48 protein-coding genes, 1 tRNA gene and 2 pseudogenes (2 of these 51 cut by a window edge) are annotated in these 57,233 nt (G+C 71.3%); 34 read left to right on the plus strand and 17 right to left on the minus strand.

Translation table 11 applies throughout. The annotated features are described in order from the left end of the window. Window positions 1-1,770, minus strand: the 5' portion of a protein-coding gene (locus tag ACIQ8J_RS04760) for an ATP-dependent RecD-like DNA helicase (RefSeq protein WP_403264815.1). The gene continues 453 nt to the left of window position 1, outside the view; 1,770 of the gene's 2,223 nt are visible here — the first part of the coding sequence; its start codon is at window positions 1,768-1,770; its stop codon lies beyond the left edge, outside the window. A 261-nt stretch (window positions 1,771-2,031) separates the two neighbouring features. Between ACIQ8J_RS04760 and ACIQ8J_RS04765 the strand changes: the two genes are divergently transcribed. The 4 genes from ACIQ8J_RS04765 (at window position 2,032) to ACIQ8J_RS04780 (ending at window position 3,928) form a co-directional block, all read left to right on the plus strand. Then, entirely contained in the window at window positions 2,032-2,568 is a 537-nt protein-coding gene (locus tag ACIQ8J_RS04765) for a DUF937 domain-containing protein (protein WP_403264818.1), read from the plus strand. A gap of 189 nt (window positions 2,569-2,757) precedes the next feature. Beyond that, entirely contained in the window at window positions 2,758-3,174 is a 417-nt protein-coding gene (locus tag ACIQ8J_RS04770) for a hypothetical protein (RefSeq protein ID WP_403264821.1), read from the plus strand. Next, entirely contained in the window at window positions 3,171-3,539 is a 369-nt protein-coding gene (locus ACIQ8J_RS04775) for a hypothetical protein (protein ID WP_403264823.1), read from the plus strand. Before ACIQ8J_RS04770 ends, ACIQ8J_RS04775 begins: the two co-directional genes overlap by 4 nt. A gap of 23 nt (window positions 3,540-3,562) precedes the next feature. After that, on the plus strand, window positions 3,563-3,928 hold the full coding sequence (locus ACIQ8J_RS04780) for a hypothetical protein (RefSeq protein ID WP_403264825.1): 366 nt from the start codon (window positions 3,563-3,565) through the stop codon (window positions 3,926-3,928). 79 nt (window positions 3,929-4,007) lie between these two features. On the opposite strand, the gene ACIQ8J_RS04785 is transcribed toward ACIQ8J_RS04780, so the two are convergent. Further along, window positions 4,008-5,048 (minus strand): LacI family DNA-binding transcriptional regulator, encoded by a 1,041-nt coding sequence (locus ACIQ8J_RS04785; RefSeq protein ID WP_403264828.1) that lies wholly within the window; start codon window positions 5,046-5,048, stop codon window positions 4,008-4,010. Window positions 5,049-5,197: 149 nt separating this feature from the next. Between ACIQ8J_RS04785 and ACIQ8J_RS04790 the strand changes: the two genes are divergently transcribed. From ACIQ8J_RS04790 to ACIQ8J_RS04805, 4 genes and pseudogenes are all read left to right on the plus strand, one after another. Then, complete coding sequence (locus ACIQ8J_RS04790) at window positions 5,198-6,352, plus strand: Gfo/Idh/MocA family protein (RefSeq protein ID WP_403264831.1); 1,155 nt, start codon at window positions 5,198-5,200, stop codon at window positions 6,350-6,352. Next, entirely contained in the window at window positions 6,349-7,503 is a 1,155-nt protein-coding gene (locus ACIQ8J_RS04795; protein ID WP_403264834.1) for a dihydrodipicolinate synthase family protein, read from the plus strand. Before ACIQ8J_RS04790 ends, ACIQ8J_RS04795 begins: the two co-directional genes overlap by 4 nt. Window positions 7,504-7,544: 41 nt before the next feature. Then, on the plus strand, window positions 7,545-8,342 hold the full coding sequence (locus ACIQ8J_RS04800) for a sugar phosphate isomerase/epimerase family protein (protein ID WP_403265254.1): 798 nt from the start codon (window positions 7,545-7,547) through the stop codon (window positions 8,340-8,342). Window positions 8,343-8,454: 112 nt separating this feature from the next. Further along, window positions 8,455-9,105, plus strand: a pseudogene (locus tag ACIQ8J_RS04805) (sugar phosphate isomerase/epimerase family protein); the annotation flags it as partial. Here the strand turns inward: ACIQ8J_RS04805 and ACIQ8J_RS04810 are convergent. Continuing rightward, entirely contained in the window at window positions 9,044-10,018 is a 975-nt protein-coding gene (locus ACIQ8J_RS04810) for an EamA family transporter (RefSeq protein WP_403264836.1), read from the minus strand. The pseudogene ACIQ8J_RS04805 and the gene ACIQ8J_RS04810 sit on opposite strands and share 62 nt — an antisense overlap. 98 nt (window positions 10,019-10,116) lie before the next feature. Between ACIQ8J_RS04810 and ACIQ8J_RS04815 the strand changes: the two genes are divergently transcribed. Next, on the plus strand, window positions 10,117-11,046 hold the full coding sequence (locus ACIQ8J_RS04815; protein ID WP_403264839.1) for a LysR family transcriptional regulator: 930 nt from the start codon (window positions 10,117-10,119) through the stop codon (window positions 11,044-11,046). On the opposite strand, the gene ACIQ8J_RS04820 is transcribed toward ACIQ8J_RS04815, so the two are convergent. Both ACIQ8J_RS04820 and ACIQ8J_RS04825 read right to left on the minus strand, forming a co-directional pair. Beyond that, complete coding sequence (locus tag ACIQ8J_RS04820) at window positions 11,021-11,317, minus strand: DUF397 domain-containing protein (RefSeq protein ID WP_403264842.1); 297 nt, start codon at window positions 11,315-11,317, stop codon at window positions 11,021-11,023. The two genes, ACIQ8J_RS04815 and ACIQ8J_RS04820, sit on opposite strands and share 26 nt — an antisense overlap. Next, the gene (locus ACIQ8J_RS04825) at window positions 11,304-12,128 is read right to left on the minus strand and encodes a Scr1 family TA system antitoxin-like transcriptional regulator (protein ID WP_403264845.1); all 825 of its coding nucleotides are present in this window, start codon (window positions 12,126-12,128) and stop codon (window positions 11,304-11,306) included. The genes ACIQ8J_RS04820 and ACIQ8J_RS04825 overlap by 14 nt, the downstream gene beginning before the upstream one ends. Before the next feature lie 111 nt (window positions 12,129-12,239). Here ACIQ8J_RS04825 and ACIQ8J_RS04830 point away from each other — a divergent pair, with 111 nt between their 5' ends. From ACIQ8J_RS04830 to ACIQ8J_RS04850, 5 genes are all read left to right on the plus strand, one after another. Beyond that, window positions 12,240-12,461 carry a hypothetical protein gene (locus tag ACIQ8J_RS04830; protein ID WP_403264848.1) on the plus strand — a complete coding sequence of 74 codons (222 nt, stop codon included), beginning with the start codon at window positions 12,240-12,242 and terminating at the stop codon, window positions 12,459-12,461. Between the two features lie 654 nt (window positions 12,462-13,115). Then, window positions 13,116-14,294: a hypothetical protein gene (locus ACIQ8J_RS04835; protein WP_403264851.1), complete on the plus strand. Its 1,179-nt coding sequence runs from the start codon at window positions 13,116-13,118 to the stop codon at window positions 14,292-14,294. A gap of 278 nt (window positions 14,295-14,572) precedes the next feature. Further along, on the plus strand, window positions 14,573-15,028 hold the full coding sequence (locus ACIQ8J_RS04840; protein ID WP_403264854.1) for a carboxymuconolactone decarboxylase family protein: 456 nt from the start codon (window positions 14,573-14,575) through the stop codon (window positions 15,026-15,028). Between the two features lie 427 nt (window positions 15,029-15,455). Next, a complete protein-coding gene (locus ACIQ8J_RS04845) occupies window positions 15,456-17,396 on the plus strand; it encodes a glycoside hydrolase family 3 protein (RefSeq protein WP_403264857.1) in 1,941 nt (646 codons plus the stop codon). A gap of 30 nt (window positions 17,397-17,426) precedes the next feature. Continuing rightward, window positions 17,427-18,089 carry a hypothetical protein gene (locus tag ACIQ8J_RS04850; RefSeq protein WP_403264858.1) on the plus strand — a complete coding sequence of 221 codons (663 nt, stop codon included), beginning with the start codon at window positions 17,427-17,429 and terminating at the stop codon, window positions 18,087-18,089. Between the two features lie 37 nt (window positions 18,090-18,126). Here ACIQ8J_RS04850 and ACIQ8J_RS04855 read toward each other — a convergent pair whose 3' ends face one another. The 6 genes from ACIQ8J_RS04855 to ACIQ8J_RS04880 all read right to left on the minus strand — a co-directional run bounded on the left by ACIQ8J_RS04855 (window position 18,127) and on the right by ACIQ8J_RS04880 (window position 28,125). Further along, complete coding sequence (locus tag ACIQ8J_RS04855) at window positions 18,127-19,533, minus strand: S28 family serine protease (protein WP_403264861.1); 1,407 nt, start codon at window positions 19,531-19,533, stop codon at window positions 18,127-18,129. A 122-nt stretch (window positions 19,534-19,655) separates the two neighbouring features. Then, entirely contained in the window at window positions 19,656-20,033 is a 378-nt protein-coding gene (locus ACIQ8J_RS04860) for a hypothetical protein (RefSeq protein ID WP_403607744.1), read from the minus strand. A 78-nt stretch (window positions 20,034-20,111) separates the two neighbouring features. Then, window positions 20,112-23,852, minus strand: a complete 3,741-nt coding sequence (locus ACIQ8J_RS04865; RefSeq protein WP_403264866.1) for an ABC transporter ATP-binding protein — start codon at window positions 23,850-23,852, stop codon at window positions 20,112-20,114. A gap of 102 nt (window positions 23,853-23,954) precedes the next feature. Further along, window positions 23,955-25,625, minus strand: a complete 1,671-nt coding sequence (locus ACIQ8J_RS04870; protein WP_403264869.1) for a thiamine pyrophosphate-binding protein — start codon at window positions 25,623-25,625, stop codon at window positions 23,955-23,957. Continuing rightward, window positions 25,625-26,593: an agmatinase gene (gene speB, locus ACIQ8J_RS04875; protein ID WP_403264872.1), complete on the minus strand. Its 969-nt coding sequence runs from the start codon at window positions 26,591-26,593 to the stop codon at window positions 25,625-25,627. The genes ACIQ8J_RS04870 and speB overlap by 1 nt, the downstream gene beginning before the upstream one ends. A 47-nt stretch (window positions 26,594-26,640) precedes the next feature. Then, window positions 26,641-28,125 carry a sodium:solute symporter gene (locus tag ACIQ8J_RS04880; RefSeq protein WP_403264875.1) on the minus strand — a complete coding sequence of 495 codons (1,485 nt, stop codon included), beginning with the start codon at window positions 28,123-28,125 and terminating at the stop codon, window positions 26,641-26,643. 188 nt (window positions 28,126-28,313) lie between these two features. Here ACIQ8J_RS04880 and ACIQ8J_RS04885 point away from each other — a divergent pair, with 188 nt between their 5' ends. The 3 genes from ACIQ8J_RS04885 to ACIQ8J_RS04895 are packed head-to-tail and all read left to right on the plus strand — an operon-like array spanning window position 28,314 to window position 32,031. Beyond that, window positions 28,314-29,927, plus strand: coding sequence for a PucR family transcriptional regulator ligand-binding domain-containing protein (locus tag ACIQ8J_RS04885; RefSeq protein WP_403264878.1), 1,614 nt, complete (start codon window positions 28,314-28,316; stop codon window positions 29,925-29,927). A gap of 49 nt (window positions 29,928-29,976) precedes the next feature. Continuing rightward, entirely contained in the window at window positions 29,977-31,134 is a 1,158-nt protein-coding gene (locus ACIQ8J_RS04890; RefSeq protein ID WP_403264881.1) for an acyl-CoA dehydrogenase family protein, read from the plus strand. Window positions 31,135-31,158: 24 nt separating this feature from the next. After that, entirely contained in the window at window positions 31,159-32,031 is an 873-nt protein-coding gene (locus tag ACIQ8J_RS04895) for an acyl-CoA thioesterase (protein WP_403264884.1), read from the plus strand. A 70-nt stretch (window positions 32,032-32,101) separates the two neighbouring features. On the opposite strand, the gene ACIQ8J_RS04900 is transcribed toward ACIQ8J_RS04895, so the two are convergent. Together ACIQ8J_RS04900 and ACIQ8J_RS04905 are read right to left on the minus strand one after the other, a co-directional pair. After that, entirely contained in the window at window positions 32,102-32,869 is a 768-nt protein-coding gene (locus tag ACIQ8J_RS04900) for a phosphatase (RefSeq protein ID WP_403264887.1), read from the minus strand. A gap of 89 nt (window positions 32,870-32,958) precedes the next feature. Next, window positions 32,959-33,555 carry a TetR/AcrR family transcriptional regulator gene (locus ACIQ8J_RS04905; RefSeq protein ID WP_403264889.1) on the minus strand — a complete coding sequence of 199 codons (597 nt, stop codon included), beginning with the start codon at window positions 33,553-33,555 and terminating at the stop codon, window positions 32,959-32,961. A gap of 110 nt (window positions 33,556-33,665) precedes the next feature. Here ACIQ8J_RS04905 and ACIQ8J_RS04910 point away from each other — a divergent pair, with 110 nt between their 5' ends. The 11 genes from ACIQ8J_RS04910 (at window position 33,666) to ACIQ8J_RS04960 (ending at window position 47,503) form a co-directional block, all read left to right on the plus strand. Beyond that, the gene (locus tag ACIQ8J_RS04910; protein WP_403264892.1) at window positions 33,666-35,312 is read left to right on the plus strand and encodes a carboxyl transferase domain-containing protein; all 1,647 of its coding nucleotides are present in this window, start codon (window positions 33,666-33,668) and stop codon (window positions 35,310-35,312) included. A gap of 44 nt (window positions 35,313-35,356) precedes the next feature. After that, entirely contained in the window at window positions 35,357-37,297 is a 1,941-nt protein-coding gene (locus ACIQ8J_RS04915; protein WP_403264895.1) for a biotin carboxylase N-terminal domain-containing protein, read from the plus strand. Then, window positions 37,294-38,235 carry a hydroxymethylglutaryl-CoA lyase gene (locus ACIQ8J_RS04920; protein WP_403264896.1) on the plus strand — a complete coding sequence of 314 codons (942 nt, stop codon included), beginning with the start codon at window positions 37,294-37,296 and terminating at the stop codon, window positions 38,233-38,235. Before ACIQ8J_RS04915 ends, ACIQ8J_RS04920 begins: the two co-directional genes overlap by 4 nt. Window positions 38,236-38,237: 2 nt before the next feature. Continuing rightward, window positions 38,238-39,398: an acyl-CoA dehydrogenase family protein gene (locus ACIQ8J_RS04925; protein WP_403264899.1), complete on the plus strand. Its 1,161-nt coding sequence runs from the start codon at window positions 38,238-38,240 to the stop codon at window positions 39,396-39,398. A 144-nt stretch (window positions 39,399-39,542) separates the two neighbouring features. After that, window positions 39,543-39,740 (plus strand): hypothetical protein, encoded by a 198-nt coding sequence (locus tag ACIQ8J_RS04930; protein WP_403264902.1) that lies wholly within the window; start codon window positions 39,543-39,545, stop codon window positions 39,738-39,740. 126 nt (window positions 39,741-39,866) lie between these two features. Continuing rightward, window positions 39,867-40,901 (plus strand): ABC transporter substrate-binding protein, encoded by a 1,035-nt coding sequence (locus ACIQ8J_RS04935; RefSeq protein ID WP_403264904.1) that lies wholly within the window; start codon window positions 39,867-39,869, stop codon window positions 40,899-40,901. A 2-nt stretch (window positions 40,902-40,903) separates the two neighbouring features. Next, window positions 40,904-41,755, plus strand: coding sequence for a siderophore-interacting protein (locus tag ACIQ8J_RS04940; RefSeq protein WP_403264907.1), 852 nt, complete (start codon window positions 40,904-40,906; stop codon window positions 41,753-41,755). A 679-nt stretch (window positions 41,756-42,434) separates the two neighbouring features. Then, entirely contained in the window at window positions 42,435-43,883 is a 1,449-nt protein-coding gene (locus tag ACIQ8J_RS04945; RefSeq protein ID WP_403264910.1) for a pyridoxal phosphate-dependent decarboxylase family protein, read from the plus strand. After that, window positions 43,867-45,162, plus strand: a complete 1,296-nt coding sequence (locus tag ACIQ8J_RS04950; RefSeq protein ID WP_403264912.1) for a lysine N(6)-hydroxylase/L-ornithine N(5)-oxygenase family protein — start codon at window positions 43,867-43,869, stop codon at window positions 45,160-45,162. The genes ACIQ8J_RS04945 and ACIQ8J_RS04950 overlap by 17 nt, the downstream gene beginning before the upstream one ends. After that, window positions 45,159-45,734, plus strand: a complete 576-nt coding sequence (locus ACIQ8J_RS04955) for a GNAT family N-acetyltransferase (protein ID WP_403264914.1) — start codon at window positions 45,159-45,161, stop codon at window positions 45,732-45,734. Before ACIQ8J_RS04950 ends, ACIQ8J_RS04955 begins: the two co-directional genes overlap by 4 nt. After that, a complete protein-coding gene (locus ACIQ8J_RS04960) occupies window positions 45,731-47,503 on the plus strand; it encodes an IucA/IucC family protein (RefSeq protein WP_403264916.1) in 1,773 nt (590 codons plus the stop codon). Before ACIQ8J_RS04955 ends, ACIQ8J_RS04960 begins: the two co-directional genes overlap by 4 nt. 43 nt (window positions 47,504-47,546) lie before the next feature. Here ACIQ8J_RS04960 and ACIQ8J_RS04965 read toward each other — a convergent pair whose 3' ends face one another. Beyond that, complete coding sequence (locus tag ACIQ8J_RS04965) at window positions 47,547-49,136, minus strand: beta-N-acetylhexosaminidase (RefSeq protein ID WP_403264918.1); 1,590 nt, start codon at window positions 49,134-49,136, stop codon at window positions 47,547-47,549. Between the two features lie 391 nt (window positions 49,137-49,527). Here ACIQ8J_RS04965 and ACIQ8J_RS04970 point away from each other — a divergent pair, with 391 nt between their 5' ends. Continuing rightward, window positions 49,528-49,809, plus strand: coding sequence for a hypothetical protein (locus ACIQ8J_RS04970; RefSeq protein WP_403265257.1), 282 nt, complete (start codon window positions 49,528-49,530; stop codon window positions 49,807-49,809). A 52-nt stretch (window positions 49,810-49,861) separates the two neighbouring features. Beyond that, window positions 49,862-51,679 (plus strand): glutamine--fructose-6-phosphate transaminase (isomerizing), encoded by a 1,818-nt coding sequence (gene glmS / locus ACIQ8J_RS04975; RefSeq protein WP_403264920.1) that lies wholly within the window; start codon window positions 49,862-49,864, stop codon window positions 51,677-51,679. 140 nt (window positions 51,680-51,819) lie between these two features. On the opposite strand, the gene ACIQ8J_RS04980 is transcribed toward glmS, so the two are convergent. Together ACIQ8J_RS04980 and ACIQ8J_RS04985 are read right to left on the minus strand one after the other, a co-directional pair. Then, window positions 51,820-52,389, minus strand: coding sequence for a GPR1/FUN34/YaaH family transporter (locus tag ACIQ8J_RS04980; RefSeq protein ID WP_403264923.1), 570 nt, complete (start codon window positions 52,387-52,389; stop codon window positions 51,820-51,822). A gap of 165 nt (window positions 52,390-52,554) precedes the next feature. After that, the gene (locus ACIQ8J_RS04985; protein WP_403264926.1) at window positions 52,555-53,076 is read right to left on the minus strand and encodes a universal stress protein; all 522 of its coding nucleotides are present in this window, start codon (window positions 53,074-53,076) and stop codon (window positions 52,555-52,557) included. 443 nt (window positions 53,077-53,519) lie between these two features. Here ACIQ8J_RS04985 and ACIQ8J_RS04990 point away from each other — a divergent pair, with 443 nt between their 5' ends. The 4 genes and pseudogenes from ACIQ8J_RS04990 (at window position 53,520) to ACIQ8J_RS05005 (ending at window position 56,292) form a co-directional block, all read left to right on the plus strand. Then, on the plus strand, window positions 53,520-53,840 hold the full coding sequence (locus ACIQ8J_RS04990) for a hypothetical protein (RefSeq protein WP_403264929.1): 321 nt from the start codon (window positions 53,520-53,522) through the stop codon (window positions 53,838-53,840). A gap of 386 nt (window positions 53,841-54,226) precedes the next feature. After that, window positions 54,227-55,473, plus strand: a pseudogene (locus tag ACIQ8J_RS04995) (helix-turn-helix domain-containing protein). 10 nt (window positions 55,474-55,483) lie between these two features. Beyond that, the gene (orn, locus tag ACIQ8J_RS05000; RefSeq protein ID WP_403264934.1) at window positions 55,484-56,086 is read left to right on the plus strand and encodes an oligoribonuclease; all 603 of its coding nucleotides are present in this window, start codon (window positions 55,484-55,486) and stop codon (window positions 56,084-56,086) included. A gap of 133 nt (window positions 56,087-56,219) precedes the next feature. After that, window positions 56,220-56,292 (plus strand) — tRNA-His (locus ACIQ8J_RS05005). 99 nt (window positions 56,293-56,391) lie between these two features. On the opposite strand, the gene ACIQ8J_RS05010 is transcribed toward ACIQ8J_RS05005, so the two are convergent. After that, window positions 56,392-57,233: the 3' portion of a LacI family DNA-binding transcriptional regulator gene (locus ACIQ8J_RS05010; protein ID WP_403264937.1), read on the minus strand. Its footprint extends 190 nt past the window's final position; the window shows 842 of its 1,032 coding nt (coding positions 191-1,032); the start codon falls outside the window, past its right edge; its stop codon occupies window positions 56,392-56,394.

Genomic DNA, 57,233 nt, shown 5'->3' on the forward strand with positions numbered 1-57,233 from the left:
CAGATCGGGCCGCGCGGGCGTAATCGCCTGCTGGAGAAGGCCGTTGAGGGTGCCGGCGCCGGCCGGGCCCCGGTGCATCGGGGCGAGCACCTGGATGTCGCGGCGCGGGTCGAGCCCGAACCTGGCCGGAATGCGGCGGGCGGCCACGTCCACGGTGAGCCGCCCCGCGTCCTCCGTCTCCTCCTCCACGAAGAGGAAGAAGTCGTCGAGGCCCGAAGTGACCGGCTGGGAACCGGAGTTGATGCGGTGGGCGTTGGTGACCACCCCGGACTGCTGGGCCTGCCGGAAGATCCGGGTCAGCCGCACGTTCGGCACCGGCCCGCCCTCGGCGAGCAGATCGCGCAGCACCTCCCCCGCGCCGACCGACGGCAACTGGTCGACGTCGCCCACCATCAGGAGGTGCGCGCCGGGCGCGACGGCCTTGACGAGCTTGTTGGCGAGCAGCAGATCGAGCATGGACGCCTCGTCCACGACGACCAGATCGGCGTCCAGCGGCCGGTCCTTGTCGTACGCCGCGTCGCCGCCCGGTTTCAGTTCGAGCAGGCGGTGCACGGTGGAGGCCTCGGCGCCGGTCAGCTCGGCCAGGCGTTTGGCGGCCCGGCCGGTCGGCGCGGCGAGCACCACCTTGGCCTTCTTGGCGCGGGCCAGCTCCACGATCGAGCGGACGGTGAAGGACTTGCCGCAGCCGGGGCCGCCGGTGAGCACGGCGACCTTGCTGGTGAGGGCGAGCTTGACGGCCTCCTGCTGCTCGGGGGCGAGCTCGGCGCCGGTCCGCCCGGCGAGCCAGCCGAGCGCCTTGTCCCAGTCGACGTCGCCGAACCCAGGCATCCGGTCCTCGCCGGTCCGCAGCAGCCGCCCGACCTGGCCGGCGAGCGACAGCTCGGCACGGTGGAACGGCACGAGGTAGACGGCGTTGACGGCCTCGCCGCCCTCGGGTCCCGGCACCCGTTCCCGTACGGCGCCCTCCTCGGCGATCAGCGCGGCCAGGCACTCGATGACCAGGCCGGTGTCGACCTGGAGCAGCTTCACCGAATCGGAGATCAGGCGCTCCTCGGGCAGGAAGCAGTGGCCCTGGTCGGTGGACTGGGACAGGGCGTACTGCAGGCCCGCCTTGACCCGCTCCGGGCTGTCGTGCGGGATGCCGACGGCCTGGGCGATGCGGTCGGCGGTGAGGAACCCGATGCCCCAGACGTCGGCGGCGAGCCGGTAGGGCTGGTTCTTCACCACCGAGATCGACGCGTCCCCGTACTTCTTGTAAATGCGCACGGCGATGGACGTGGAGACACCGACACCCTGCAGGAAGACCATCACCTCCTTGATGGCCTTCTGCTCCTCCCAGGCGGCGCCGATCAGCTTCGTACGCTTGGGACCGAGCCCCGGCACCTCGACCAGCCGCTTCGGCTCCTTCTCGATGATGTCGAGGGTGTCCACGCCGAAGTGCTCGGTGATGCGGTCGGCGATGCGCGGGCCGATGCCCTTGATCAGGCCGGAGCCGAGGTAGCGGCGGATGCCCTGGATGGTGGCGGGCAGGACGGTCGTGTAGTTCTCCACGGTGAACTGCTTGCCGTACTGGGGATGGGACCCCCAGCGGCCCTCCATCCGCAGCGACTCGCCCGGCTGCGCGCCGAGCAGCGAGCCGACGACCGTCAGGAGGTCGCCGCTGCCCCGGCCGGTATCGACGCGCGCGACGGTGTAGCCGCTCTCCTCATTGGCGTACGTGATCCGCTCAAGGACCCCCTCCAGAACCGCCGCACCCGCCAGATTGGACATGCCCCGACGCTACCGCCCCGGTCTGACAACGCGGAGGCGGACAAGGGCAGTCGGGAATGAACTCAAGCGGGACCCGGTCCGTCGACCGGGCCCCGCTGATTTCCCTCCCCGTCAGCGCTCCCCGATCCCCCCGGATCCCTCCCCTGAAGCACTGACGACACCTAGACCACCGTCACCCCGGAAGGGTTGCACGACTGCGGGCAGTTATTTTTCCGGAATCCCGAGGTGCCGACGAATCGGGTCGAACGTAGCGTTTCCCCCATGAGTGACGATGTCGACGGCGCCAGGGGCGATTCCTTCCAGCAGGACGTTCTGAACGAGCTGGGGGACGACGGACTTCAGCAGATCGCCGGACTGATCGGTACGGACGCGGCGGGCGCGCGGGACGTGGTCGGCACGACGGTGTCGGCGCTCGCGGGCGGGCTGCCTCCGGAGACGGCGGAGGAGGTCCGCGCGGCCGTGACGGAGGCCGCTCCGGAGGAGGCGCCCTTGCAGGGGGTGGCCACGCTGGGCGGCGGGCTCGGCGGAATCCTGGGCGGCGGCCTGGCGGCCGGGGTGCTCGCCAAGGTGACCCGGCCGGTCGCCAACGCGGTGGCCAAGAAAACGGGCCTCCCCCCGGCCACGGTCGCCCGCGCCCTGGAGGTACTGCTGCCGGTCGCCCTGGCGGTCCTGACCAAGCGGGCGAAAGCGGGCAGGGCGGGTGCCCCGGCATCATCAGCCGCCCCGGGCGCGTCCCCCACCGCAGACACCGGCCTGGGCGACCTCCTGGGTCAGATCCTGGGCGGCGGGAAGAAGTAAAAAGCCTCCCACGCGCCCGCCCGTTCCCGTCCGACGGGCATGAGCAGTCGGACTATTCACCCGATCGGGCGCTGTCCGGACCGACACGGCGAGCGATATTTTGGTTACTCAGCGTAGGGGCCGGGTGGGCTGGCCTCCGCTGGCTCTTCCAGGGGGGAAGACATGCGAGTTTCGTTCTTCAACCGCGCCGTGGCGGTGACAGCGGCCTGCCTCGCGGCGCTGGCCGCGACTCCGGCCACCGGGCATGCGGCTGAGACGAGGACGCCATCGGCATCGGCTCCGCGCGCGATGATGCGCCAGGAGAAGAACTACCAGGTCGAGGTGGACAACTTCTCCAACCAGGCTTTCGACGAGATCGCTCTGGCCTTCACTCGCAACAGCACGCCCGTCACCCAGATCCTCCACCAGTTCAACGTGCCTGCCTCCAGCGTGATCATCTTCGATCTCGGACCGTGCTCCGACGTCAAGCAGTACGCGGTCAGCGGCCTCGTGGGCGGCGAGCGCAAGTTCACCACCGGCGACGTCGACGCCGATCCCGTCGGCTGCGACGACATCGTCACCATCCGGAGCACGGCAGCACTCGAAACGCACAGGAAAGCCCGATGAGGCGCGCGGTCAAGGCGCTCTGCGCCGCCTCACTGGCACTCGCCGCGGCGGTCGCATCCGCCTCACCGGCATCGGCCGTCCGCCAGGCAGCCGCATCGAACTACCGGGTCGATGTCGTCAACCACTCCGGCTTCGGTCTGGACGAAGTCGACCTCGCCGTCGCGCACTTCGGCGACCCGGTCATCCGGCTGCAGACCCAGCACCACGTGGTGTCAGGAGCCACCGCGAGCTTCGACCTCGGCCCCTGCCCCAGCGTCCGGCAGTTCGCGGCGAGCGCCTACATCGGCACCCGCGAGGTCCTCCACACCCGGGACATCAGCCCCAGCCCGAGCTGCCACACCCAGATCGAGGTCACCCACACATGAGCACGGCGAGGAGGGAGCACCGAGTGAAGCACCGCCTGAGCATCCTGCTCGCACTGCCCGTAGCGGCGTTGCTCACCACCACGGTGGGCACAGCCCCGGCATACGCGGCGAACGGCCGCTTCATTTTCGAGGACTCGGACAGCCACACGGGAGAGATGATCAACCCGCCCTCGGGCAGGTGCATCAAATTGCCCTATCCGGTCGTCAGGGTCACCAACGCGACCAACCAGAAGGCCCACCTCTTCCAGGACGTCAAGTGCGCCACGAAGGAAATCGCCGCCGTGGCGGCCGATCCCGGAACGGGAAGGGGCACGACGTGGGGTAAACCGGACGGAAGCCCTTCCGTGCTGGCAGTGAAGTTCGACTGCGACCTCGTCGCCTGCTCCTGAGCCACATCCTCCCGACTCGGCCTCACCAACACCCCGCGCGGCAGGGCAAGTTGAAAGCGCCCCGGCCGGCCACGCCCCCTCACCCCCGAGGCGCCCCCGTGGACCCCCGGACCATCAACTCCCCGTGCACCGTGGCGATTCCGCCCGGCGGGGCCGCTTCCAGGCCGAGGGCGAGGCGGCCGGCCCGCGCGCCCGCCTCGTACAGCGGCAGCCGTACGGTGGTGAGCGCGGGCACCGCGTCCGCGCTGAAGGGCAGGTCCACGAAACCGGCCACCGAGACGTCCTCGGGGATGCCAAGACCCCGGTCCCGCAGCGCCGCGCAGGCGCCGAGCGCGACCGTGTCGTTGGCGGCCACCACGGCCGTCAACTCCGGGTCCCTGCGCAGGAGTTCAAGGGCCGCGTCGTAGCCGGAGCGGCGGTCGTACGAGCTGTGCACCGTGAGGTGGTCGAGGCGGAGCCCGGCGGCCTCCAGGGCGGAGCGGTGCCCCTCCAGGCGGTGCCGGGTCGTGGTGCGCTCGGGGGGCCCGGCCACGTAACCGATCCGCCGGTGGCCGAGGCCGATGAGGTGCTGCGCCAGGCGCCTGCTCCCGCCCCGGTTGTCGAAGGCGAGGGTCGCGGTGACGCTGTCGCCGGGCAGCGGCGGCCGCCCGCACAGCACGATCCGGGTGCCCGCGTCGGCGAGCCGCGCGAGCTTCGCACCGACGGCCGCCGCCTGCTCCGGGTCCTCCAGGGCGCCGCCGGTCAGGATGACGGCGGCCGCGCGCTGGCGCTGGAGCAGGGTCAGATAGGTGAGTTCGCGTTCCGGTGAGCCCCCGGTGTTGCAGATGACGGAGAGCTTCTCGCGGGCGCCCCGCCCCTCGCCGATCGCGGACTGGGCCGCGCCCGCCATGATGCCGAAGAACGGATCGGCGATGTCGTTGACGAGTATGCCGACCAGGTCGGAGGTGGCCGCGGCGAGCGAACTCGCGGGCCCGTTCAGGACGTAGTCCAGCTCGTCCACCGCCCGCAGGACGCGCTCGCGGGTGGCCGCGGCGACCGGATAGTTGCCGTTGAGGACCCGCGAGACGGTCGCCGGGGACACCCGGGCGCGGGCCGCCACATCCGCCAGGGTCGCTGTCATCTCTGCCTCCGAGCCGCTCGGGCCGTTCCCGCTTTCAGCCTCTTGTCCGAGGCGCTGTGCGCAGGCTAGCGTCCTGCCCTGTAGAAAGCGCTTGCTGTCTATTTCTCCCCATCATGCCACCCGCATCAGCGCAGCCCCGGAGGGATCACATGACGGCACTCAGGACCGTGCGGATCGCCATGAACGGCGTCACCGGACGCATGGGTCACCGCCAGCACCTCGTACGCTCCCTCCTCGCCATCCGCGAGCAGGGCGGCCTCGACCTCGGGGACGGCACCGCGCTGTGGCCGGAGCCGGTCCTGGTCGGTCGGCGCGAGCACGCCCTGCGGGCGATGGCCGAGCGGCACGGCCTGACCGAGTGGAGCACCGACCTCGACGCGGTCCTGGCCGACCCCGCCGTCGACATCTACTTCGACGCCCAGGTAACCTCCGCCCGCGAGGACGCGCTCACCAGGGCCATCGCGGCCGGAAAGCACGTCTACACCGAGAAGCCCACGGCCACCGGCCTGTCCGGCGCCCTGGAACTGGCCCGGCTCGCCCGCGCCGCCGGCATCAAGCACGGCGTCGTCCAGGACAAGCTCTTCCTGCCGGGCCTGCTGAAGCTGAAGCGCCTGATCGACGGCGGCTTCTTCGGCCGCGTCCTGTCCGTGCGGGGCGAGTTCGGCTACTGGGTCTTCGAGGGTGACTGGCAGTCCGCGCAGCGCCCGTCGTGGAACTACCGCGCCGAGGACGGCGGCGGCATCGTCGTGGACATGTTCCCGCACTGGGAGTACGTCCTGCACGAGCTGTTCGGCCGGGTCACCTCCGTGACCGCGCACACCGCCACCCACATCCCGCGGCGCTGGGACGAGCGCGGCAAGCCGTACGAGGCGACCGCGGACGACGCCGCGTACGGGATCTTCCAGCTGGAGGGCGGCGCGGTCGCGCAGATCAACTCCTCGTGGGCGGTGCGCGTCAACCGCGAGGAACTCGTCGAGTTCCAGGTGGACGGGACGGAGGGATCGGCGGTCGCGGGACTGCGCAACTGCCGTGTGCAGCACCGCGGTTCAACACCGAAGCCGGTCTGGAACCCGGACCTCCCGGCCACCGAACCCTTCCGCGAGCAGTGGCAGGAGGTGCCCGACAACGACACGTTCGACAACGGGTTCAAGGCGCAGTGGGAGCTGTTCCTGCGGCACGTGGCGCTGGACGAGCCCTACCGCTGGGACCTGCTCGCGGGGGCGCGCGGCGTCCAGCTCGCCGAGCTCGGGCTGCGCTCCGCCGCCGAGGGCCGCCGGCTCGACGTACCGGAGGTATCACTGTGACCCTGCTGCTGCCGAACCCCGACGGCACCACGACGGCGTACCGGCCGCGGATGACACCGCTTTCTGTCGCGCCGGGCGCTCCCCCGACCTCCCGTACGGTCCTCTCGGCGGCGCACGTGGTCGCCGACCCGTACGCGGACGTGTCGCCGGACTCCCCCGCCGCCGTCGACTGGGAGGCGACGCTCGCCTTCCGCCGCCACCTGTGGTCGCACGGGCTCGGGGTCGCGGAGGCGATGGACACCGCCCAGCGCGGCATGGGCCTGGACTGGGCGACCGCGGCCGAACTGATCGCCCGAAGTGCCGCCGAGGCCAAGGCGGTTGGCGGCCGGATCGCGTGCGGGGCAGGCACGGATCAGCTGATGGCGGACGCTGGACTCAGCGAGGTGACGGCCGCGTACGAGGAGCAGCTCGCGCTGGTCGAGGGTGTCGGCGCGCAGGCGGTCCTGATGGCGTCGCGCGCCCTCGCGGCGGCGGCCCGCGGCCCCGAGGACTACCTCGCGGTCTACGACACCCTGCTCCGCCAGGCCTCCGGGCCGGTGATCCTGCACTGGCTGGGCCCGATGTTCGACCCGGCGCTCGACGGCTACTGGGGCTCGGCCGACCTCGACACGGCGACGGAGACCTTCCTGGACGTCATCGCCGCGCACCCCCACAAGGTCGACGGCATCAAAGTGTCCCTGCTCGACGCCCGCCGCGAGGTGGAGCTCAGGCGCCGCCTCCCGGACGGCGTGAAGTGCTACACGGGCGACGACCTCAACTACCCCACCCTCATCGCGGGCGACGAACAGGGCTTCAGCCACGCCCTGTTGGGCATCTTCGACCCGCTGGGCCCACTGGCGGCGGAGGCGGTACGGAATCTGGACAGGTCCGACACGGACGGCTTCCGGGGCCTCCTCGACCCAACCGTCGAACTGTCGCGGCACCTCTTCCAGCCACCAACACGCTTCTACAAAACGGGAGTTGTGTTCCTGGCATGGCTGGCGGGACACCAGGCGCACTTCACCATGATCGGCGGCCTCCAGTCGGCCCGCTCGCTGCCGCACCTCGCGCGGGCGTACGAGCTGGCCGACGGCCTCGGCCTGTTCCCGGACCCGGCGCTGGCCGAGTCCCGCACGAGGTCCCTCCTGACCGTCCACGGAGTAGCACAGTGACGCCCCGCGAACTCGGCCTCGCCCGTTTCAGCATCAACCAGATGACCGTCAAGCAGCTCTCCCTGCCGGAGCTGGTGGACGCGTGCGTACGCCTCGGGGTGCGGGGGGTCGGGCTGTGGCGGGAGCCGGTGGCCAAGTACGGGCTGGAGGCGGCGGCACAGTTGGTACGGGCGGCGGGACTTGACGTCACCACCCTGTGTCGCGGCGGCTTCCTCACCGCCGTCGACCCCGCCGGGCGGGCCGCCGCGCTCGCCGACAACCGGGCGGCGGTCGACGAGGCGGCGACGCTGGGCACGGACACGCTGATCCTGGTCTCGGGCGGGCTGCCGGCCGGTTCGAGGGACCTCGCGGGCGCGCGGGAGCGGATCGCGGACGCGCTGTCCGAGCTGGGCCCGTATGCCGCCGCGCGGGGCGTGCGGCTGGCGATCGAGCCGCTGCATCCCATGTTCGCGGCGGATCGGTGTGTGGTGTCCACACTGAGCCAGGCCCTGTCGCTGGCCGAGCGGTTTCCTGCTGCACAGGTGGGGGTGGTGGTGGACACGTACCACGTGTGGTGGGACGACATGGCGCCGGCGGCCGTGGCTCGCGCGGGGGCGGGTGGCCGCATCCACTCCTTCCAGCTGGCGGACTGGGTTACGCCGTTGCCGGCGGGGGTGCTGAATGGGCGGGGTCAGTTGGGGGACGGGTCGGTTGACCTGGGGGCGTGGTGCGCGCTGGTCGAGGCGGCCGGGTATTCCGGCCCGATCGAGGTCGAGCTGTTCAACGAGGGGTTGTGGGCGGGGGACGGGGTGAAGCTGCTGGCGGACACAGCGCGCCGTTTCGCGACCCTGGGGATTTAGCCCCACCCCGCCCCTTCCCGAAACCCTCCGGGGGCGGGGTGGGGAAGAAGGCACACCGCCCCCCGAAAGGAACACCGTGAAGCTCGCTCTCTCCACCCTCGGCCTCCCCCGCATGCCCATCGCCGACGTCGCCCGTCTCGCCGCCGCCACCGGCTACCACGGCGTGGAGCTGCGAGCCCACCCCGAGGAGCCCGTCCACCCCGGGATCGGACAGCGCGAACGGGCCGCGACAGTAAGGGAGTTGGAGGCCGCAGGCATCGAGATCCTCACCGTCGCCGGGTACGCCCGGGTCGCCCAGCCCGCCCAGTCCGACGAGCTGGCCGAGCTCGTGCGGCTCGCCCACGACCTGGGCGCCCGGTTCGTGAGGGTCTTCCCGGGCGGGGACGGCACCCCGGCCGCCGACGACACGGCCGTTCAACACCTCACCGAGGCCGCCGAGTTGGCGGCGGACACCGGCGTACGCATCCTCCTGGAGACCCACGACTCGCACCGCACCGGCGCGGCCGCCGCGGCCCTCCTCGACCGGGTCGGCGCGCACGGCATCGGCGCGCTCTGGGACGTCATGCACACCTGGCTCGGCGGCGAGACGCCCCAAGAGTCCTTCGCCGCACTCGCCCCGCACCTCGGCTACGTACAGGTCAAGGACATCGCGTCGGCCGAGGACACCACCCCGCTCCCCCTCGGCGCGGGCGTCCTGCCGCTCAGTGCGTGCCTGTCCCTGCTGCCGCCGGACGGCTGGGTGTGCTGGGAGTACGAGAAGCGCTGGTATCCGCAGGCCGCCCCGCTTCCGGGGCTTCTTGTCGCAGGGCGGGAGTACTTGGAGCGGCTGGCCTCAGGGAGGTGAGGGCGACCCCGCCCACCAGGAGCGCCGCCGCGCACCACCGCAGCGGCGTCACCGACTCCCCCAGGAGCAGCGCGGCCGACGACATCCCGAACACCGGGACGAGCAGGCTGAACGGCGCGACGGACGACGCCGGGTAGCGGCGCAGCAGCTGCCCCCAGGCACCGAAGCCGAACACGGTGCTGATCCACGCGACGTAGACCAGCGCCCCCGCCCCGCTCCAGTCGAACCCGGACAGCGCCTCCGCGTCGCGCCCCGGCCCCTCGAAGAGGAGGGAGAGCGCGAGCAGCGGGAGTACGGGGACGACGGACACCCACACCATGAAGTTGAGCGCGTCGGGCGGGGCGGCCCGGCGGGTCAGGATGTTGGACACGCCCCAGCAGGCGGCCGCGCCCACGGTCAGCGAGAAGCCGAGCAGCGGCCCGCCCGCCCCCTCGTCGATCCCGGCGACGACGATCCCCGCGAGCGCCACCGCCATCCCCAACAGCCGTGCCCTGCCCAGCCGTTCGCCCAGTACGGCCATGGCGAGGACGGCCGTGAACACGGCCTGCACCTGGAGCACCAGGGAGGAGAGCCCGGCCGGCATCCCCTGGCTCATCCCGATGAACAGCAGCCCGAACTTGGCGACCCCGAGCACCAGGCCGACCGAGACGATCGGCTTCCAGCCCACCTTGGGCCGCCCCACGAAGAACACCGCGGGCAGCGCCGCGACCAGGAAGCGCAGGGCGGAGAACAGCAGCGGCGGGAAGTGGCCGAGGCCGACGTCGATGACGACGAAGTTGACCCCCCAGACGGCGGTGACGAGCACGGCGAGCGCGATGTGTACGGGACGCATGCGTCGAGGATCACCGCCCGCGACCATTCAGCACCAGCGCGGATTCATTGATGATGGGATGAAGCATCGCTTAATCCACTTGGCCCCGGGAGGCTCCCGTGCTCGATCTGGCCCGGCTGCGCGCGCTGCACGCGGTCTCCGTCCACGGCTCGGTCGCGGCGGCGGCCGCCGCGCTCGGCTACACCCCGTCCGCGGTCTCCCAGCAGATCACCAAGCTGGAGCGGGAGACCCGTACGACCCTCCTGGAGCGTCGCGGCCGGGGCATCGCGCTCACCGAGGACGCCCTCCATCTCGCGTTCGCCGCACGGGAGTTGCTGTCGATCGTGGAGCGTACGGAGACCACACTCGAAGAGCGGCGCGGGCGGCCCACCGGGCGCCTGACGGTCGGCGCGTTCGCGACGGCGGCCCGGGGTCTGCTCCCCTCCGCGCTCGCCGCCCTCGCGCGCGAACACCCCTCACTGGAAACGCAGTTGTCGGAGGTCGACCCGCACGTCTCCGTCGACCTGGTGGCCAAGGGCGTCATCGATCTGGCCGTCGCCCACGACTGGGACATCGCCCCGCTGCCCGCCCCCGAGGGCGTCGAGCACGCGGCCATCGGCGACGACCACTGCGACATCCTGGTCCCGGCGGGCCACCGTCTGGCGACCCGCCCGGTCGTCCATCGCGCCGATCTCGCCCACGAGCCGTGGATCTGCCAGCCGCCCGGCTCGGTCTGCCACGACTGGCTCGTACGCACCCTGCGCGCCGACGGCCACGAACCCGAACTGCGCCACCAGGCGGCCGAGTACCACACCCAGCTCGCCCTGGTCGCGGCCGGACTCGGCATCGCGCTGGTCCCGCGCCTGGGCCGGGGACCGCTCCCCGAAGGCGTGGTGGCGCTACGCCTGGAGCCCGTTCCGACCCGGCGCCTGTACGCCCTGTGGCGCACCGGCGCGGCCCGCCGCCCCGCGATCACCGCGGCGGTTCAGGCACTCCGGGAGGCCTGGGACGCCCCCGACCGCCTCAGCGACCGAGCGCCCCACTCTTGACCGCCCCGACGAACGAGGTCCAGGCCCCCGGGCCGAACACGACGGCGGGCCCGGTCGCGTTCTTGCTGTCCCGCACGGGTATGCAGGCCGAGCAGCTGTCACTGAACTCCAGGCACTCGCCTCCGCTTTCACCGCTGTACGTCGACTTACGCCAGGTCGCGTAGGCCTCGCTGACTTCCAGGCACTCGCCGCTACTGCCGCCGCTGTAGCTGGACTTGCGCCAGGCGGTCAGCACCGAGGCGTCCGGGATGATCTGCTCACTGCGCTTCATGCTCGTAATCCTCCGCCACGGACCTGATCAGCGCCAGGGACTTACGGTGCGACAGTGCGTCGCCCAGAGCGTGATCGTAAACCTCCTGGCACTGCCGCACCACGGACGGAAGTTCCCACACCCTGCCCGTCTTCAGGCCCTCCACGTACGCGATGGGAGGCAAGTCCGCGAACCACATGAGCGAGACGAAGCCTTCCAGGATGGCGTGGGCGCCCACCGTGAACGGAAGCACGTGCACACGGATACGTCGGCTCTCCCCCAACGCCACGATGTGCCGCAGCTGTTCGCACATCACGGCCGGGCCGCCGATCGGCCGCCGCAGCACCGCTTCGTCGAGCAGCGTCCACACCACGGGCGAGTCGAAGTTGTCGAGTATGCGGGCACGTTCGAGACGAGTGACCAGGAGCCGGTCACGCTCCTCGTTGCTCTTGGGCGGATGTCCGGAGCCAAGCACTTCGCGTGCGTACGCCTCTGTCTGAAGAATGCCCGGCACCATCTTGGGTGCGTACTCCCGAATAACAGTCGCCTGGCCCTCGAACTCCAGCGCCTCCTTGAAGTGTTCAGCCACCTTGCGGCCGTCCAGGGTCGGGAGGAACCGCTCGAAGAACCCGCCCGACGCCAGCACCTGGTCCAGCCTCTGGGCGTCGTCCAGGGACGGCCGCCTTCTCCCCGCCTCGATATGCGCGATGTACGAGCGCGAAATGATCGCCAGCCCGCTCAACTCCTCCTGCGTCAGCCCTGCTTCCTCCCGCCGACGGCGCAGCTCCGCGCCATAGCTCGCACGGGATACGGGATTGTCCTCAATCGCCATGCCCAACTCCCTGATGTGTCAGATGCGTTGACACCGGTTACCCCCTGGCGAGCGTAACCAGGATCACCTCACTCTGTGAGCGAAACAACACACACAGTGAGAGGCGGTGGCATGGGAGCGCACGACGTGGGGGCATACGTCGCCCACACGGGCACCGACGTGTACGGGCCCGGAAAAGTGATCGGCGCCGACGGCGAATGGCGGCGGGTCCGGTTCGTCCACTTCGTCGCGACGATCGCCGTGCGCGATCTGCGCACCGCCTCTCCGCAGGAGGAGGGAGAGGTACGCGCATGGCTGATGCAGAAGGCGGTCCGGCATGGGGGGCGCTGGTAGCGGGCCCGGCACTCTCGTTGCGGGTGTCGCGGGACGGCGGGCGGACGTGGGAGCCGTACGTCATGCCCCGGCCGGGGCATGACGCGGGGCCGCTCGAATCGGCCTGGCGGAACCCGCCGTGCACGTGCTCGCGCTGCGGGAGCGAGTGAACCGTTCCCGTGCCGAGCACCGGGCGCTCTCGATGACGTGAACGGCGGCGAGCAGCCTGTCGCACGGACCGCCGGGGCCAGAAAGGCTTTCGCGGGTCTACGCCCGCCCGGTCGCCGCCCAGTCCACGGCGCAGAGTCTCTCCAGCCCGGCGTACGCCTGCTGGTCGAACAGCTCCCACTGCTCCGTGGGCCACGGTCCCGGGCGAGCGCCTCGACGGGCGCTCCGTCACCCGCCGCCCGTACAGCCCAACGCCCCGCACGAACCAGAATTTCGCCGGATGGGCCCCGAAATACCTACGACTTGCAGCGACATCGGCCACAGACACGGCCCCCCGTCGACCAATAGGCGCCCACCACTTCAGTCCATTCGGGTTATCCCCCAGGACAGTACGAATGGCCCGAATATCCCTTTTGAGCTGTTATGCCTGTATGTGCGTAGCGCATCACACGCCGTGACAGCCAGAACCAATGGCGTCGCGCCGAGGCTCAGAAGGGAACCCGAGTCATGGCATCCGATCCCAACCCCACTCAGGACGAGCGCAACCCCACCCCCATAGGCCCGGGTGACGACCTTCAGTGGCTCCTGCTCAGCGCGGTGGCCACCGCCCGGCCCCTGAACGAGGTCACCTCCCTGGTGCATCTCCTCAACAGGGCGGGTGGATACCCGCGACCGGGCGACCAGGCACTGCGTCTGGCCGCCGTGACCCGCTCCGTGAAGGAGGTCCACCAGCTGATCGCCCTGCTGCACGAGCCCCCGAACTCGGCCCAGGACGCCCAGACGGCTCTGCGCGCGGCCGCGCTGGACCGGCCCATCGAAGACGTGGCCGCCCTGATCGCCAGCTTCGGCCCGGACGGCATCGCGCCCCGCCCGGCCGGCTCCCCCGAAGAGCCGGTGGCCATCGCACCACCCGCCCCGGACGCGGCTGTGGCCGTGGCCGAAGCGCCGCCCATCCCTGACGCGGTAGCCGCGGCCCTGGCCGAAGCGCTGACCGCCCCCATCGCGGTAGCCGCGGCCCAGACCGTAGAGCCGCCCGCCCCCATCCCCGTGACTGCGGCCCAGACCGAAGTACCGCCCGCCTACATCGCGGAAGCTGCGGCCCAGACCGTAGAGCCGCCCGCCCCCATCCCCGCGGCCGCGACCCAAACCGAAGTACCGCCCGCGCCCATCCCCGCGGCCGCGACCCAAACCGAAGTACCGCCCGCGCCCACCGCCGTGGCCGCGGCACAGACCGAAATACCTCCCACCCCCGACGCGGTACCCGCGGCCCAGACCGCGGCCGCGGCGCGGACCGGAGGGCTGCAGCCCGTACGGTCCGTCCTGCGCTGGCCTGCGGCGGTCGCGCTGCTGGTGATCGGCGCGATCCATCTCCCGGCCGACTTCATGGATCTGCGTTCGGAGAACCCGGGGGCAGGCGTGTCCGTGATCATCGCGGCCGTCTGCCTGGCGCTGGCGTGCCTCTTGGCCCTGCACGACCCGCTGTGGGCGTGGATGGCCGGCGCCGGCGCCGCTCTCGGCACCATGGTGATCCATTCACTGGCCGCGGAGCGCCTGCTCAGGAACAGCCTGGGCAGCGAGTTCACGGGCGCCCCCCGGCTCTTGGTGCTCTGCGCGATCATCGCCGCGGTACTGGCCACAACAGTCCTGGCCCGCAAGCTGCGACCCCACACCGTCAACCAGGCCTGACAAACTGCTCCGCCCCTCAATGACGTACCCCTGGCGCCCCCGACACGGGAGCGTCAGGGGTACGTCATTGAGGTGTGTCACCGCGCGTCGTGTCGGCGCGTCCACTGCTCGATGCCCGATGCCGTGCAAGAGCCTGGCGTGCCGCGGTCAGGTCGCGGGTCGGTCCCAACAACCCTCGTCACGAAGAATTTCAGGGCGGGCTGTCACACTCCCGCCGTGCCGCGTGTCAGTGCAGTGAACGCGAACGAAGCGCCACCCACTACACAGGAGTCACTGCCATGCAGGCACGTATCACGAACCCCGCCCAGGTCCTCCCCGGCGCCATGCCCGCCATCCTCGACCTGATCAAGGCCACCAAGGAGGGCGGGGTGCCCGAGTCCACCCTGGAGCTGGTGCACCTGCGGGCCAGCCAGATCAACGGCTGCGCCCCCTGCGTCTACGGCGGGATCGCCAGCTCGCGCAAGCACGGCGTGAGCGAGGACAAGCTGACCACCGTCGTGGCGTGGAGGGAGGCGCCGTACTTCAGCGACGACGAGCGGGCCGCGCTCGCGCTGGCCGAGGCGTCCACCCGGCTGGCCGACCGCGCCGACGCGGTGCCGGACGAGATCTGGGACGAGGCGGCCCGCCACTTCGACGAGAAGGGGCTCTCCGCGATCGTCCTCATGATCGCCGTGACGAACCTCTTCAACCGGCTGAACGCCACCACCCGCCAGATCGCCGGCGCGACCTGGTAGCCACCCGGGGGACTTTCCCCACCCCGCCCCTTCCCGCTGTGACATTCAGCGGCTCCGCCGCGGAGGGGGCTCTGCCCCCGGACCCCCGGTCCTCGCCGGACCAACTGGATGTGGCCGCGCCAATCGGGGCGTCGGCGGAACCCCGTTCCGTCCGCCCCCGTCCAACCCCCGTGCTGCCGGTGAGTCTCCGCAGAGCGGTGTCGGCTCTCGCTGCTGGCCGTGATCGCCGACTCCCCTCTCCAGCCGCCTGCGGCCGGCAGCACGCCGCCACCGGTGCCGCCCCTCCCATCGCGCCGGTGGCGGCGCCCCTCCGGGGCACGCCGGGCGGCTTTGTGCGCATACCCTTGACTGGCAATAACTTTCCGGATATCGGTTCGCCTTGGAAGTTTCTTCCACTTCCCTGGGTACACCGCCGGAAGGAGCGCACGTGCAGCACCGCACTTCAAGACGCAGCCTCCTCACCACCACCGCCGCAGCGGCCGCCATGGCCGCCCTCGGACCCCAGCTCCCCGCGTACGCCGAAGAAGACGAAGCAGGCGGGGCGGAAGAAGCCACAGCAGTCGAAGTGGCCCGCGACGCCCGGCTGCGGGCGGTCATCGCCCGCATGTCCGTCGAGGAGAAGATCGGGCAGCTCTTCGTCATGCGGGTGTACGGGCACTCCGCGACCGCCCCCGACCAGGCCGACATCGACGCCAACCTCCGCGAGCTCGGCGTGCGCGACGCCGCCGAGCTCATCGCCAGGTACCACGTCGGCGGCATCATCTACTTCACCTGGGCGCACAACACCCGCGACCCGCACCAGATCGCCGAGCTGTCCAACGGCATCCAGGCCGCCGGTCTCGCCCAGCGCACTCCGCTGCCGCTGCTCATCGCCACCGACCAGGAGCACGGCACCGTGTGCCGCGTCGGCAGGCCCGCCACGCTCTTCCCCGGCGCGATGGCCGTCGGCGCCGGCGGCTCGGTCCGCGACGCCCGCACCCTCGGCCGCATCTCGGGCGCCGAACTCGCGGCGATCGGCATCCGGCAGGACTACTCCCCCGACGCCGACGTGAACGTCAACCCCGCCAACCCCGTCATCGGCGTACGCAGCTTCGGCGCCGACCCCGGCGCCGTGGCCCGCCTGGTCGCGGCCGAGGTGCGCGGCTACCAGGAGTCCTCCGTCGCGGCCACCGCCAAGCACTTCCCCGGCCACGGCGACACCAGCGTCGACAGCCACACCGGGATCCCGGTGATCACCCACAGCCGGGAGGAGTGGGAGCGGCTCGACGCGCCACCCTTCCGGGCCGCGATCGCCGCCGGGATCGACGCGATCATGACGGCCCACATCCAGTTCCCCGCCCTCGACCCGAGCAACGACCCGGCGACGCTCTCGCGCCCCATCCTGACCGGCATCCTGCGCGAACAGCTCGGCTTCGGCGGGGTCGTCATCACCGACTCGCTCGGCATGAAGGGCGTACGCGACAAGTACGGCGACGACCGGGTGCCCGTGCTCGCCCTCAAGGCGGGCGCCGACCAGCTGCTCGACCCGCCCAGGCTGGACGTGGCCTGGCACGGGGTGCGCGCGGCGGTGGACAGCGGCGAACTGCCCGAGGCCCGGCTCGACGAATCGATCCTGCGCATCCTCCGGCTCAAGGACAGGCGGGGCCTGTTCACCCGCCCGTACGTCACCGCCCGGGGCGTGGACCAGGCCGTCGGCACCCGGGCGCACCTCGCCGCCGCCGACGCGATCGCCGAGCGGACCACCACCCTGCTCGCCGATCCGCACCGGCTGCTCCCGCTCTCCCGGCGGCGCCACCACGACCTCCTCATCGTCGGCGCCGACCCCGCGTCGCCGTCCGGCACGACGGGCCCGCCCACCACCGTGCTCGCCCGCGCCTTCACCGAACTGGGCTTCCGCACCACGGTGTTGCCCACCGGCACGCTGCCGACCCAGACGCAGATCGACGCGGCCGTGGCGGCGGCCGCCGGACAAGACGCGGTGATCGTCGGCACGTACGACGCGGGCGCGGGCGGCGCCCAGAGCAGGCTCGTCGCCGCGCTCGGGGCGAGCGGCGTCCCCGTCGTGCACCTCGCGATCCGCAACCCGTACGACATCGCGTACCTCAGCGGATACGCCGCCTCGCTCGCCACCTACTCCTGGACCGACGTCGAACTCCGGGCCGCAGTACGGGTGTTGGCGGGCCGGGCCGAGCCGCGCGGCCGCCTCCCGGTCGCCGTCCCGCGCGCCGATGATCCAACGCAGGTGCTGTATCCGATCGGCTACGGACTGTCGTACCAGACGTACGCCGCAGACCCCGCCCACTACCCCCATCGGGCGCAAAGACCCCCGGACACCTGGCGCGTTCCCGCTCCGGCGGGTCACGCTTGAGGGGTATCCGGGGGGGTTCTGGGGGGTCGTATGCGTACGTACCGTTTGCGGCGGCATGCTCTGTCGGCGTGTCTGCTGCTGCTCGTCCCGCTGGGCTTCGCCACGGCGTGTCAGAACGCGGCGGGCGGCTCGGCGGCCGAGGGCAAACTCGCGGCCGCGACGCCTGCGGCGAGCCCGCCGCCCGACGCCGCGGCGACGTTCCTCGCGACCGGTCACTGCGCCTCGCGCGAGGGGGCGGTGGGCGACACCAAGGACTTCCACGATGTGGCGTGCACCAGCGAGCGGGCGGTGGCGCGGGTGCTGGTCCGGCGCGACGGGGCGGTGTCGAAGGGCGCGGCCGTGATGTGCCCGCTCGACACGGACTTCGTGCTGTACGTCGCCGAGAGCCGGCCCTCGGCGAACGAGAACGGTGACGGCAGTGTGTCGCGCGGCTATGCGTGCATGCGCAACCTGGAGCCGCCGCATCCCGGGGATCCCGGGATGGGGGGTGGGCCGTACACGGTGGTCGGGGACTGTGTGTACGACGCGGGGGCGGAGCTGGTGAAGGAGACCCCGTGCGACGGCTCGGGCCGAGCACCCCAGTTCAGGGTGGTGTCGGCCGTGCGCCGCCGCGCGGAGTGTCCGCCCGCGACGGTGCTGTACGTCCAACTGACGGGCGGGGAAGGGGCGGTGGGGTGCGCGAGGCGGATCTGATGTCCCCCACCCCGCCCCTTCCCGGACCGGGAGTGTCCTACGGGTGCAGGACCGGCTCCCGGTCGATCGGCTGGTCGTCCAGCTTCGCGTCGAACGTGGCCCGGGGCTTGGCCGGGGCGTCCGCGAGGCCCGCCCAGCGGAGGATGGAGGAGGTGGCCGACGCCTTCTCCTTCGCCGCCAGCATCGAGACCTTCGAGCCGTGGTTGCCGCCCGCGACCGTGTAGACGTACGAGTCGCGCGCCCCCGCCCCGAGGCCGAACCGCTCCGCACCCCACGGGTCGTTCTGCCCGTAGACGTACAGCATGTGGTCGGCGCGGTGCCGCACCCAGTTGTCGATGTCCCGCATCACCCACGGCTGGAACCGCATCGGGATGTCCCGCGGCACGAAGTTGCGCGGCGGCTGGTAGCCGTACCGGCTCAGGTCACCGAGCCAGGGCTGCTTGATGGTGGGCGAGCCGAGCTGCGTACCGGCCTGGTAGTAGTACGCCGTGTACGGGGCGAGACCCTGGTCGGTGTAGAAGGAGAACCCGGAGATCGTGTCGACCGAGTCCCAGATCGCCTGGTCGGTGGCGTGCGCCGGGTCCGCCGGGATCGTGGAGCAGTCAGCGAGCAGGTGGTACTGCCAGAAGCCCCACACGTAGTCGAGCACCACGGCCTCGTACGCCTTGTCGAGCGTGCCGACGGTGCTGAAGGTGTAGCCGCCCGCGGCCGCGTACTGCCGGTACTTCTTCTCCAGCGGCGTCCGGCGCACCAGCGCCTCGCGCTGCACGCCCTCCAGCTTGTCGCGGCACTCCTTGGTGCCGACGGTCTGGAAGAACCGGTCGTAGGCCGAATCCTCGTTGTTCACCACGTCGTTGGGGGCCACGTACGCGACGACGCCGTTCATGTCGCGCGGGTAGAAGCGCTTGTAGTACGTGGCGGTCATGCCGCCCTTCGAACCGCCGGTGGTCAGCCAGTTCTTGGTGTAGACGGGCTTGAGGGCCTGGTAGATCGCGTGCTGGTCGGTGGCGGCCTGCCAGATGTCGTCCTTGGACCAGTCGGCGGGCGTCGGCCGCGACGGCGAGAAGAACCGGTACTCGACGGAGACCTGGTTGCCGTCGACGATCTGCGTCGGCTCGCTGCGGCCGGGCGTCGTGGAGACGTTGTAGCCGCTGGTGTACATGACCGTGGGCCGGTCGGTGTCCTTGTGCAGCAGGGTGATCCGCTGCTGGAAGGTGGCCCGGCTGTACGGGTTGCGGTGGTCGACCTGCTGGGTGAAGTTCAGTACGAAGTAGCGGTAGCCGCTGTACGGCTTCTCCTCGATCAGACTCATCCCGGGTATCGCCAGGATGCGGTCCTTGATGTCCGGCTCCGCGGCGGTAGCCGTGCTGGCCGTGGCTCCCGCCGCGGTCATCGTGCCTATCAGCACGACGAGCGACAACAGCCATCTGAGCGCCTTGCGCATTCACCCTCCCCTGTGCGGCCCCTGTGGGCACGGAACGTGCCCCGTGAACCTAGCGGGGGCAACACCCGCCCCGCCAGACCCAGTTGACCTTCACAGAGGGTGCGCGTCGGGCGCGCGGAGGCTCAGCAGACCCAGCCGGTGTCCGCCGATCCCCCGGCTATCGCCGCGGTGGCCCGTACGCAGCGGTTGCCGGAGTGCACGGTGATCGGGCCCGCCAGTTTCGTGTAGCTGCCCGAGTCGCCGGCCGGGGCGCCGCCGCGGGCCTGGACGGTCACCGACATCTGGCGCCTGGGGCCCGGGTTCTTGGCGGCGGCCACCGCGCACGCGTACCCGTTGCCCTTGTACAGCCGCAGCTCGCCCGTGCTGAACGCGACCGCCTTCACCGGACGCCCCGCGCACGCCGCCGCCGCGTCCGCGCTGCCGCCGGCCGGTCCGAACACGACGAACCCGCCGGCCGCCGCGAGCACGGCCAGCGCCGGCCCGAGGAGCTTCCTGTCCACAACCCCATCGAACACGCTTGCACCCTTCCACCACCTGAGCGTTTGTGAGGTGGGACGCGGACAGGTGCCCGACGGTTCTCAGACCGCGGCCATCGACTCGCCCTCGTCCTCGTCCTGGCCGATGAAGGTGCGCCACAGGCGCGCGTACTGGCCGTCAAGGGCGAGGAGTTCGTCGTGGGTGCCGTCCTCGGCGACCCGGCCGTGGTCCATCACGATCACCCGGTCCGCGCGGGCCGCCGTGGTCAGGCGGTGGGCGACGACCAGGGTGGTGCGGCGGCCGGTGAGCCGGTCGGTGGCCTGGTTGACCTGGGCCTCGGTGGCGAGGTCGAGGGCGGCGGTCGCCTCGTCGAGCAGGAGGATGTCCGGGTCCACGAGCTCCGCCCTGGCCAGCGCCATCAACTGCCGCTGTCCCGCGGACAGGTTGCGCCCGCGCTCGGCGACCTCGTGGAGGTAGCCGCCGTCCAGGGTGGCGATCATGTCGTGCGCGCCGACCGCGCGGGCCGCGGCCTCCACCTGGGCGTCGGTGGCCTCGGGGCGCCCGTACGCGATGGCGTCCCGGACCGTGCCCTCGAAGAGGTACGCCTCCTGCGGCACCACGCCCAGCCGGTGCCGGTAGGCGGTGATGTCCAGGTCGCGCAGGTCCGTGCCGTCGGCGGTGACCCGCCCGCCCGTCGGATCGTAGAAGCGGGCGACCAGCTTGACGAGGGTGGACTTCCCGGCGCCGGTCTCGCCGACGAAGGCGACGGTCTGCCCGGCCGGTATCCGCAGCGCGACCCCCTTCAGCGCCTCCTCGTCGTCGCCGTACGCGAAGTCGACGTCCTCGAAGGCTATGTCGCCGCGCAGCGACAGGACGTCGAGCGGCTCGGCGGCCGCGGCCGTGGAGGTCTTCTCCTGGAGCAGTTCCTGGATCCGCTTGAGCGAGACGGCCGCCTGCTGGTAGCCGTCGAAGACCTGCGAGAGCTGCTGTACGGGGGCGAAGAACAGGTCGATGTACAGCAGGTAGGCGACCAGGGCGCCCGTGGTGAGGGTGCCGTGGTCGACCCGGCCCGCGCCGACGATCAGCACGGCCGCCGCGGCCACCGACGAGAGCAGCTGCACGAACGGGAAGTAGACCGATATCAGCCACTGGCCGCGCACCCGGGCCTGCCGGTAGTGGTCGCTGCGCCCGGCGAACCGCTCGGCCCCGTCGCGCTCGCGGCGGAAGGCCTGCACGATGCGCAGCCCGGACACCGACTCCTGGAGGTCGGCGTTGACGACGCTGACCCGCTCGCGGGCGAGTTCGTAGGCCTGCACGCTCTTCTTGCGGAAGAAGTAGGTGCCGACGACGAGCAGCGGCAGCGTCGCGAAGACGACGAGCGCGAGCTGGATGTCGATGAAGAGCAGCGCCACCATGATGCCGAAGAAGGTGACGACGGAGACGAAGGCGGTGACCAGGCCGGTCTGGAGGAACGTGGACAGCGCGTCCACGTCCGTCGTCATGCGGGTCATGATCCGGCCGGTCAACTCCCGCTCATAGTAGTCGAGTCCGAGCCGCTGGAGCTGGGCGAAGATCTTCAGGCGCAGGGTGTAGAGGACGCGTTCGCCGGTGCGTCCGGTCATCCGGGTCTCGCCGGTCTGGGCGAGCCACTGGACGGCGACGGTGAACAGCGCGAGCCCGGAGGCGGCCCACACCGCGCCGATCGCGAGCCGGGTGACGCCCTGGTCGATGCCGTGCCGGATGAGGACCGGCAGGAGCAGCGACATCCCGGCGTCGACGGCGACCAGGAGCAGGCTGGCGAGCAGCGGGAGTCCGAAGCCGCGCAGCAGCCTGCGCAGCCCGTAGGAGTCCTCGGCCTTGACGGCCTTCGCCTCGTCGATGCCGGGGGTGTCGGTCGCGGGCGGCAACGCCTCGACCTGGGCGAGCAGTTCGGGGGTGGCGGGCATTCCGCCGGGGGCCGACGATTCCGGCTTCTCCTCGCGTACCCACAGCTGCGGGGTGATGCCGCGCTCGGCGTCGAACTCGGCGTCGAGTTCGTCGCGTACCCAGCGGTCGTCGTCCTCCAGGGCCGGGGCGGACGGGACGTGGCCGGGCGATACGGCGCCGAGTTCGTCGGGGTCGGTGAGCAGCCGGCGGTACAGGGCGCTGTCGCGCTGCAGTTCCTCGTGGGTGCCGATGGCGGCGAGCCGTCCGCGGTCGAGGACGGCGATGCGGTCGGCGAGGCCGAGGGTGGAGCGGCGGTGGGCGATGAGGAGGGTGGTGCGGCCCGCCATGACCGACTTCAGGGCCTCGTGGATCTCGTGCTCGACGCGGGCGTCGACGGCCGAGGTCGCGTCGTCCAGGACGAGAAGGCGGGGGTCGGTGAGGATCGCGCGGGCGAGCGCGACGCGCTGGCGCTGGCCGCCGGAGAGGGTGAGCCCGTGCTCGCCGACGGTGGTGTCGTACCCCTCGGGGAGTTCGGCGATGAACCGGTCGGCCTGGGCGGCGCGCGCGGCCTTCTCGATCTCCTCCTGGGTGGCGTCCGGCTTTCCGTAGGCGATGTTGGCGCGCACGGTGTCGGAGAACAGGAAGGAGTCCTCCGGTACGAGTCCGATGGCGGACCGCAGCGATGAGAGGGTCAGCTCGCGCACGTCGTGGCCGCCGACCAGGACGGCGCCGTGCGAGACGTCGTAGAAGCGGGGCAGGAGCAGCGAGACGGTGGACTTTCCGGAGCCGGACGAGCCGACGACGGCGACGGTCTCGCCGGGGCGGATGTCGAGCGAGAACCCGTCGAGGACGGGCCGGTCGGCGTCGTACCCGAAGCTGACGGCGTCGAATTCGACGGTGGCGGGGGCGTCGGCCGGGAGTTCCTTCGTGCCGTCCTCGATCGACGGCTCGGTGTCGATGAGCTCCAGGACCCGCTCGACGCCGGCCCGCGCCTGCTGTCCCACGGTGAGCACCATGGCGAGCATCCGGACCGGCCCGACGAGCTGGGCGAGGTAGGTGGAGAAGGCGACGAAGGTGCCGAGCGTGATCTCGCCGCGGGTGGCGAGCCAGCCGCCGAGCGCCAGCATGGCGACCTGGCCGAGGGCGGGGACGGCCTGGAGGGCGGGGGTGTAGCGGGAGTTCAGCTTGATGGTGCGCAGCCGCCCGGCGAAGAGCCTGCGGCCGACCTCGCGGAGCTTGCCGGTCTCCTGGTCCTCCTGCCCGAAGCCCTTGACGACCCGGACCCCGGACACCGCGCCGTCGACGACGCCCGCGACGGCGGCGGCCTGCCCCTGGGCGTACCAGGTGGCGGGGAACAGCCGGGTGCGGCTGCGCTTGGCGATGAACCAGAGCGCGGGCGCGACGGCGAGTGCGACGAGGGTGAGCAGCGGCGACAGCCAGGCCATGATCACGAGCGAGATCACGAAGAGCAGTACGTTGCCGATGGTCATCGGGAGCATGAAGAGCAGGCCCTGGATCAGCTGGAGGTCGCTGGTGGCCCGCCCGACGACCTGCCCGGTGGACAGCTCGTCCTGCCGCCGCCCGTCGAGCCGGGTGATCGTGCGGTACATCTCGGTGCGCAGATCGTGCTGGACGTCGAGGGCGAGGCGCCCGCCGTAGTACCGCCGGATGTAGGTGAGCCCGTACACCACGACGGCGCAGGCTATGAGCAGCCCGGTCCAGACGGCCAGCGAGCGCGTGTGGTGCCCGATGACGTCGTCGATGACCACCTTGGTGATCAGTGGGACGAGCGCCATGACGGCCATGCCGCCGAGCGACGACCCGAGCGCCAGCAGCGCATTGCGCCGGTAGTGCCAGGCGTACCCGGTGAGCCTGCGCGCCCACCCCTGCTCCGCAGCCCGCTCAGCCGACGCCACCGATGCCTCCCGTTGTTCAGCCCTACCGCAAGACCCAACACGCGGGCCTGCGGATTTCATCCCGGCGCAACAAATACGGGACGCAAGGCCCAGGACCCCACCTCACAGGTGGGTGGGCGCGAACATCTTCAGGAGGGCGGGCAGTACGACCACCGAGGGGCCCGGGGCGGCCAGCGCCTTGGACAGGTCGGCGCAGAGGGTGTCCGGGGTGGTGCGGACGGCGGGGACGCCGAAGGATTCGGCGAGCGCGACGAAGTCGGGGCGGGCCAGTTCGGTGGCCGTGGCCTCGCCGAAGGTGTCCGTCATGTACTCGCGCAGGATGCCGTAGCCGCCGTCGTCCACGATCAGCCAGGTGACCGGCAGGCCGTACTGCCTGGCCGTGGCGAGCTCGGCGATCGAGTACATCGCGCCGCCGTCGCCCGACACCGCGAGGACGGGCCGGGTGCGGTCCGCGGCGGCCGCGCCGAGCGCCGCCGGGAAGCCGTAGCCGAGGCCGCCCGCGCCCTGCGCCGAGTGCATCGCGCCGGGCCACGCCGACCAGGCCCAGTAGGCCAGGATCGTCATGTCCCAGAAGCTGGGGGTGCCCGCGGGGAGCGCCGCGTGGACGGCGGCCAGGATGTCCTGCTCCGCGCCGAGGTCCTGCGCGTCGATACGGGCCCGGACCTTCGCCAGTACGGAACGTACCGACTCGGCCGCCGTCGGGTCCCTGCGCTCCGGGACCGTTTCGAGCAGGGCCTGCAACGCGATCCGCGCGTCCGCGTGGATGCCGAGCGCCGGGTGGTTGGACTCCAGCTTGCCGAGGTCCGCCTCGATCTGGACGATCCGGCCCCGGGGGCGGAACGTGTGGTAGTTGGACGAGAGTTCGCCCAGGCCCGAGCCGACCACCAGCAGGACGTCCGCGTCCTGAAGGAAGTCCGTGGTGTGGCGGTCCTCCATCCACGACTGGAGCGAGAGCGGGTGCTGCCACGGGAAGGCGCCCTTGCCGCCGAAGGTGGTCACGACCGGCGCGTCCAGCTTCTCGGCGAGCGCGAGGAGCTTGCCCGAGGCGTCGGAGCGTACGACTCCGCCGCCCGCGATGATCACCGGGCGGGCCGCCTTCGAGAGCAACTCGGCCGCCACCGCGGTCAGTTCGGGGCGCGGGAGCAGGTCCTCGGGGTAGGCGTCCATGGCCGTGACGACGGGCAGCGCCGTCCGGGCGAGCAGCACGTCCTGCGGGATCTCCACCCAGACCGGCCCGTGCGGGGCGGTCAGCGCCGACTCCCAGGCGGCCGCGATCGCGGAGGGGATCTGCGACTGGCTGCGGACGGTGTGCACGGACTTCACGACGTCGCGGAAGGACGCCTTCTGGTCGCGGAGCTCGTGCAGATAGCCGTGCCGTCCGCCGCCAAGTCCCGCCGTGGGCACCTGACTTGAGATGGCGAGGACCGGCGAGGAGGCGGCCGCCGCCTCCTGGAGCGCGGCGAGCGAGGTCAGCGCGCCGGGGCCGGTCGAGAGCAGCAGCGGGGCCGCCTCGCCGGTGATCCGGCCGTACGCGTCGGCCGCGAACCCCGCGTTGTTCTCGACCCGGAGCCCGACGTAGGTGAGGTCCGAGCGGCGCAGCGCGTCGAACATGCCGAGCGCGTGCTGGCCGGGCAGCCCGAACACGGTGGTCGCGCCGAGCCCGGCCAGCGTCTCCACGACCAGGTCACCGCCGTTGCGTCCGGCGGGAGGGTTCAGCGCGGCCGCGGTCTGCGCCGCGGTGGGGCGCAGGACGATGTCGTGGTCGTGGGTCATCAGGCGGTCCGGGAGGCCGCGATCTGGCGGGACATGATCGTGGTGAGCTCGTACGCGGTGTGCGAGGCGGCCACGCTGGTGATCTCGGCGTGGTCGTAGGCCGGGGCGACCTCGACGACGTCGGCGGAGACCAGGTTGCAGGACGCGAGCCCGCGCAGGATCTCCAGGAGTTCGCGCGAGGTCATGCCGCCGGCCTCGGGGGTGCCGGTGCCGGGCGCGTGGGCCGGGTCGAGGCAGTCGATGTCGATGGAGATGTACAGCGGGCGGTCGCCGATGCGCTGGCGGAGCTGGTCGGCGACCTCGTCGGCGCCGCGCCGGTAGACGTCGGCGGAGGTGACGATGCCGAAGCCCATCTTCTCGTCGTCGGTGAGGTCCTGCTTGCCGTACAGCGGGCCGCGGGTGCCGACGTGGGAGAGCGCCTCGGTGTCGAGGATGCCCTCCTCGACGGCCCGGCGGAACGGGGTGCCGTGGGTGTATTCGGCGCCGAAGTAGGTGTCCCAGGTGTCGAGGTGCGCGTCGAAGTGGAGCAGGGCGACCGGGCCGTGCTTCTTGGCCACCGAGCGCAGCAGCGGCAGCGCGATGGTGTGGTCGCCGCCCAGCGTCATCAGGCGGGCGCCGGTGCCGAGCAGGTCGTCGGCGGCGGCCTCGATGGTGTCGACGGCCTCGTTGATGTTGAACGGGTTGGCCGCGATGTCACCGGCGTCGGCGACCTGGGCGAGCGCGAAGGGCGAGGCGTCCTGCGCCGGGTTGTACGGGCGCAGCAGGCGCGAGGCCTCGCGGATGGCGTTGCCGCCGAAGCGGGCGCCGGGCCGGTAGGAGACCCCGGAGTCGAAGGGCACACCGACGACGGCGACATCGGCGGTGCCGACCTCGTCGAGGCGGGGCAGCCGGGCGAAGGTCGCGGGTCCGGCGTACCGCGGGACGCGGGACGAGTCGATCGGACCGCGCGGCGTTTCGTTGCTGCTCATCTGAATTGCCCTTCGTTTCAGCGTTTATGCGCTTTATCAGTGTGACTCTAGCTGTGCGCCGGCGCCGCGTCGGCGGCCGGCTGCGCGGGGTCCGGACCGGCGTCCGGCCCGGTGTTCCGCCCCGCGAGCCGTTCGCGCCAGCGGGCGAGCACCGCGGCGTCGGTCGGCTCCGTCGCGTACGACACGAGGACGTACACGAGCAGCGAGGCGAGCAGTCCGTAGTAGACGGGCTCGTTGGCGAGGATGCCGTACCTGACCATCAGCGCGACGACCGCGAGGCCGCCGACGGCCACGGAGGCGAGCGCGCCCGCCGCGGTGCCGCGCTTCCAGAGCAGCCCGCCGAGGATGGGCACAAGGAGTCCGCCGACCAGCAGGTCGTAGGCGACGGTGAGGCCCTCGACGACGCTGCTGAGCCGGGTCGCGATGACGATCACCGCGATGCCCATGATCAGGACGAAGACGCGGTTGCCCCTGACTTCGTCGTGGTCGGGGGAGCCCCCGGCCGTGCCCCGCAGCCGCGCCCAGATGTCGTTGTTGGCGACGGTGGCCGAGGCGATCAGCGCGCCGGACGAGGTCGACATCACGGCGGCGAGGGCGGCGGCGAGCACCAACCCCCTTACGCCGACGGGGAGTTCGTCCTTGACGATGGTGGCGAAGGCGTCGTCCGCGCTGCCGAGCTTCGGGTAGAGGACCTTGGCAGCGGTGCCGATGACGGCGCCCGCGACGGCGTAGAGCAGGCAGTACGTACCGGCGACGGTGCCGCCGAGGCGGGCGACCCTGTCGCTGCGGGCGGTGAACACCCGCTGCCAGATGTCCTGCCCGATCAGCATGCCGAAGGTGTAGATCAGGACGTACGTGAAGATCGTCTCGCCGCCGATGCCCAGCGGGTCGAAGTACTCGGTGGGCAGCTTGGTCTCCATCGCGCCGAAGCCGCCGGCCTTGACGACGGCGATGGGGAGCAGCAGGAGCAGCACTCCGATGGTCTTGACCACGAACTGCACCATGTCGGTGAGCGTGATCGACCACATGCCGCCGAGCGTCGAGTACGCGACGACGATCGCGCCGCCGAGGATGATCGCCACGGTGCGGTCGAGGTCGAAGAGGACGTCGAAGATGGTGGCGTACGCGATGGTCGAGGTGACCGCGAGCATCAGGGTGTAGGCCCACATCACGATGCCGGAGATGAGCCCGGCCCGGCCGCCGTAGCGCAGGTCGAGCATCTCGGAGACGGTGTAGACCTTCAGGCGGGCGATGCGGGCGGAGAAGAAGACGCTGAGCGCGAGCAGGCCGAGTCCGATGGTGAGCACCATCCACGCGCCGGACAGGCCGTACTTGTAGCCGAGGCCCACACCGCCGATGGTCGAGGCGCCGCCGAGCACGATGGCGGCCATGGTGCCGGAGTACATGGCGGGCCCGAGACGGCGCCCCGCCACCAGGAATTCCGATTTCGACCTGGCGCGGCGCATGCCCCACCAGCCCATCGCCAGCATCCCGGCCAGATAGACGACGATCACTGTGTAGTCGACGGCCATGCGGGGCCCTCCTTCGCGCTCACTCGGTGGCGTGTCGTGCAGGGGGAATCGAGGTTGTGTCGGCTCTTCGCGGGGACATCCGCCCGTACCCGCGGCCGCCGGTCGGCACGACCCTAGGTGGCCGGAAAGCAACGCTGAAGTGTACGTTTCCTACACTCCCGACGCTGCCGATGGATGGATCGTCCACCATGCCGGAACCGACCGCTCCGCCCACTCCGCCCATCGCGCTGGCCGCCCTGCTGGCCCGCGCCGACCTCGGGCTGCGGCAGATCGCGGGGCCGCCGGACGCCGACATCCACTGGGTGCACACCTCGGAGATGGCCGACCCGTACCCGTATCTGCTCGGCGGCGAGCTGCTGATGACGGCGGGTGTGCAGCTCGCCGACCCCGACCGCTATGTGTCCCGGGTCGTGGCGGCGGGCGCGGCGGCGCTGGGCTTCGGGGTGGCGCCGGTGTACGAGGCGGTGCCGCCCGCACTGGTCGAGGCCTGCGAGCGGCATGGGCTGCCGCTGATCGAGGTGCCGCCGCGTACGACGTTCTCGGGGGTGGCGCGGGCGGTCTGGCTGCTGATGGCGCGGGCGCGCCACGACGAGCTGCGGCGGGTCGGGGAGGCCCAGCGCGCGCTGGCCGCGGCCGCGGGGCGCCCGGATCCGGTTCCGGCGGTGCTGCGGCAGCTGGCGGGGCGGCTCGGGGGCTGGGCGTCGCTGGTGACCGCGGAGGGGGCGGTGCTGTACGCGGCGGGGGCGGAGCCGGCGGGCCCCGCCCTGGAGGGGGTGCGGCGGCTGGTGCGGGTGGTGGCGCCTTCGGCGGACCTTCCCCACCCCGCCCCTTCCCGAAAGCCTCCGGCGGTGGATGGGCCGGCTGCGGGCCGGCGGGCACGGGGCTCTGCCCCGCAACCCTCTCCTCAAGCGCCGGAGGGGCTTGAGGAGCGGCCGATGGGCAATCCCCCGGAGGGTCCCGGGAAGGGGCGGGGCGGCGGGGTCGCGCCGAAGGCGCTGACCGCCACCGACTCCGTCGGCGAGACCCATCTCGCGGCCTACGCCCTCGCCGGCCCCCGAGGGCTGACTCTCGCCGTCGCCACCGCCCACCGCGCCCCCGGCGACCACACCGTCTCCGGCGTCGCGGCCGTACTCCTCACCCTGCTCACCGCCGAGCGGCAGGGGGCCGATGAGGCCGCGCGGTCGGGGGCGCTGGTGCGGCTGCTGCTCGGCGGCGCGGCCGACGAGGTGGCGCCGCTGCTCGGTGACGGTCCCTGGGTGGTCGTGCATGCCCGGGGGCAGGGCGCCCCGCCCGATTTGGGGACCCCGCTCCTCGATGCTGGCCGAGACCTCGTGCGGGGCCTCGTGCCGGCGGGCGTCGATGTCGACCCGCACCCCGGCTGGACCCTCGGCGTCAGCGCCCCGGCCGGGATCGGCGCGCTCGCCGTCGCCGACACCCAGGCCGCCCGCGCCCTCCAGCGCGCCGAGGCGACCCGGGTGCCGCTCGCCTGCCACCGGGCCGCCGGGTTCGGCACGCTGATGGACCCGGCGGAGGCCGCCGCGTACGCACGCGAACTGCTCGCCCCGCTGAGCGACCCGCTGCGCACCACCCTGCGCAACTGGCTCTCGCTGCACGGCAGTTGGGACCGCACCGCCGTCGCGCTCGGGGTGCACCGCAACACCGTGCGCCAGCGGATCGCCCGCTGCGCGGCGCTGCTCGGCAGCGATCTGGACGACATGGACGTACGCACCGAGCTGTGGCTGGCGCTCAGAAGTGCTGAGGCTCACTCTGGACAGCCCGGTGACTGGCGGGTAACTTCGTAATTCAACCCTGAGCAAGCGCTTAGCCAACTGCCAGTCGAGGAGGGCGTCCGTGCGCCGTACCGTTTTCAACGAGGACCACGAGGCGTTCCGGGAGACCCTGCGCGCCTTCATCGAGGCCGAGGTCGTCCCCGTCTACGACGAGTGGTTCGCGCAGGGCATCGTGCCGCGCGACTTCTACTCCAAGCTCGCCGACCTCGGCGTCTTCGGCATCCGCGTGGACGAGGAGTTCGGCGGCGCCGGCATCGACTCGTACAAGTTCGAGGCCGTGATGTACGAGGAGACGGCCCGCGCGGGCGTCCAGTTCGGCGGCTCCGGTGTGCACGTGCTGCTCGGTCTGCCCTACATCAAGATGCTCGCCAGCGACGAGCAGAAGAAGCGCTTCCTGCCGAAGTTCGTCACCGGCGAGGAGATGTGGGCCCTCGCGATGACCGAGCCGGGCACCGGCTCCGACCTCGCGGGCATGAAGACCACCGCCAAGCTCTCCGAGGACGGCTCGCACTACGTCCTCAACGGCGCCAAGACCTTCATCACCGGCGGCGTGCACGCCGACCGCGTGATCGTCTGCGCCCGCACCGACGCGCCCACCGCCGAGGACCGCCGCCACGGCATCTCGCTGTTCGCCGTGGACACCAAGTCCGAGGGCTACTCCGTCGGCCGCAAGCTCGACAAGCTCGGCCTGAAGACCTCCGACACCGCCGAGCTCGCGTTCGTCGACGTCAAGGTGCCCGTCGAGGACATCCTCGGCGAGGAGAACAAGGGCTTCTACTACCTCGGCCACAACCTCGCCTCCGAGCGCTGGGGCATCGCGTTCGGCGCCTACGCGCAGGCCAAGGCGGCCGTCCGGTTCGCCAAGGAGTACGTGCAGGACCGCACCGTCTTCGGCAAGCCGGTCGCCTCCTTCCAGAACACCAAGTTCGAACTGGCCGCCTGCCAGGCCGAGGTGGACGCCGCCGAGGCCGTCGCCGACCGCGCCCTGGAGGCCCTGGACGCGGGCGAGCTGACCCCGGCCGAGGCCGCGTCCGCGAAGCTGTTCTGCACCGAGGTCGCGCACCGCGTCATCGACCGCTGCCTCCAGTTGCACGGCGGCTACGGCTTCATGAACGAGTACCCGATCGCCCGCCTGTACGCCGACAACCGGGTCAACCGGATCTACGGCGGCACCAGCGAGATCATGAAGTCGATCATCGCCAAGGACATGGGCCTGTAAAACCGGTCCGGTACAACTACCTTCATGCATCAGGCACTTGAGAGCCTCCTCGATCTGCTCGACCTGGAGCGGATCGAGGAGGACGTCTTCCGGGGGCACTCCCGCTCGGCGGTCGTCCCCCGCGTCTTCGGCGGCCAGGTGGCCGCCCAGGCACTGGTCGCCGCGGGCCGCACCGTCCCCGCCGACCGGACCGCCCACTCGCTGCACGCCTACTTCCTGCGGATGGGCGACCCGGGCGCGCCGATCGTCTACACGGTCGACCGCATCCGCGACGGCGCCTCCTTCACCACCCGCCGCGTCGTCGCCATCCAGCACGGGCAGCCGATCTTCCACCTCTCCGCGTCGTTCCAGACATACGAGGAGGGCATGGAGCACCAGACCGGCATGCCCCCGGCGCCGGATCCCGAGTCGCTGCCCACCGCCGCCGAGATGCTGCCCCGCTACGCGGACGCCTTCCGCGACCCGGGCGTGGTGGACCGGCTGATCGAAGCCCGCGCGGCCGTCGATCTGCGGTATGTGGACGCACCGCCGTGGGGCAGCGTCGGCACCCCGCGCGAGCCGCGCTCGCAGGTGTGGTTCCGCACCAACGGCAAGCTGGCCGACGACCCGCTGCTTCACGTGTGCCTGGCCACGTACGTCTCCGACATGACGCTGCTCGACTCGGTGCTGCTCGCCCACGGGCGCGGCGGCTGGGCGGTCGGCGATGTGGTGGGGGCCTCGCTCGACCACGCGATGTGGTTCCACCGGCCGTTCCGCGCCGACGAATGGCTGCTGTACGACCAGGAGTCGCCGTCGGCGTCCGGCGGGCGCGGGCTCGGGCAGGCCCGCATCTACACCCAGGACGGACGGCTCGCGATCACCGTGATCCAGGAGGGCGTCGTCCGCATCCCGCGCTGACCTCGCACACCGCCGCGTCCGGACACCCGGGGATCGCTCACGGGCGGGACGGGACGGAGATCCCGCCCCCTCAGCCCAGCCCCGCCGCGTCCAGCAGATACGCCGTCATCGGCTCGTAGAAGCGCGGGTCCAGGACGTGGTCGTCCAGGGGGACCGTCACCTGGAGCGTGCCCTCCGCCTCGCCGATGAACAGCGCGGGGTCGTTGCTGTCCGCGTAGCCCATCGCGTCGATGCCGCGCTGCCCCGCGCCCCCCGCCCAGCCGTGGTCGGCGATCACGAGGTCCGGCGGGGTGTCCAGCGCGTCCAGGATCGCCCGCATCGGCTCCGGCGAGTGGGTGTGCCACAGGCTCGCGCCGCGTTCGAAGACGGCCACGTCCGCGAACTGCACGACGTACCCCTCGTCGGCCGTGAGCCCGCCCGGGATCCGTACGATCTCGCAGCCCGCCGCGCGCAGCCCGGCGGCGGTGCGGCTGTGCACGTCGAGGAGCGCGCCGGGGTGCCCGGTCGCGAACAGCACCCGCTGCTTGCCCGCGGCGGCCTTGCGCAGCCGCGCCGCCATCCGCTCCAGGGCGTCCACGGTCAGCTCGGGGTCGATGGTGTCCTGGCCCGTCCGGTGCCCCGGGTCGTCCACGACCCCGCAGCGCTCGGCCATCACCGCGAGCACGTCCTGCTCGTCGCTCCAGCGCTCCCCCAGCTCCAGGCCCAGCCAGTAGTGGCGGTCGCCGTTGGCGAGCCTGCGGTAGTGGGAGAGGTTGTTGTCGCGGGGAGTGGCGACCTCACCGGCGATGCGGGTACGGACTAGGTGGTCGACGAGGGCGGCACGGCTGGGTATCGGCATGCGGCCATTCTGCCCCGCGCGCGGGGGGCGCGGCCGCAGTGTCCCGAGCACCGGACGCCACCGGGGCCGCCGCGCGCGCCAGGACGCGCTCAGCGCGCGTCCAGCGCGGCGAAGGCCCCGTGGGCCAGGCGGCGCAGCAGTTCCTCGGTGGCCGCCCGCCCCGGCAGCCCGGTGCCGTGGGAACCCAGGTGCGGCGTCGAGTTGAGCAGGCCGAACACGGCGTGCACCGCGCCGCGCACCTCCGCCTCCGCCACCGGCGGGTACAGCTCCCGCACCACGCCGACCCACAGCTCGACGTACTGCCGCTGGAGTTGGCGCACCAGTTTGCGGTCGCTGTCGCGGAGCCGGTCGAGTTCGCGGTCGTGCAGGGTGATCAGCGCCCGGTCGTCCAGGGCGAAGTCGATGTGGCCGTCGATGAGCGAGCCGAGCAGCCGCTCGGGGTCGCCCGCCGCCTCGGCGACCCGCTTGCGCCCGCCGTCGTACAGCCGCCCGCTGATCCCGACGAGCAGCTCGGCGAGCATCGCGTCCTTGCCCGCGAAGTGCCGGTACAGACCGGGCCCGCTGATGCCGACCGCGGCTCCTATCTCGTCCACGCCGACACCGTGGAAGCCGCGTTCGGCGAAGAGGCGGGCCGCCTCGCGCAGGATCTGCTCGCGGCGGGTCGGGGCGTCGGTACGGGTGCTCATGGGAATTCATTCTAGACAATGCGGTTAGCGCTCGTTAACCTGAGGGAAACGAGTTAACGGTCATTAACACCCGTTGGCTTCGCGGCGTACGGGCAAGGGGGCTCGACACGATGCAGCAGGCACCGGTCCTGGGGAGTGCTGGGGGTCCCCCCTGGACGGAGTCCTTGGGGGAGGATCCCGCCTCCGAGGCCTGGCGGGCCAATGAGGCGGCGCACCGCGCGCTGGGCGAGGAGCTGCGCGCGAAGCTCGCGGCCGCCCGGCTCGGCGGGGGCGAGCGGTCCCGCGAGCGGCATGTCGCGCGCGGCAAGCTGCTGCCCAGGGACCGGGTCGACACCCTGCTCGACCCCGGCTCGCCCTTCCTGGAGCTGGCGCCGCTCGCCGCCGAGGGGATGTACGGCGGGCAGGCGCCCGCCGCCGGGGTGATCGCCGGGATCGGGCGGGTCAGCGGCCGCGAGTGCGTGATCGTCGCCAACGACGCCACGGTCAAGGGCGGCACGTACTACCCGATGACGGTGAAGAAGCACCTGCGGGCCCAGGAAGTCGCCCTGGAGAACCGGCTGCCCTGCCTCTATCTGGTCGACTCGGGCGGCGCCTTCCTGCCCATGCAGGACGAGGTGTTCCCCGACCGCGAGCACTTCGGGCGGATCTTCTACAACCAGGCCCGGATGTCCGGCGCGGGCATTCCGCAGATCGCCGCCGTGCTCGGATCGTGCACGGCCGGCGGGGCGTACGTCCCGGCGATGAGCGACGAGGCCGTGATCGTCCGCAACCAGGGCACGATCTTCCTGGGCGGCCCCCCGCTGGTGAAGGCCGCGACCGGCGAGGTCGTCACGGCCGAGGAGCTCGGCGGCGGCGAGGTGCACTCCCGGGTCTCCGGCGTCACCGACCACCTGGCCGAGGACGACGCGCACGCCCTGCGGATCGTGCGCAACATCGTGGCGACGCTCCCCGCGCGCGGCCCGCTCCCCTGGCCGGTCGAGCCCGCCGAGGAGCCGAAGGCCGATCCCCACGGTCTCTACGGGGCGGTGCCCGTCGACTCACGCACGCCCTATGACGTACGGGAAGTGATCGCCCGGGTCGTCGACGGCTCGCGCTTCCAGGAGTTCAAGTCGGAGTTCGGGCAGACCCTGGTCACCGGGTTCGCGCGGATCCACGGTCACCCGGTCGGGATCGTCGCCAACAACGGCATCCTGTTCTCCGAATCCGCCCAGAAGGGCGCCCACTTCATCGAGCTGTGCGACCAGCGCGGCATCCCGCTGGTGTTCCTCCAGAACATCTCGGGCTTCATGGTCGGCCGGGACTACGAGGCGGGCGGCATCGCCAAGCACGGCGCGAAGATGGTGACGGCGGTCGCCTGCACCCGCGTGCCGAAGCTGACCGTCGTCGTCGGCGGCTCCTACGGCGCGGGCAACTACTCGATGTGCGGCCGGGCCTACAGCCCCCGCTTCCTGTGGATGTGGCCCAACGCCAAGATCTCCGTGATGGGCGGCGAACAGGCCGCCTCGGTCCTCGCGACCGTCAAGCGCGACCAGTTGGAGGCGCGCGGCGAGTCCTGGCCCGCCGAGGACGAGGAGGCCTTCAAGAACCCGATCCGCGCCCAGTACGAGCACCAGGGCAACGCCTACTACGCGACCGCCCGGCTGTGGGACGACGGGGTGATCGACCCCGTGGACACCCGCCAGGTCCTCGGTCTCGCCCTGACCGCCTGCGCCAACGCCCCCCTCGCCGACCCCGCCTTCGGCGTCTTCCGGATGTGACGGCTGTGACGACCTCCATGTCGACTTCTATGTTGAGGGCTCCCATGTTCACGACAGTGCTCGTCGCCAACCGGGGCGAGATCGCGGTCCGCGTCATCCGCACCCTGCGCCGGCTCGGCGTCCGCTCGGTCGCCGTCTTCAGCGACGCGGACGCGGACGCCCGCCACGTCCGGGAGGCGGACACGGCGGTACGCATCGGCCCCGCGGCGGCGTCCGAGAGCTATCTGCGCGCCGACCGCCTCATCGAGGCGGCCCTTCGCACCGGCGCCCAGGCGGTCCACCCGGGCTACGGCTTCCTCGCCGAGAACGCGGCGTTCGCCCGCGCCTGCGCCGAGGCCGGCCTGGTCTTCATCGGGCCGAGCGCCGAAGCGATCTCCCTGATGGGCGACAAGATCCGCGCCAAGGAGACCGTCCAGGCGGCCGGGGTCCCGGTCGTGCCCGGCTCCTCGGGCAGCGGCCTGACGGATGCTCAACTCGCCGACGCCGCACGGGAGATCGGCACGCCGGTGCTCCTGAAGCCGAGTGCGGGCGGCGGCGGCAAGGGCATGCGCCTGGTCCGCGACGAGGCGCTGCTCGGCGACGAGATCGCGGCCGCCCGCCGCGAGGCCCGCGCCTCCTTCGGCGACGACACACTGCTCGTGGAGCGGTGGATCGACCGGCCGCGCCACATCGAGATCCAGGTCCTGGCCGACGGCCACGGGAGGGTGATCCACCTCGGCGAGCGCGAGTGCTCGCTCCAGCGCCGCCACCAGAAGATCATCGAGGAGGCGCCCAGCGTCCTGCTCGACGAGGCGACGCGTGCCGCGATGGGCGAGGCCGCGGTCCAGGCGGCCCGCTCCTGCGGCTACTCGGGCGCGGGCACGGTCGAGTTCATCGTGCCGGGCAGCGACCCCTCCTCGTACTACTTCATGGAGATGAACACCCGCCTCCAGGTCGAGCACCCGGTCACCGAACTGATCACCGGCCTCGACCTGGTGGAGTGGCAGCTCAGGGTCGCCGCGGGCGAGCAACTGCCGTACGGGCAGCAGGACATCACCCTCACCGGCCACGCCATCGAGGCCCGCATCTGCGCCGAGGACCCTTCGCGCGGCTTCCTGCCCTCCGGCGGCACGGTCCTCGCCCTGCGCGAGCCGCAGGGCGACGGCCTGCGCACGGACTCGGGGCTCAGCGAGGGCACCGAGGTCGGCAGCCTGTACGACCCGATGCTGTCCAAGGTCGTCGCGTACGGCCCCGACCGCGCGACCGCGCTGCGCAAGCTGCGTGCGGCACTCGCCGACACGGTGACGCTGGGCGTGCCCACCAACGCCGGGTTCCTGCGCCGCCTCCTCGACCATCCCGCCGTGGTGGCGGGCGAGTTGGACACCGGCCTGGTCGAGCGGGAGGCCGACGCGCTGGTCCCCGACGGCGTACCGGACGAGGTGTACGCGGCGGCCGCGGCGGTACGCCTCGAAGCGCTCGGGCCCGCCCCGGTCGACGGCTGGACGGACCCGTTCTCGGTGCCGAGCGGGTGGCGGATGGGCGGTGAACCGGCGCCGCTCGCCCACTGGTTGAAGGTGCCGGGCAACGATCCGGTGCGGGCCTCCGGGTCCGGCCGGGTGGAGCGGGACCGGGTCACCGTCGAGCTCGACGGCCTCACCCACACCTTCCACCGGGCCGGGCACTGGCTCGGCCGGGACGGCGACAGCTGGCACGTCGCCGACCACGACCCCGTGGAGGCCGCGCTGAGCGGCGCCGTCCGCGGCGGCGCCGACACCCTGGCCGCGCCCATGCCCGGCACGGTCACCGTCGTCAAGGTGGCCGTCGGGGACGAAGTGGCCGCCGGACAGAGCCTGTTGGTGGTCGAGGCGATGAAGATGGAACACGTCATCTCCGCCCCGCACGCCGGCACCGTGACCGAACTCGACGTCACCCCCGGTGTGACCGTGGCCATGGACCAGATCCTCGCGGTCGTCACCCCGCACCCCGAGAGCGAGGCAGCGGCATGAGCCAAGGACTGCCCATGGTCGTCCCGGCGCAGGACCTGCCCGCCCGGGTCCGCATCCACGAGGTCGGGGCGCGCGACGGGCTGCAGAACGAGAAGGCCGTCGTGCCGACCGAGGTCAAGGCGGAGTTCGTCCACCGCCTGGCCGCGGCCGGGCTCACCACCATCGAGGCGACCAGCTTCGTGCACCCCGAGTGGGTGCCCCAACTCGCCGACGCGGAAGCCCTGTTCCCGATGCTGGGCGATCTGAACGGCGTGGCGCTCCCCGTCCTCGTACCGAACGAGCGGGGCCTGGACCGGGCGCTGGCCCTCGGCGCCCGCCGGATCGCCGTGTTCGCCAGCGCCACCGAGTCCTTCGCCAAGGCCAACCTCAACCGCACCGTGGACGAGTCGATGGCCATGTTCGAGCCGGTCGTGGCCCGTGCCAAGGCCGACCGGGCCCATGTGCGGGGCTATCTGTCGATGTGCTTCGGCGACCCCTGGGAGGGCCCGGTGCCGGTGCACCAAGTGGTGCGGGTCGCCAAGACCCTCGTGGACATGGGCTGCGACGAGCTGAGCCTCGGCGACACCATCGGCGTGGCCACCCCCGCCCATGTGCAGACCCTGCTCGCCGAGCTCAACGAGGAGGGCGTCCCCACCAGCGTCATCGGGGTGCACTTCCACGACACGTACGGCCAGGCGCTGTCCAACACCTACGCCGCCCTCGAACACGGCGTGAGCACGGTGGACGCCTCGGCGGGCGGTCTCGGCGGCTGCCCCTACGCCAAGTCCGCTACCGGAAACCTCGCCACCGAAGACCTCGTGTGGATGCTCCAGGGCCTCGGTATCGACACCGGGGTCGACCTCGGCCTGCTCACCGCCACCAGCGTGTGGATGGCCGACCGGCTGGGCCGCCCCAGCCCCTCCCGCACCGTTCGCGCCCTCTCCCACAAGGAGCCGTAGCCATGTCGCTCGACCACCGTCTCACGTCCGAACACGAGGAACTCCGGCGTACCGTCGAGGAGTTCGCCCACGACGTGATCGCCCCCAAGATCGGCGACTTCTACGAGCGCCACGAGTTCCCCTACGAGATCATCCGCGAGATGGGCCGCATGGGCCTGTTCGGCCTGCCCTTCCCGGAGGAGTACGGGGGCATGGGCGGCGACTACCTCGCGCTGGGCATCGCCCTGGAGGAGCTGGCCCGCGTCGACTCGTCGGTGGCCATCACCCTGGAGGCGGGCGTCTCGCTCGGCGCGATGCCCGTGTTCCGCTTCGGCACCGAGGAGCAGAAGCGCCAGTGGCTGCCGAAGCTGTGCGCCGGCGAACTGCTCGGCGCCTTCGGCCTGACCGAGCCGGACTGCGGCTCGGACGCGGGCGGCACGCGCACCACCGCGGTGCGCGACGGCGACGAATGGGTCATCAACGGCTCGAAGTGCTTCATCACCAACTCCGGTACGGACATCACGGGGCTGGTCACCGTCACCGCGGTGACCGGCCGCAAGGAGGACGGCCGCCCGCTGATCTCCTCGATCATCGTCCCGTCCGGCACACCGGGCTTCACGGTCGCGGCCCCGTACTCGAAGGTCGGCTGGAACGCCTCGGACACCCGGGAGCTGGCCTTCTCGGACGTACGCGTCCCGGTGGCGAACCTGCTCGGCGAAGAGGGGCGCGGTTACGCCCAGTTCCTGCGCATCCTGGACGAGGGCCGGATCGCCATCTCGGCGCTCGCGACCGGGCTCGCGCAGGGCTGTGTGGACGAGTCGCTGAAGTACGCCAAGGAGCGGCACGCCTTCGGCCGTCCGATCGGCGAGAACCAGGCCATCCAGTTCAAGATCGCCGACATGGAGCTGCGGGCGCACATGGCGCGGGTCGGCTGGCGCGACGCCGCGTCCCGCCTGGTGCACGGCGAGCCGTTCAAGAAGGAGGCGGCGCTGGCGAAGCTGTACTCCTCGACGGTGGCGGTCGACAACGCCCGTGAGGCGACCCAGATCTTCGGCGGCTACGGCTTCATGAACGAGTACCCGGTGGCCCGTATGTGGCGCGACTCCAAGATCCTGGAGATCGGCGAGGGTACGAGCGAGGTCCAGCGGATGCTGATCGCCCGCGAACTGGGGCTGCCCGCTTAGGAGTTGAGCGGCGGAGCGGGGGTGGGGTCCGGGCCGGGCCCCACCCCTTCTGCAGTAGAGCCGACGGGATGCCCGGGTCCCCCGTTGGAGTGGTGCCGCTCGCGTCGGCGCCGTCCCGGCCCGCGCGGGCCGCACCCTGTCAGGGTGATCCCCCCGAACTGCCCCAGCTGCACGAGCCGTCCACCGCTGTGGAAGGACACCTCCACCACCGCGCCGGGCGCCGCCGACCGCTGGCACTGGCACTGCTCGGCCTGTCTGCGGACGTACGAGCCGAGCGCCTCGCACAAGGTGCGGTTCACCTATGCGCCGCTGGGGCGGCAGGCCTCCCTGCTCGGGCGGTAGCCCATTCGTTCGGCGCGTAGGGGCGGCACGAGGGCGACCACCGGATGCGACTGAGGTTAGGCTAACCTTTCTTCGCATCAGCCAGTGGCCGGCCCCCGGCACGTACGTATGAAAGCGGACACCGTCATGCCCCTTGCCCGAGCGTCCCTGCCCACCCGTCGCGGCCTGCTGGCCATGGGCGGCGCCCTCGGGATAGGGGCCGCGCTGACCGCGTGCGGCGGTGGCGGCGAGAAGAGCGGCTCCGCGGGCGGCGGCAAGGCGGCCGCCGACTCCGGTCCCTGGTCCTTCAAGGACGACCGCGGCCAGACCGCCCAGACGAAGGCGACGCCGAGGAACATCGTCGCGTACACCGGTGCCGCGGCCGCCCTCTTCGACTACGGGATCCAGGTCAAGGGCGTGTTCGGGCCGACCAGGACCAAGGACGGCAAGGCCGATGTGCAGGCCGGCGGCCTCGACATCGGCAAGGTCGAGATCATCGGCAACACCTACGGCGAGTTCAGCGTCGAGAAGTACGCGGCGCTCCAGCCCGATGTGCTGATCACCGACATGTGGCAGAAGGACGTCCTCTGGTACGTGCCCGACAACAGCAAGGACAAGATCCTCAAGCTGGCCCCCAGCGTCGCCCTGTGGGCGTCCGACGAGAGCATGCCCGCCGCCCTCCAGCGCCGCGCCGACCTCGCCAAGTCCCTTGGCGCCGACCTGAACGCGGCCAAGGTGACCGCCGCCAAGGCCGCCTTCGAGAAGGCCTCCGCGCGGCTGCGCGCCGCCGCCAAGGCCAACCCGGGCATCAAGGTGCTGCTCGGCTCCGCGAGCCCCGACCTGTTCTACGTCTCCGAGGCCAAGCGGAGTTGCGACACCCGGTACTTCCAGGAGCTCGGCGTCCGGTTCGTCACCCCGAAGGTCGACGCGCAGGGCTTCTTCGAATCGCTGAGCTGGGAGAACGTCGCCAAGTACCCGGCCGACCTGATCCTCATGGACAACCGCACCGGCACTCTCCAGCCCGGTGACCTCGGCTCCAAGCCGACCTGGGGCCAGCTGCCCGCCGTCAAGGCCCACCAGATCGTGCCGCGCCTGACCGAGCCGATCTACTCCTACGCCCGGGTCGCCCCCATCGTCGACGCGCTCGCCCAAGCCATCGAGAACGCGAAGAAGGTCGCCTGACGATGCCGACACCGGCCGGGACCGCGACCGCCCCCTTCCGCCTCTTCGACCTGCGCGTGGTACGGGCCCGGCGGCTCGGCCCGTCGCTGATGCGGGTCACCTTCGGCGGCTTCGGCGACGAGGACCTCGCGTCCTTCGCCGCCGGGGGCCGCGACCAGAGCCTCTCCCTCTTCCTCCCGCATCCCGGCCAGGAGGCGCCCGTCCTGCCGCCGGCCGAGGGCTCCGACAACTGGTGGGGGGCCTACCGCGCGCTGCCCGACGACGTACGGGCCGTGATGCGCTCGTACACGGTGCGTGCGCAGCGCCGTACTCCCGGGGGCGGGTCCGAAGGCGGGTGCGGGGAGATCGACATCGACTTCGCGCTGCACGCGGACGGCGGGCCGGCCTGCCGCTGGGCGGGCTCTGTGCGGCCGGGGGCGCGGGTGACGGTGCTCGGTCCTGCCGTCGCGGACAACACGGCGGTACGTTTCCGGCCGCCGGGCGGGACGGACTCCGTCGTCATCTGGGCCGACGAGACGGCGCTGCCGGCTGCTGCGGCCGTCCTCGAATGGCTGCCCGCCGGGACCCCGGCGCGGGTCTGGATCTCCGTTCCGCACGAGGGGGACCGGCTGGTGCTGCCGACGGCGGCGGCCGCGGAGGTGACGTGGGTGGTGGGCACCTCCGCCCTGGACTCCGTCCGGGCGGGGGCCCTGCCCAGCCTCTCCCCCTACGTCTGGCTCGCGGGCGAGGCATCCGAAGTGCGGGCGTTGCGACGGCACTTCGTGAACGAGCGGGGGGTTGAGCGGGGGCGGGTCACGTTCGTGGGGTACTGGCGTCGGGGCCGCACGGAGGACGAACTCCGCGCGGCGGCGTAGCCGTTCGGGGTGCCTGCGCGCCCGTTGCGCGGGGTTGGATGCCCCGGCCCTCCTGGGGCTCCGCCCCAGACCCCGGGGGTTGCCCACCCACCCACCCGTGACTCGGAGTTGAGAACGCTGGGCCCCGGGGCTGCGCCCCAGCCCCCTGGGGGGCTCCGCCCCCTTACCCCCACGAGGGGCTCCGCCCCTCGACCCCGACGGGGGCTCCGCCCCCTGCACCCCCGATCGAGACCTAACCCCTCCAGGACTCCGTCCCCACACCCCCCCGTTCCAGAGCTCCGCCCCCCACCCCCGTTCCAGAACTCCGCCCCCGCACACCCATTTCAGGGCTCCGCACCGAACCCCGCCCCTCAAACGCCTGAGGGGCTTGATTTGTTCACCCTCCAACTCCCGATTTGCGAACCAGCACCGGATTCGGCCGAGCCCACCCTTTCCCGCCCTCCAGGTTGTGGGCAGGCGTTCCGCGGGGCCGGCCGGACCGGGTGGGGGCAACCGGGCGGCGGGCCGCGGGTCGACCGCATGGGGGCGTGGGGGTCAACCCCGCGTTACGGGCGGGTGGGTGGGAAAGGCCCCGAATTGAGGTCGATAGTTAGGTTAGGCTAACCTCACTTCGAGATCACGGCCCCACCCCTTCCCGCCCGGAGGGGCCACCGCACCCCCGATCCGGGAGGACACCCGCATGCGCTCGCACCTGCTCAACGACACCACCGCGGAGCACTACCGACGCTCCGTGACCGAAGGGGTCGAGCGGGTGGCGGACAAACTCGCCACGACCCGGCGGCCGTTCACCGGAGTCGGCGTCGACGACCTCGCGCCGCTCATCGACGGCATCGACCTCGACACCCCGCTCGGCGACGCCTCCGCCGTCCTGGACGAGCTGGAGGACGTCTACCTCCGCGACGCCGTCTACTTCCACCACCCCCGCTACCTCGCCCACCTCAACTGCCCGGTCGTCATCCCGGCCCTGCTCGGCGAGGCAGTGCTCTCCGCCGTCAACTCCTCCCTGGACACCTGGGACCAGAGCGCCGGCGGCACCCTCATCGAGCGCCGGCTCATCGACTGGACCACCGGCCGGATCGGTCTCGGGCCCGCCGCCGACGGCGTGTTCACCAGTGGCGGCACCCAGTCCAACCTCCAGGCGCTGCTCCTCGCCCGCGAGGAGGCCAAGACCGCCGACCTCGCGAAGCTGCGCATCTTCGCCTCCGAGTGCAGCCACTTCAGCGTGCAGAAGTCCGCCCAGCTCCTGGGCCTCGGCCGCGATGCCGTCGTCGCCATACCCACCGATCACTCCAAGCGGATGCAGACCGTCGGGCTCGCCCGCGCCCTGGAGCGCTGCGTGAGCGAGGGCGACGTACCCATGGCGGTCGTCGCCACCGCCGGCACCACCGACTTCGGCTCCATCGACCCGCTGCCCGGCATCGCCGAGCTCTGCGCCCAGTACGACACCTGGATGCACGTGGACGCCGCCTACGGCTGCGGGCTGCTCGCCTCCCCCACCCCCGCCCGCCGCGCCCTCCTCGCCGGCATCGAACGCGCCGACTCCGTCACCGTCGACTACCACAAGTCCTTCTTCCAGCCGGTGAGTTCGAGCGCCGTGCTGGTCCGCGACCGGGCCACGCTGCGGCACGCCACCTACCACGCCGACTACCTCAACCCGCGCCGCGCCGCCGAGGAGCGCATCCCCAACCAGGTGGACAAGTCGCTCCAGACCACCCGCCGCTTCGACGCCCTCAAGCTGTGGATGACCCTGCGCACCATGGGCGCGGACGGAGTCGGTTCGCTCTTCGATGAGGTCTGCCAACTGGCCGAGGAGGGCTGGGAGTTGCTTGCCTCCGACCCCCGGTACGACGTCGTCGTGCGGCCCTCCCTCTCCACCCTCGTCTTCCGCTACGTCCCCGAAGCCGTCACCTCGCCCGCCGAGATCGACCGCGCCAACCTCTACGCCCGCAAGGCGCTCTTCGCGTCCGGCGAGGCCGTCGTCGCCGGTACCAAGTCCGGCGGCCGCCAGTACCTGAAGTTCACCCTGCTCAACCCCGAGACGAGCGTCGCCGACATCGCCGCCGTACTCGATCTGATCGCCGGCCACGCCGAGCAGTACCTGGGAGAGAACCTTGTCCACGCGTCCTGAAGCCCCCGGCCCGTCCGAGGCGTACGACTTCGTCGGGATCGGGCTCGGCCCCTTCAACCTCGGGCTCGCCTGCCTCACCGAGCCCATCGAGGAGCTGACCGGACTCTTCCTGGAGACCAAGCCGGACTTCGAATGGCACTCGGGGATGTTTCTCGAAGGCGCCCACCTCCAGACGCCGTTCCTCTCCGACCTCGTCACCCTCGCCGACCCGACCTCGCCGTACTCCTTCCTCAACTACCTGAAGGAATCAGGGCGGTTGTACTCGTTCTACATCCGCGAGAACTTCTATCCGCTGCGCACCGAGTACAACGACTACTGCCGCTGGGCCGCCGGCAAGCTGAGCTCCGTCCGCTTCAACCAGACCGTCTCGTCCGTGACGTACGAGGAGAGGGACGAGCTGTACGTTGTCCGGACCGTCGCCGGTGACGTCTTCCGCGCCCGCCGTCTCGTTCTCGGCACCGGCACCCCGCCGCACATCCCCGAGCCCTGCCGGGGCCTGGGCGGCGACCTCCTCCACAACTCCCGCTATCTGGAGCACAAGGAGAGCCTTCAGAAGAAGGAGTCGATCACGCTCATCGGGTCCGGGCAGTCCGCCGCCGAGATCTACTACGACCTGCTCTCCGAGATCGACGTCCACGGCTACCGGCTGAACTGGGTCACCCGCTCGCCCCGCTTCTTCCCGCTGGAGTACACCAAGCTCACGCTGGAGATGACGTCCCCGGAGTACATCGACTACTTCCACGCGCTCCCGGAGGCCACCCGCTACCGGCTCGAAGCGACGCAGAAGGGGCTCTTCAAGGGGATCGACTCCGAGCTGATCGACGCCATCTTCGATCTGCTCTACCAGAAGAGCCTCAAGGGGCCCGTCCCCACCCGCCTGCTCACCAACTCCGCGCTGAACGCCGCCGGTTACGACACCACCACCGGTACGTACACGCTCGGTCTGCGCCAGGAGGAGCAGGAGAAGGACTACGCCCTCACCACCGAGGGTCTCGTCCTCGCCACCGGCTACCAGTACGCCGAGCCCGAGTTCCTGAGGCCGGTGTCCGGGCGGCTGCGGCGCGACGGGCGCGGGCGCTTCGACGTGGCGCGCAACTACTCCATCGACACCACCGGCCGCGGCGTCTTCCTCCAGAACGCCGGGGTGCACACCCACTCGATCACCTCGCCCGACCTCGGCATGGGCGCCTACCGCAACGCGTACATCATCGGCGAGCTGCTCGGCCGCGCGTACTACCCGGTCGAGAAGTCCATCGCCTTCCAGGAGTTCGCCATATGAGCAACCCCGTCCCCGGCGGTTTCACCGTCCGCCCGCTGGCCCCCCTGTCCGACGCCGAGCTGGTCCACTCCTGGGTGACCCACCCCAAGGCCGCGTTCTGGCTGATGCAGGACGCGAAGCTCCAGGACGTCGAGCGCGAGTACATGGCGATCGCCGCCCACCCCCACCACCACGCCTTCGTCGGGCTGCACGACGGCCGGCCCGCCTTCCTCATGGAGCACTACCACCCGGCGTACGTCGAACTCGTCGGCCTGTACGAGCCGCTCCCCGGCGATGTCGGCATGCACTTCCTGGTCGCCCCCACCGACACCCCGGTGCACGGGTTCACCCGGGCCGTCATCAGCGCCGTGATGGAGGAGCTGTTCGCCGACCCGGCCACCGAGCGCGTCGTCGTGGAGCCCGACATCCGCAACACGGCGGTGCACGCGCTCAACGCGGCCGTCGGCTTCGAGATCGCCGAGCGCATCGCCAAGCCCGAGAAGGACGCCTACCTGTCCTTCTGCACCCGAGAGCAGTTCCGTACCGCACGAGCCCGAGAGACGGCCCGAGCCCGAGAGGCAGCAGCACGATGACCACCGATTCCGCGGTCTCCCACCTCACCCCCGCACGCTGGGCCGAGGCCAACCGGCTGCTCATCCGCAAGGCGCTCGCCGAGTTCGCCCACGAGCGGCTGCTCACCCCCGAGGCGCTCGGCGACGACAGGTACCAGATCCGCAGCGACGACGGCTCCGTCGAGTACCGCTTCACCGCGGCCCGGTTCGCGCTCGACCACTGGCAGGTCTTCGCCGAGTCCATATCGCGGCACAACGACCAAGGCCAACTCCCCCTGGACGCCCTCGACTTCTTCATCGAGCTGCGCGCCTCGCTCGGTCTGAGCGACGACATCCTGCCGGTGTACCTGGAGGAGATCTCCTCCACCCTCTCCGGCACGGCGTACAAACTCACCAAGCCGCAGATCACCTCCGCCGAGCTCGCCCGGTCCGGCTTCCAGGCCATCGAGACGGGCATGACCGAGGGCCACCCCTGCTTCGTCGCCAACAACGGGCGGCTCGGCTTCGGCGTCCACGAGTACCTCTCGTACGCCCCCGAGACCGCGAGCCCGGTCCGGCTGATGTGGCTGGCGGCCCGCCGCGACCGCGCCACCTTCACGGCGGGCGCCGGGCTCGACCACGAGACGCTGGTACGCGACGAACTCGGCCAGGACACCCTCGACCGCTTCGCCGCCACCCTCGCCCGGCGCGGCCTGGACCTGGCGGACTTCCTCCTGCTGCCGGTGCACCCCTGGCAGTGGTGGAACAAGCTGTCCGTCACCTTCGCCGCCGAGATCGCCCAGGAACGCCTGGTCCTGCTCGGCGAGGGCGACGACGACTACCTCGCCCAGCAGTCGATCCGTACGTTCTTCAACGCCGGCGACCCGGCCAAGCACTACGTCAAAACGGCGCTCTCGGTCCTCAACATGGGCTTCATGCGCGGGCTTTCGGCCGCGTACATGGAGGCGACGCCCGCCATCAACGACTGGCTCGCGGGGGTGATCGCGGCCGACGAGACGTTCCGCGCGGCCCGGTTCTCGATCATCCGTGAGCGGGCGGCGATCGGCTACCGCCACGAACAGTACGAGCGGGCCACCGACCGGTACTCGCCGTACCGCAAGATGCTCGCCGCGCTGTGGCGCGAGAGCCCGGTGCCCTCGCTCGAACCCGGCGAGCGCCTCGCCACGATGGCCTCGCTCCTGCACACCGACCACACCGGCGCGTCCTTCGCGGGCGCCCTCATCGCCGAGTCGGGCCGCACCCCGACGGAGTGGCTGCGCGCCTACCTCGACGCGTACCTGACCCCCGTCCTGCACTCCTTCTACGCCTACGACCTGGTCTTCATGCCGCACGGCGAGAACGTGATCCTCGTCCTCGCCGAGGACGGCACGGTGTCACGGGCCATCTTCAAGGACATCGCCGAGGAGATCGCGGTGATGGACCCGGACGCGGTGCTGCCGCCGATGGTGGAGCGGATCCGCGCGGACGTGCCCGAGGACATGAGGCTGCTGTCCGTCTTCACCGACGTCTTCGACTGCTTCTTCCGCTTCCTGAGCGCGGCGCTGGTGACGGAGGGCGTCCTCGATGAGTCCGCGTTCTGGGGCGCGGTGGCCGACTGCGTACGGTCCTACCAGGCAGCCAGGCCCGAACTGGCCGACGCCTTCGAGCAGTTCGACCTGTTCGCGCCCGACTTCGCCCTGTCCTGCCTGAACCGCCTCCAGCTCCGCGACAACAGGCAGATGGTGGACCTGGCGGACCCGGCGGGTGCCCTCCAGCTGGTGGGCACCCTGCGGAACCCGATAGCGGGCTAGCGGCTCTGGGAGGCCCGGGAGGTCTGGGGGCACAGCCCCCGGATCACACCCAGGGCACCACCGGCGACCGGTAGTAGCTGATCCCCAGCGCCGAGAACCTCGGCCCCTGCTGGGCCAGCCGCACCTTGTACGACGCCCAGTCGTGCGTGGACGCCGGCGACCACCCGATCTCCGCGATCCCGGGCAGCCTCGGGAACGCCATGTACTCGATCTGCGAGCTGTTGCTCAGCGTCTCCGACCAGATCGGCGCCTCGACCCCGAGCACGGCCTTGGCCGGCACGCCCTGCACGAAGGTGTCCGGATCCCACGCGTACGACTTGTCGACGTCGACGTACCCGGCCCAGTTGGTCCCGAGCGGGGACTTCGGGTCGTACTTCATGTCGAGGTACGTGTGGTTCGCGGGCGACATGATCAGCTTGGTGCCGGCCTTCGCCGCGGCCGCGACATCCGCCTCGTTGCCCAGCGTGCCCCAGTACTGGGCGACCGCGCCCGGCACCGGCCTGGCCCCGGCGATCTCGTGCCAGGCCATCACGGTCTTGCCGTACTTCTGGACGATCGGCTGGACCTTGTCCATGAAGGCGACGTAGTCGGCGTGCGAGGTGGACTGCGCCTCGTCGCCGCCGATGTGGATGTACGGGCCCGGGGTCAGCGCGGCGAGCTCGCGCACCACGTCGTCGAGGAACTTGTACGTCACGTCCTTCGCCACGCACAGCGAGCTGAACCCGACGTTGGTGCCCGTGTACAGCGGGGGCGCGACGCCGTTGCAGTTGAGCTCGGCGTACGAGGCGAGGGCCGCGTTGATGTGTCCCGGAGTGTCGATCTCGGGGACGACCTCCAGGTAGCGGGAGGAGGCGTACGCGAGGATCGCCCGGTAGTCGGCCTTGGTGTAGTAGCCGCCCTTGCCGCCGCCGACCTGCGTCTGGCCGCCGTAGGTGGCGAGCTTCGGCCAGGAGTCGACGGCGATCCGCCAGCCCTGGTCGTCGCTGAGGTGCAGATGCAGCTTGTTGATCTTGTAGAGGGCGAGCTGGTCGATGTAGCGCTTGACCTGGTCGACGCCGAAGAAGTGCCGCGAGACGTCGATCATCGCGCCCCGGTAGGCATAGCGCGGGGCATCGGTGATCGTGCCGCCCGCGATCTGCCAGGGGCCGGACTGCCTGGTCTTCTTCTCCACGGCCGCGGGCAGCAGCTGCCGCAGGGTCTGCACGCCGTGGAAGAGCCCGGCCGGCTTGTTGGCGGTGATGGTGACCGCGCCGCTGCCGGAGGTGAGCCGGTAGCCCTCGTCGCCGAGGCCCTTGTCCCCGGCCCCGAGCAGCAGCCGGATCCCGTCGCCGCCCGCGGCGCCGGTGACGGGCAGCGCGTACCCGGTGGAGGGGCGCAGCACGGCCGCGAGGTAGTCGCCTATCCGCTGGACCTCCGGCGATCCGGCCGCGACTCTGATCCGGGTGGCCGAGCCGATCGTGTACGCGGCGCCGCCCGCGGAGACCGAGGCGGGGGCGGGGACGATCTGGCCCAGTGGGCGGGGTGCGGCCGCGGCGGGGGCCGCGGACGCTCCGACGCCGGCGAGCCCGGCGGCCGCCACGAGAACCAGCGAGCCGAGGAGCCGGGCGAATGTCCTGTGCTGTCCTTGTCTCACAAGCGGGTCCCTTCCAGGGGGTCACGCAACTGTGGGGGCCGAGCAACCGAACACTTCCCATGGGACCCGGGGACCCGGCCGAGGTCAAGGCGGAGACCATCACAACCGGAACGACCGTAAGTCGATCACCACGCTCAGGGCCGGTGAAGGAATGCCGTCCACGGCGGAAATCATCCAGAAGGACGGCACCAGGGCGTTCGACGGCGCGACGCCGCGCATCATGCCGGGCGGCGACAGGTCGGTCAGCCCGCCGCGCAGGACGCCCGGTGAGGTCGCGCTGCCACTGCGGGCACCCTCCCCTGGTCCAGACCAGAAGCGTGATCATGTGGATTCTGCCCGGAATCGGGCAGGATTCTTGCGTACGGCCTCGATACCCCGCAAAATCGACCGGGTGCTCGAACGCCGCAGCCCGTCGTCCCACGACGACCTCGTAGATCATCTGGTGCGCAGCACCGCGCTCCAGCGCGGTGAGGCGGCCCGGGTGGTCCTCGATGTGCTGGCGTACTTCGACGAGACGTACGAGGAGTTCGTCCGCCGGCGCCACCGTGAACTGCAGTCCGGTGGGGCCGTGAACGCGGAGATCTTCGAGCGGATCGCGGCCGAGCTGCCGCACCGCGCCGTGGCGCCACCGGAGCTCTCGCTCCGGCAGCTGCGCCGCATCGTCTACGGCTGAGCAGGCCGGGCACACCTACGAACTTGAACGTCGATGGAGGGGCAGAGACTCTATGTGCGGAATCGTCGGTTATATCGGCAGGCGTGATGTTGCTCCGCTGCTGCTGGAAGGCCTGCAGCGGCTGGAGTACCGGGGTTACGACTCCGCGGGTGTCGTCGTCAACAGCCCGAAGTCCGCGGCGCTGAAGATGGTCAAGGCCAAGGGCCGCGTCCGCGACCTGGAAGCCCGCGTCCCCAAGCGCTTCGCGGGCACCACCGGCATCGCGCACACCCGCTGGGCCACCCACGGCGCCCCCTCCGACGAGAACTCGCACCCGCACCTCGACCCCGAGAACAAGGTCGCCGTCGTCCACAACGGCATCGTCGACAACGCCGCCGAACTGCGCGCCAAGCTGGAGGCCGAGGGCGTCGTCTTCGCCTCCGAGACCGACACCGAGGTCATCACCCACCTGATCGCCCGCTCCCAGGCCGACTCCCTGGAGGAGAAGGTCCGCGAGGCGCTCAAGGTCATCGAGGGCACCTACGGCATCGCCGTGATGCACGCCGACTTCGCCGACCGCATCGTGGTCGCCCGCAACGGCTCCCCGGTCATCCTCGGCATTGGCGAGAAGGAGATGCTCGTCGCCTCCGACGTCGCCGCGCTGATCGCCCATACCCGCCAGGTCGTCACCCTCAACGACGGCGAGATGGCGACCCTGAAGGCCGACGACTTCCGGACGTACACGACCTCGGGCACGCTCACCAACACCACCCCCGAGACCGTCGAGTGGGAGGCCGCCTCCTACGACATGGGCGGCCACGACACGTACATGCACAAGGAGATGAGCGAGCAGGCCGAGGCCGTCGACCGCGTGCTGCGCGGCCGCATCGACGACCGGTTCTCGACCGTCCACCTCGGTGGCCTGAACCTGGACGCCCGCGAGGCCCGCGGGGTGCGCCGCATCAAGATCCTCGGCTGCGGCACCTCGTACCACGCCGGCCTGATCGGCGCCGGCCTCATCGAGGAGCTGGCCCGCATCCCCGCGGACGCCGAGCCGGCCTCCGAGTTCCGCTACCGCAACCCGGTCGTGGACCCCGACACCCTGTACATCGCGGTCTCCCAGTCGGGTGAGACGTACGACGTGCTCGCGGCGGTGCAGGAGCTCAAGCGCAAGGGCGCCCGGGTGCTCGGCGTCGTGAACGTGGTCGGCTCCGCGATCGCCCGCGAGGCGGACGGCGGCACCTATGTGCACGCCGGTCCCGAGGTCTGCGTCGTGTCGACCAAGTGCTTCACCAACACGGTCGTCGCCTTCGCGCTGCTCGCGCTGCACCTCGGCCGGATCCGCGACCTGTCGGTGGCCGACGGCAAGCGGATCATCGAGGGCCTGCGCAAGCTGCCGTCGCAGATCGAGGAGATCCTGGCCATGGAGCCGGAGATCGAGAAGCTGGCCAAGGAGTACGCGGGCGCCCAGTCGATGATGTTCATCGGGCGCGTGCGCGGCTACCCGGTCGCCCTGGAGGCCTCCCTGAAGCTCAAGGAGATCTCCTACATCCACGCCGAGGCCTACCCCGCCTCCGAGCTGAAGCACGGCCCGCTCGCGCTCATCGAGCCCGCGCTGCCGACCGTCGCGATCGTCCCCGACGACGACCTCCTGGAGAAGAACCGCGCCGCCCTTGAGGAGATCAAGGCCCGCAGCGGCCGCATCCTCGCGGTCGCCCACCAGAACCAGGAGAAGGCCGACCACACCATCGTCGTGCCGAAGAACGAGAACGAGCTGGACCCGATCCTCATGGGCATCCCGCTCCAGCTCTTCGCGTACCACACGGCGTTGGCGATGGGCCGCGACATCGACAAGCCGCGCAACCTCGCGAAGTCCGTCACGGTCGAATAGGTCCGTACGCGGACGGGCGAGCAGTCCGTACGCACACGGGCAGGTAGTCCGTAGACACACGAAAGGGCGACCCCGGCCGGCCGGCGGGGGTCGCCCTTCTGCGTGCCGGCGCTGCCCAAGCACCGGCCTGCGGCTGCCTGTTAACCGGTGGCCGTCACTCCCCGGCCGGCAGCGCGTCGGGGCATCGCGGTCGGCCAGTCGGCGAGCGAGGCCGTCGCCCCGTACCAGGCCACCGCGCCCGCGACCGCGGCGACCCAGCCCGCGGCCTTGGCGAGGAATCCGCTGTCGGCGAACTGGCCGATGGCCAGCACCACAAGGGCCACGAAGAGCAGTCCGTACGTGCCCTGCCTGAAGAGCCCGCCGCCCGCCGAACCCGCCGCCAGGCTCAGCGCCAGGAGCGCGAAGAGAACCAGGAAGAGGCCGGAGGCGTTGGCCGAGACCCTGGTCTGCGCACCCGCGGCCCAGGTGAACCAGAAGGCGCCCAGACCCACGAAGGCGGTGCCGGTGGACGCGTCGTGGTCGCGGAAGGCGAGGACGCCGAGGATGAACAGGCCGATGCCGCCGACGTAGGTCGCTATGGAGACCGAGTCGGCCACGGTCACGCCGTGGACGACACGGGTGTTGCCGAGGCCGAAGGCCAGCAGGGTGAGTCCGAGGGCGAGGTGACCGAGCGTGGAGGTGGTGCTTCCCGCGGAGACTTCGTTGTCCACGGCGGGCTCCCTTCAGATGCGGTTGTACTGCTTCCCAGCGAGCCTTATGTACCCTTCACAAGGGCACAATCCACCCCTACGCATGGGTAGATTCGCTTGCAGGCAAAGGGAGTTGACGCTTCATCAGCGAAACGTCAGTCCGGTCTCGACTGGGACAACGCCCGATTACGGGATGACGACGACCGGGCGCTGGGCGCGGCGCGCGAGGCGGCCCGCGACGGAGCCGAAGATCCGCCCGACGAGGCCGTGCGTGGAGCCGACGACGATCGCGTCCGCCGCGTACTCGCGCCCGACTTCTTCCAGTTCGTGGCAGATGTCGCCGCCGCGCTCGACCAGGATCCAGGGGACCTCGGCGAGGTAGTCGGCGCAGGCGAGTTCGAGGCCGAGCACCTCGGTGCGGTGGTCCGGCACGTCCACGAAGACCGGTGGCTCACAGCCCGCCCACACCGTGGTGGGCAGCCGGTTCGCGACATGGACGATGATCAGGCCGGAGCCGGACCGCTTGGCCATGCCGATGGCGTAGGCGAGCGCACGCTCACTGGACGTCGAGCCGTCGAAGCCGACGACGACGCCGTGACGGAACGCGGGGTCGCAGGAATGACGTGGTTCTGTCGCCGCCTGGAGGTCCGACGCGGGGTCGGCTACCTGCTTGCGGTCCGCGGGTTCGGAGAATTCGTGACCGGCCATGGGTGTCTCGGCGAAGGAGGTCCTCAGTCGGGGGACAGCGGGGACAAGAGTTCAACAACAAGTCGGCGGCGGAGCTGTGTCCGGGAATCATCTTCCCAACCCCATACCCCCAAGGGTACGGCGACACTCCCCTCCTGCCCAGAGCCCGCCGAACCTACTCGGCGTTCCCCGGAGCATGCACGAGCCCGTCCCGGATGGCAATGCCCGGTGGCCTCTACAGCGGTCGCCTCGACCGGTTCTGCGCCTCCGCACTGATGATCTTCCAGTGACCGGACCGGCCCTGCCGCGTTAGGCACGCGGTCCCCCGACACCGATCAGGAAGCAGCTTCCCCGTGCCCGCTCCCCCGGTCGCCAGGCTCTCCGCTCCGACCGCTCCGACCGGCTCCCACCGCCGCGTGCCCGGACCGCCGTCCGCGGCCGAATCCGTACGTACCAACCGGTCCGTGAACACAGAACCACTCTCGGCCGCCGCCGGACCCCCCGCCGACCCGGCGGGCGAGGTCGTGCGGTGGGCGGCGTTCAGCTGCGTGCTGGTGCCGGTCGTGCTCGTCGTGTACGGGTCCTCGTTCGCCGGGGCGACCGGCTCCGCGCTGGGTCTGGCGGCCGTGACAACGGCGTGCCGGCTGCTGCTGCGCCAGTCCGAGCGGGCGGCCGCCCGAGAGCTCGAACAGGGGGTGCTTCCGACGTCCGGGCGGCACGCCCGAGTGGGCCCCGGAAGGCATCGCTGTGGGCGCCACACCGGGTGCTGTCCACCGGAAGACTGAGGCGTTCGCACGCCTGCACCCATACATTTTCAGCCAACTTCCCCCAGTGGCGGATTCCTTGGCGAAATGGCCTACCAACCCCCTTGCCACCAGGGAGGAAAGGACCATTGGGGCCGCTTGCACCATACGGGTACGGGCCATCCCTATGAGGCGCACTTCCCTGCGGGCCCCGCGGGTGAAACGCTTCGTGATCGAATGCTTCGCGCCACGTTGCCTTGTCGACATAGCGCTGGGTGCCGGACTTGTCACGCCGGCGCCACGGGACGCAGTAGATTCGATCATGCGTATCGAAGGCTGGGGACTCGTGCAAAACCGAGGGGAAAAGTGCAGGAGCGACAGGCCCGACAGGAACGGGGAGCCGCGAACACCGAGGGGGGCTTAGCGCCATGAGCCAGGACTCCGCTGCCGCATCACCGGAGACCACAAAGAAGCTGGCCGGCCGCCGACGCCGGGAAGTCGTCGCCGTACTGCTGTTCAGCGGCGGCCCCATCTTCGAAAGTTCCATTCCGCTCTCCGTGTTCGGAATCGACCGACAGGACGCGGGAGTTCCACGCTACCGACTGCTGGTGTGCGCGGGTGAGGAAGGACCTCTGCGGACCACAGGGGGACTCGAACTCACCGCGCCCTACGGTCTGGAAGCGATCAGCAGGGCGGGAACGGTGGTGGTGCCCGCGTGGCGTTCCATCACCTCGCCGCCACCGGCCGCGGCGCTCGACGCGCTGCGCCGGGCTCACGAGGAGGGGGCAAGAATCGTCGGTCTGTGCACCGGGGCGTTCGTGCTCGCCGCGGCCGGTCTGCTGGCCGGCCGGCGACGACGCACTGGATGTACGCGCCGACACTGGCCAAACGGTATCCATCAGTACACGTGGACCCGAGGGAGCTCTTCGTCGACGACGGGGACGTCCTCACATCGGCCGGAACGGCGGCCGGAATCGATCTCTGTCTCCACATCGTGCGGACGGACCACGGCAGTGAGGCGGCCGGCGCGCTGGCCCGCCGACTTGTCGTGCCGCCGCGCCGGAGCGGTGGGCAGGAGCGCTATCTCGACAGGTCTTTACCTGAGGAGATCGGCTCCGACCCGCTGGCCGAGGTCGTCGCCTGGGCGCTGGAACACCTCCACGAGCAGTTCGACGTGGAGACCCTGGCCGCACGGGCGTACATGAGCCGCCGCACCTTCGACCGTCGTTTCCGCTCGCTGACCGGATCGGCCCCGCTCCAGTGGCTGATCACCCAGCGGGTCCTGCAGGCCCAGCGCCTGCTGGAGACGTCGGACTACTCGGTGGACGAGGTCGCGGGCCGCTGCGGCTTCCGGTCGCCGGTCGCGCTGCGCGGGCACTTCCGCCGCCAGCTCGGCTCGTCCCCGGCGTCCTACCGGGCGGCGTACCGGGCGCGGCGTCCGCAACCGGATCCCGTGGGAAGTGTCGTCGCGGTGCCGATGCCGACCGCGCTGCCGGAGACCGTTGTGCCCCAGGCGCTGCCACAGGCCCGGCGGACGGCGGCGGCCAGCGCGGTGGTGGGGCCCACGGCCACCTCGCACGCTCCGCCGGAACCGGGGAAACCCAGCTCCGACCTGTACGCCTCCGGCTACGCGGGTGGTCGTCCGAGTCTGCCCGGCCAGCGGAGCGCCCCGTAGGGTAGGACGCATGAACGACCGCATGGTGTGGATCGACTGCGAGATGACCGGGCTCTCGCTGACGGACGACGCACTTATCGAGGTGGCCGCACTGGTCACCGACTCGGAGCTGAACGTGCTCGGTGAAGGGGTGGACATCGTGATCCGTCCCCCCGACGCCGCGCTGGAGACCATGCCGGAGGTGGTGCGCACCATGCACACCGCCTCCGGGCTCCTCGACGAGCTGGCCGGCGGCACCACGCTGGCGGACGCCGAGGCGCAGGTCCTGGCGTACGTACGTGAGCACGTCAAGGAGCCGGGCAAGGCGCCGCTGTGCGGAAACTCGGTCGGCACCGACCGCGGCTTCCTGCTGCGGGACATGCCGAGCCTGGAGTCCCACCTCCACTACCGGATCGTGGACGTCTCCTCCGTGAAGGAGCTCGCCCGCCGCTGGTACCCGCGGGCGTACTTCAACAGCCCGGACAAGAACGGCAACCACCGGGCGCTGGCGGACATCCGCGAATCCATCGCGGAGCTCCGCTACTACCGCGAGGCGATCTTCGTCCCGCAGCCGGGCCCGGACTCGGACGCCGCGAAGGCCATCGCGGCAAAGCACGTCCTGCCTGCGGAGTAGTCCTCCGGAGGCGGTCCGGGAGGGTGCCTCGAAACATGTGCGCGAGCACCCTCCCGGACCCTGTACACTTTTTCTCGGCCGGTAGGGAAGCCCCCAGGGACTTCCCAAGACCACAACAGTCCGGTCATGCATGGTGGGTATAGCTCAGCTGGTAGAGCACCTGGTTGTGGTCCAGGATGTCGCGGGTTCGAGTCCCGTTACTCACCCTGAACGAGGAGGGCCCGATCCGTGAAAACGGATCGGGCCCTCCTCGCGTCCCGACCGTCTCCGTACCGCCGGAAGGCGCCCCGCGCCACCGTCGCCCCCTAAGAAGACGCCCGCACCACCAGTTCCGTAGGCAGCACCAGCCGTGGGCGCTTCGGCTGGGGGGCGGTTATCTGGGTCAGGAGTAGTTCCGCCATCGCTCGGCCCATTTCTTCGATCGGCTGGCGCACGCTCGTCAGGGGCGGGTCCATGTGGCGGGCTATCGCCGAGTCGTCGAAGCCGATCAGGGCTATGTCCTCGGGGATGCGGCGGCCGTGTTCGCGCAGGATCTGGCGGGCGCCGGAGGCCATCACGTCCGAGGCGGCGAAGACCGCGTCCAGGGCCGGGCAGCGTGCCAGGAGTTCGGTCATCGCGCGGCGGCCGCCCTCCTCGGTGAAGTCGGCCTGCGCGGTCAGTTCGCCCAGGCCGGACTCGGCGAGGGCCGCCCGGTAGCCGTCCAGACGGCAGCGGGCGCCGTACACGTCGAGCGGTCCGGTGATGGTCGCTATCGCGCGCCGGCCGCGGGCGAGCAGATGGGCGACGGCGGTGCGGGCGCCCTCGAAGTTGTCGGAGTCGACCGAGGCGAGCGGCTCGTCCTCGCAGCGGCGGCCGCTGATGACCACCGGGATGCCGAGTTGTTCCAGGAGTTCGGGGAGGGGGTCGTCCGCGTGGACCGAGACCAGGAGGACGCCGTCGACTCGGTGCGAGGCCAGGTACTGGGCCAGTCTGCGGCGCTCGCGGTCGCCGCCCACCAGGGTGAGCAGCAGCTGCATCTCGGTGTCGGCCAGGGCCGCGCCCACCCCGCGCACGATGTCGGAGAAGTACGGCTCGGCGAAGAAGCGGGCCTCTGGCTCGGGGACGACCAGGGCGATCGCGTCGGTGCGGTTGGCGGCCAGGGCGCGGG

Origin of the sequence: Streptomyces sp. NPDC094147, from assembly GCF_044764265.1 — a bacterium.
In the GTDB taxonomy this organism is placed as follows: domain Bacteria; phylum Actinomycetota; class Actinomycetes; order Streptomycetales; family Streptomycetaceae; genus Streptomyces.

Bases quoted from the DNA above. Each gene is read 5' to 3' on its own strand.
- ACIQ8J_RS04765 (WP_403264818.1), top strand. From the start codon at position 2,032: ATGAGTGACGATGTCGACGGCGCCAGGGGCGATTCCTTCCAGCAGGAC.
- ACIQ8J_RS04775 (WP_403264823.1), top strand. From the start codon at position 3,171: ATGAGGCGCGCGGTCAAGGCGCTCTGCGCCGCCTCACTGGCACTCGCC.
- ACIQ8J_RS04785 (WP_403264828.1), bottom strand. From the start codon at position 5,048: ATGACAGCGACCCTGGCGGATGTGGCGGCCCGCGCCCGGGTGTCCCCG.
- ACIQ8J_RS04790 (WP_403264831.1), top strand. From the start codon at position 5,198: ATGACGGCACTCAGGACCGTGCGGATCGCCATGAACGGCGTCACCGGA.
- ACIQ8J_RS04800 (WP_403265254.1), top strand. From the start codon at position 7,545: ATGACCGTCAAGCAGCTCTCCCTGCCGGAGCTGGTGGACGCGTGCGTA.
- ACIQ8J_RS04810 (WP_403264836.1), bottom strand. From the start codon at position 10,018: ATGCGTCCCGTACACATCGCGCTCGCCGTGCTCGTCACCGCCGTCTGG.
- ACIQ8J_RS04820 (WP_403264842.1), bottom strand. From the start codon at position 11,317: ATGAAGCGCAGTGAGCAGATCATCCCGGACGCCTCGGTGCTGACCGCC.
- ACIQ8J_RS04825 (WP_403264845.1), bottom strand. From the start codon at position 12,128: ATGGCGATTGAGGACAATCCCGTATCCCGTGCGAGCTATGGCGCGGAG.
- ACIQ8J_RS04830 (WP_403264848.1), top strand. From the start codon at position 12,240: ATGGGAGCGCACGACGTGGGGGCATACGTCGCCCACACGGGCACCGAC.
- ACIQ8J_RS04835 (WP_403264851.1), top strand. From the start codon at position 13,116: ATGGCATCCGATCCCAACCCCACTCAGGACGAGCGCAACCCCACCCCC.
- ACIQ8J_RS04840 (WP_403264854.1), top strand. From the start codon at position 14,573: ATGCAGGCACGTATCACGAACCCCGCCCAGGTCCTCCCCGGCGCCATG.
- ACIQ8J_RS04850 (WP_403264858.1), top strand. From the start codon at position 17,427: ATGCGTACGTACCGTTTGCGGCGGCATGCTCTGTCGGCGTGTCTGCTG.
- ACIQ8J_RS04855 (WP_403264861.1), bottom strand. From the start codon at position 19,533: ATGCGCAAGGCGCTCAGATGGCTGTTGTCGCTCGTCGTGCTGATAGGC.
- ACIQ8J_RS04870 (WP_403264869.1), bottom strand. From the start codon at position 25,625: ATGACCCACGACCACGACATCGTCCTGCGCCCCACCGCGGCGCAGACC.
- speB (WP_403264872.1), bottom strand. From the start codon at position 26,593: ATGAGCAGCAACGAAACGCCGCGCGGTCCGATCGACTCGTCCCGCGTC.
- ACIQ8J_RS04880 (WP_403264875.1), bottom strand. From the start codon at position 28,125: ATGGCCGTCGACTACACAGTGATCGTCGTCTATCTGGCCGGGATGCTG.
- ACIQ8J_RS04885 (WP_403264878.1), top strand. From the start codon at position 28,314: ATGCCGGAACCGACCGCTCCGCCCACTCCGCCCATCGCGCTGGCCGCC.
- ACIQ8J_RS04895 (WP_403264884.1), top strand. From the start codon at position 31,159: ATGCATCAGGCACTTGAGAGCCTCCTCGATCTGCTCGACCTGGAGCGG.
- ACIQ8J_RS04900 (WP_403264887.1), bottom strand. From the start codon at position 32,869: ATGCCGATACCCAGCCGTGCCGCCCTCGTCGACCACCTAGTCCGTACC.
- ACIQ8J_RS04905 (WP_403264889.1), bottom strand. From the start codon at position 33,555: ATGAGCACCCGTACCGACGCCCCGACCCGCCGCGAGCAGATCCTGCGC.
- ACIQ8J_RS04910 (WP_403264892.1), top strand. From the start codon at position 33,666: ATGCAGCAGGCACCGGTCCTGGGGAGTGCTGGGGGTCCCCCCTGGACG.
- ACIQ8J_RS04915 (WP_403264895.1), top strand. From the start codon at position 35,357: ATGTTCACGACAGTGCTCGTCGCCAACCGGGGCGAGATCGCGGTCCGC.
- ACIQ8J_RS04920 (WP_403264896.1), top strand. From the start codon at position 37,294: ATGAGCCAAGGACTGCCCATGGTCGTCCCGGCGCAGGACCTGCCCGCC.
- ACIQ8J_RS04925 (WP_403264899.1), top strand. From the start codon at position 38,238: ATGTCGCTCGACCACCGTCTCACGTCCGAACACGAGGAACTCCGGCGT.
- ACIQ8J_RS04935 (WP_403264904.1), top strand. From the start codon at position 39,867: ATGCCCCTTGCCCGAGCGTCCCTGCCCACCCGTCGCGGCCTGCTGGCC.
- ACIQ8J_RS04940 (WP_403264907.1), top strand. From the start codon at position 40,904: ATGCCGACACCGGCCGGGACCGCGACCGCCCCCTTCCGCCTCTTCGAC.
- ACIQ8J_RS04945 (WP_403264910.1), top strand. From the start codon at position 42,435: ATGCGCTCGCACCTGCTCAACGACACCACCGCGGAGCACTACCGACGC.
- ACIQ8J_RS04955 (WP_403264914.1), top strand. From the start codon at position 45,159: ATGAGCAACCCCGTCCCCGGCGGTTTCACCGTCCGCCCGCTGGCCCCC.
- ACIQ8J_RS04960 (WP_403264916.1), top strand. From the start codon at position 45,731: ATGACCACCGATTCCGCGGTCTCCCACCTCACCCCCGCACGCTGGGCC.
- glmS (WP_403264920.1), top strand. From the start codon at position 49,862: ATGTGCGGAATCGTCGGTTATATCGGCAGGCGTGATGTTGCTCCGCTG.
- ACIQ8J_RS04985 (WP_403264926.1), bottom strand. From the start codon at position 53,076: ATGGCCGGTCACGAATTCTCCGAACCCGCGGACCGCAAGCAGGTAGCC.
- orn (WP_403264934.1), top strand. From the start codon at position 55,484: ATGAACGACCGCATGGTGTGGATCGACTGCGAGATGACCGGGCTCTCG.